This is a genomic window from Actinoplanes subtropicus (assembly GCF_000721705.1).
GTDB classification, from domain to species: Bacteria; Actinomycetota; Actinomycetes; order Mycobacteriales; family Micromonosporaceae; genus Actinoplanes; species Actinoplanes subtropicus.
The window spans coordinates 1-56,830 of the sequence record NZ_JOJL01000041.1 but is presented as its reverse complement, the minus strand read 5'-3'; the positions used below and the strand labels follow the sequence as shown (position 1 = coordinate 56,830).

Genomic DNA, 56,830 nt, shown 5'->3' with positions numbered 1-56,830 from the left:
CTCAGCTATTACTACGAGCTCGATCCGACGCTCTACTCGGTCACCTCGAAGACCTTCATCGGGTCGATCTTCGCGATGTTCGGCATGACCAACGTGGCCGACGCGGCCGACCCGACCGGCGCGAAGGGCGGGTATCCGCAGCTCTCCGCGGAAGCGCTGATCAAGTCCAATCCGGACACGATCTTCCTGGCCGACAGCAGGTGCTGCAAACAGTCGGCGTCGACCGTGGCGGCGCGCCCCGGCTGGAACACGATCACGGCGGTCAAGGCCGGGCAGATCTTCCCGCTCGACGACGACATCGCGTCACGCTGGGGCCCGCGTACGGTCGATCTGGTCCAGTCCGTCGCCGACGCGGTGGCCAAGGTCCCGGCGTGACCGCCCGCACCGAGCGGCCCCGCCTTGATTGGCACAGCCTTGATTGGCACAGCCGCAGGTCGCTCGCCCAGGCCGCGGGCGAGGGCCAGGAGGGCACACCCAGGGACGGCACAGCGTGAGTTCCGGCCTGCGCGAAGCGCGTCCGACCCGGCGGGTGATGCGGCCCGCCGGCCTTCGTCCGGCCTGGTTGGCGGGCGGCGTTCTCGCGGTGCTGGTCGCGCTGATCGCGGGCCTCGCCTTCGGCTCGGTCGCGCTGCCTCCGGCGGGCGTCGCGCTGGAACTTCTCGATCAAATTCCGGGCGTACGCCTGCGCAGCGGCCTCTCGGACCGTGAGGTGGCGATCCTCCTCGAGCTGCGCCTGCCGCGCGTGGTGCTGGGCCTGCTGGTCGGCGGCATGCTGGCGCTGGCCGGCGCGGCGTACCAGGGTGTCTTCCGCAACCCGCTGGCCGACCCGCACCTGCTCGGCGTGGCGGCCGGCGCAGGTCTCGGCGTGACCGCGGTGATCGCCTTCCGCTCGACCGCCGGCGACGCCACGGCCGAGCTGCCGATCGGGGTGCCGATGGCGGCGTTCGCCGGCGCCCTGATCGCGGTCGCGCTCACCTGGCTGCTCGGGGCGGCCGGCGGACGCGACCGCTCGCCGGCCACGCTGATCCTGGCGGGGGTCGCGGTCTCGTCGTTTCTCGCGGCTTGCCAGACGTACGTATTGCAGCGACACGTGGACACGCTGCGTGAGGTGTACTCGTGGCTGCTGGGCCGCCTGTCCACCGCCGGCTGGCATGACGTGTTACTCGTCCTGCCCTACGCGGCGGTGACCGGCGCGATCGTCCTGAGCCAGCGCCGCGAGCTCGACGTGCTGACCGTCGGCGACGAGGAGGCGACCGGCCTCGGCCTGCACCCGCAGCGCAGCCGCTACCTGCTGATCATCGCGGCCTCGCTGGGCACCGCGGCGGCCGTCTCGGTCTCCGGCCTGATCGGCTTCGTCGGCATCATCGTCCCGCACACGATGCGCCTGCTGGCGGGGCCGAGTTACCGCTCGATCCTGCCGCTGTCGGTCCTCTTCGGCGGCGCGTTCCTGGCCCTGGCGGATCTGCTGGCCAGGACGGCGGGAGGCCAGGCCGAGATACCGATCGGCGTGGTGACGGCCTTCTTCGGCGCGCCGTTCTTCATCGTGGTCCTGCGCACCAGCCGGACGGCCGCCCCGTGACCGAGCAGGCCATCGTCGTGGCCGGGCTGCGGGTGCGACTCGAGAAGGCGCTCATCGTCGACGGTGTGGATCTCGAGGTCGGTGCCGGCGAGTGGGTGACGATCATCGGGCCGAATGGAGCCGGCAAGTCGACCGCGCTGCGGGCCATCGGCGGCCTGCTGCCGTACGAGGGCCGGATCGAGCTCAACGGCGTCCCCGTCGACAAGCTGCACCGGCGGGAACGGGCCAAGGCCGTCGCCACCGTCGGCCAGTCGCCGATCGTGCCGCCGGCCATGCAGGTCTTCGATTACGTGTTGCTCGGGCGTACCCCCTATGTCCCGCCGCTGGGCCGGGAGTCCGCCGTCGACCTCGCCACGGTCGACGAGGTGCTGGGCGAGCTCGATCTCGGCCGGTTCGCCGGACGCCGGCTCGACACGCTCAGCGGCGGCGAACGCCAGCGGGTGTTCCTGGCCCGGGCGCTCGCTCAGGGCGCGCGCATCCTGCTGCTCGACGAGCCGACCAGCGCGCTCGACATCGGCCACCAGCAGGAGGTGCTCGAACTGGTCGACCGGCTGCGGGCCGAGCGGGAGCTGACCGTGCTGGCGACCATGCACGATCTGACCACGGCGGGGGAGTACGCCGACCGGATCGCGCTGTTCTCCTGCGGGCGGGTGGTGGCGGCCGGCCCGCCGCGCGAGGTGTTGACCGAGGCGAACCTGGCCAAGTACTACCGGGTCCGGGTCCGTGTGATCGAGGGCGACCACGGGCCTCTCGTAGTGCCGGTACGCGTTACTTGAGATAGGCGGCCAGCGGGATGTTCTGACTGCGGAGAGCGCCGGCCACCAGACCGGCAATCTGCTGCGCCCCGTACGTCTCGAAGTGGGTGTGGTCGTTGCAGAAGAACGCGCCCAGCGCACCGGTCGTGTAATCGCCGTTGTTCGGGCAGAAGTGCCGGCTGTTGTACAGGTTTACGCTCAGTGTCTGCAGGTCGATGACCGGGGAGCCGGTCGCCGCTGCGGCCGCCGCGGTCTGCGGGACGAAGCCCCGGTTCTTGACCGCCGTGCTGCCCGAGCAGGTGATCGCGGCGACCGCGGTGAGCAGGATCGGGTGCGCGCCACGGGCCAGCGCCGCCTGCGCCATCATCGTCATCAGCTGCTGGTACCGGGCGGTGCCGACGTGCCGCGGGCACTTGGTGTCGCCGTCGTTGATGCCGAACTGCACGATCAGGTAGTCGCCGGATTTCATCCCGGTCAGCATCTCCTGCCAGCGCGTCGAGTACGTCGTGGAGCTGAGCACGCACTCGCCGTTGGAGCCGATGGTGCCGGTCACGTTGCCCTCGTAGAGCCAGGTCTGGATGCTGCGCCCGGCGACGGCCCGATTGTTGACCGTCACCCCGGTCTTGAAGAGCGCCCCGAACTGGCTGCCCCACCCGACCGGGCAGGCGGCGCCCGGATTCGCCATCGTCGAGTCCCCGGCGAGCCACACGGTCGGCCCGGCGGCGGCGACCGCGGTCGCCGATCCCGACGCGGCGCAGGCCGGTGCATCCAACGAAGCCGACGCCCCCACCAGCATCGGAACCAGAAGCACGGTCGCAGCCAGCCAGCGAATCATGATCGTCTCCCCGGAAACCGACAAAACGCCGCGGGGAGACGACATGGACAGTCGTCAATATATCAGGAAAGCGTTTACCGGGTAGAGGCGGGCACGCCCCCTCGGGGCAAAGCTCTACCGAGTAGAGGCGAGCACCGCGAACATCCCGCCCTGCCGGTCGCAAAGCACCGCGTACCGCCCGATCGGCAGATTCGCCGGCGGAAACAGCACCTGCCCGCCCAGCGCCACCACGTGCCCGGCCGCCCGATCGCAGTCCTGCACGGCGAAATACACCATCCAATGCGGCGAGACGTCGGCCGGCCACTGGGACGCGCTCATCGGCTGGATCCCGCAGATCGCCGTCTCGTGCACCTTGGCCACCAGGTACGGCACCTCGCCGAGCGAGCTGTGCCGGAACTGCCACCCGAACACCGCCCCGTAGAAGGCATACGCCCCCTCCAGGTCACGGGTGTTCAGCTCGTTCCAGGTCAGCGCCCCCGGCACGTCGAAGATCGCCGCCCCCGGCACCCGCCCCGCCTGCCACACGCTGAACGGCGCGCCGCCCGGGTCGAGGAACGCCGCCATCCGCCCCTGGTCGTGCACGTCGAACGGCGACACCAGCACCTTGCCCCCGTTGGCCGCGACCCGTGCGGCGACCCCGTCCGCGTCGTCGGTCGCGACGTACGTGCTCCAGGCGGTCGGCTGCCCCTGGCCGTAGAGCGGCCCGGCACCGGCCACCGGCCGCCCGTTGAGCAGGAAAGTGGTGTACGACCCGTCGTCCTCGAACTCCCAGCCGAACAGCGCTGTGTAGAAGCGCCGCGCATCCTCGAGATCGGCCGTTCCCAAGTCCACCCAGGTAGGAAAGCCGGGCGTCGATGCGGTCATGTCGGCATCGTCGCACTGCGTGTCTTTGGTTGGGGTTAAGTGTCGATGTTCTAGCTGAACCGGCGACCCTCGTCCCGTCGATAGGCCCATAGCGCCACCGCGGCGAGCGTGACAATCCAGGCGATCAACGACAACACCGACCCCGGACGTAACGGATAGTTGCCGACGGCGGCCCACATCAGCCGCACCGAGGCGCCGGTCGGGAGGTAAGGTGCAAGGTTTTCGACGAATCCCGGGGCGCTGCCCGGCGCGGTCATCAGCCCGCCGCCGAACGCGAGCGGGAAGAACAGCACCTGCGCGACGACGACCGCGGCCTTCGGCGGCATCGAGTAGCCGATCGCCAGCCCCATCAGGATGAACGGCACCGCGATCACCGCGGTCGCGCCCGCCGCCAGCAGGAACTCGGCCGGCGACACCGACGCCCTGGTCAGCGTCGCGGCGATCACCACGACCGGGAGCAGGGAGAACGCCATCAGCGCCAGACCGGAGAGCAGCCGCCCGGCGAAACGCGGGAGCGCCCCGGCGGGGAGCGTTCGCACATAGGGCTCCCAGGGCTGCACCCGATCGTCGGCGACGCCCACGCCGTACGAGAAAAGGTTGGTGCTCATCACGGCGAACGTCACCATCGACGCGGTGGCGTAGGTGGCGGCGACCGGGTCGTCGCCGACGAACGGCACCACGAAGGCGAGCATCGAGGCGGCCGGCCAGAACGCGCTGCCGATCACCGCGATCGGCGTGCGCGCGGTCTCGATCAGCTGGAAGCGGGCGTGGGTCAGGACGAGAGCAGCCATGATTCCTCCGTGTTGCGCTCGGTCAGGGTCAGGAAGGCCTCTTCCAGCGACGTCGGGCGTACCTCCAGGTCGGTGAAGGGCACGTCGGCCGCGACCAGGTCGCGGACCAGCCGATCCGAGTCGGGCGTGAGCAGGTGCCAGCGGTCACCCTCCCGGTCGGTTGCGCTCACACCAGGCAAAACCGGCGGCGGTACGGGTGAGGTCAGGCTGACCCGGCGCACCGCGACCAGGCCGCGCACCGCCTCGACGGTGTCGTCGGCGAGCACCCGGCCACCACCGATGACCACGACCCGCCGGGCCAGCGCCTCCACCTCCTCCAGGTAGTGGCTGGTCAGCACGACCGTCCCGCCCCCACCCTGGAAGTGCCGGATGCCGTCCCACAGCGACCGGCGGGCCTCGACGTCGAGCCCGGTGGTCGGCTCGTCGAGGAAGACGATCCGCGGCCGGCCGGCGAACGCCAGCGCCACGGCGACCCGCCGCTTCTCGCCGCCGGACAGGCCACCGGTCTGCCGGCGTACGAGATCGGTCAGGCCGAACTGCGCCAGCACCTCGTCGCGCGGCAGCGGGTCGGGATAGTGCCGCCGGACGAAATCGACGACCTCGCCGACGCGCAGCGAGGCGGGCAGGCCGGTTTCCTGCGGAGTGACCCCGAGGCACTGCCGGCTGACCGGCCGGCGCGGGTCGCCGCCGAGCAGCTCGACCCGCCCCGAGGTGACCGACCGGACGCCGGTGAGCAGGCTGAGCAGCGTGCTCTTGCCGGCGCCGTTCGGCCCGAGCAGGCCGACGAGCTCGCCGGGCGCGATGTCGAGCGAGACATTGTCGAGCGCGAGGGTGTCGCCGTAACGGCGGCTGACCTCAATGGCGCGGGCGAGCATCATGACGTCTCCTCCAGCGACGAAGAGGGATTCAGAAGAGCCCGCAACGCCTCCTGGTACTCCTCGAAGGCGAGCCTGCCGCGGCGGGTGAGCCGGACGAAGGTGGCCGGCGTCCGGCCCTGATGGGTCTTGGTGACCTCGACGTATCCGGCGTCCTCGAGCTTGCGCAGGTGGACCGACAGGTTGCCGGCCGTCATCCGCAGCGAGTCCTGCAGCCGGGGGAAGGTGACCCGGTCCTCCTCGCGCAGGACCGAGAGGGCGGAGACCACCCGCAGCCGGGCCTGCGCGTGGATCACCGGATCCAGCTCGGTGCCGTCAGTCATCGAGACCTCGGGCGGCCTACGAGCCCGAAGAGCAGCATGCCGCCGCCACCTGCGGTCGCCACGATCAGCGAGTGCCAGCCGGGGCCGGCGAAGATGCCGGCCACGTTGGTCAGGCTGGTCCAGGCGCCGAGGATGAAGAGCTGACGATCGTTCCAGATCGCGCCGCCGGCCATGTGCAGCGCGCCGGCCAGCGCCACCATGCCGCCGGCCCAGAGCAGGGCGGCCTTCTCGTCCGGCAGCAGGTCGCCGAACTGGGCGAACAGCGTGGACAGGCCGAAGAAGGCGATCGACCAGGTCAGGCCGTACATCAGGCCCTGCCGGGAGGACGGGCCGCGGGTCTGCAGGGCCGAGCGGGCGCCGACCACGCCGGTGATCACGCCGGCCGTGATCAGCAGCAGCGCCAGCACGGTCAGCGGCAGCCACGCCGGCAGGTCGACGAAGACCCGGCCATCCGGGCCGAAGCGCAGGAACAGCAGGCCGAAGCCGAACAGCCAGGCGAAGCCCCAGGGCCAGTACATCCAGCGCGGGTCGGGAGCGATGTCGCGCACGAGGTTGGCGCGCTCCCGGGCGATCAGCGCGAGCGAGTCGGCCGGGCTGTCGAGCGGCTCGTCGTCATCGATGGGTTCCATGCAAAGAACTTTACGACACAAAGTCAAAGAGGTTTGTGCCATAAAGTTGACTACTCTCGGGGAGTGATGATCCGGCCCGCCCTCACCGACGAGCTCGACGAGGTCCTCGCCTTCTGGCAGATCGCCGCCGAGAACGACAACCGGCCCGCCGACCGCCATGCCGCCCTGGCCGCGCTGCACCTGCGCGACCCCGACGCGTTGCTGGTCGCGGTGGATGTCGACGAGATCGTCGGGACGGTCATCGCCGGCTGGGACGGCTGGCGGTGCCACCTCTATCGACTCGCGGTCGCGCCGCACCGCCGGCGGCAGGGGATCGGCCGGCGGCTGATCGCGGCCGCCGAGGAGCGGTTCCGGGTCCTCGGCGGCAGCCGCGCCGACGCGATGGTGCTCGACGACAACGCCGACGCGCACGCCGCGTGGTCCGCCGCCGGCTATCGCCGCCAGGCGGAATGGTCCCGGTGGGTCAAGCCGCTGCCGGAGTGAGGGCCTCCGGAAGACCTTTCGCGTGTACGACCGACAAGCGCGAAACCGCACGAGTGAGCACCACGTAGAGCCGGTTCAGCCCACGGCTCTCGGCGTCGACGATGTCGGCCGGCTCGTGGACGATCACATGGTCGTACTCGAGGCCCTTCGCGACCGTGGCCGGCACGACGGTGACCCGTGCTTCCGAGTCGACGTCGTCGGGGGTCGCGTTCTCGATGCCGGCGGCGGCGAGGTGCGCGCGCAGGCGGTCGACCGCGGCGTCGGCGGCGATCACCGCGACCGAGCCCTCGTGCTCCAGCGCGGCGGTGACCTCGACCAGGGTCTCGGCGTCCAGCTGGGCGGCGTCGGCGACCGGGATGATCGACAGGTCGCCGTCGCGGCGCAGCGAGACGGCCTCGGGGACGTTCACGGCCAGGGCCGGGAGGAGGCGGTTGGCCAGCGCGACCACGGCGGCCGGGACCCGGAAGCCGACGGTCAGCGGGACCACCTTCGCCTCCGGTTTGCCCAGGTGGCCGAGGGTGTCACGCCACTCGGCGGCGGCCCAGGGAGCGGTGCCCTGGGCCAGGTCGCCGAGCAGGGTGATCGAGCCGTGCTCGCTGCGGCGGGCGATCGCCCGGGCCTGCATGGGGGAGAGGTCCTGGGCTTCGTCGACCACCACGTGCCCGAAGCTGCTCTCCCGTTCCATCAGCCCGGCCGCCTCATCGATCAGCAGGAGGTCGGCGGTGGAGAACTTCGCGGATTTGACCGTTTTGGGCGGCTTGGTCCAGCGGATGGCGTCCTGCTCGCCGGGGCTCAGCAGCTCACCCGAGCTTTCCGGATTTACCAGGATTTCTACGACCAGTGCCTCGGGGGTGACGGCGGGCCAGGCGTGCTCCAGGAATTCCGTCACCGGCGCGATCTTGCTCATCTTCCGCAGCCAGGTCTCGCTCGGCGAGTTCCCGGTCCGGTACTCCGACTGCCGCTGCAGCAGCCCGACCACCCGGGCCCGCACCCGTTCCCGTCCCACCGCATAGGGCAGCCCCTCCCGGCGGGCCTCGTCGACGATCCGGCGCAGCGGCTCCGGGTCGATCCGCCAGCGGTACGAGCCGTCCGACACCATGATCGGCTCGGTCGGCTTGGCCAGCCGCGACCAGAGCACCCTGCGCAGCACCTCGGCCATCCGTACGTCGTGCTTGACCAGCGTCGCCGCCTCGGTGTCGACCGCGCGCACCGGCTGCCGCGCGATCAGGGCGTCCACCGTGGCCTGCTGCACCTCGATCTCGCCGAGGGCGGGCAGGACCGCCGAGATGTACGAGAGGAACGCCGTGTTCGGCCCGACGATCAGCACCCCCGAGCGGCGCAGCCGTTCCCGGTGCAGATAGAGCAGGTAGGCGGCCCGGTGCAGGCCGACAGCCGTCTTACCGGTACCCGGCGCGCCCTGCACGCAGATCGAGTCGGCCAGCTCGGCCCGGACCAGCTCGTCCTGCTCGGGCTGGATCGTCGCCACGATGTCGCGCATCGGCCCGACGCGCGGCCGCTCGATCTCGGCGGTCAGGATGCGGCTGCTGGTGCCCAGTTCCTCGCCGCGGTCCAGGTGTTCGTCCTCGAAGCTGGTCAGCTCCCCCTTGACGAACCCGAACCGGCGCCGGGTCGCGACGCCCTGCGGGTCGCGCACGCTGGCCCGGTAGAACGAGCGGGAGAGCGGCGCCCGCCAGTCGAGCACCATCGGCTCGCCCGCATCGTCGGTGACGTGCCGGCGCCCGACGTAGTAGTTCTCCTCCTCGATGTCGAGCCGCCCGAAGAACAGCGGCGTCGTGGGGTCATCGGCGAGCTCGGCGACCCGGCGGGAGAGCGTACGGCCGAGCGCCTCGGCGCCGTACGGATCCCCCGCCACCTCGGCGCCGGCGGAGAAGAGCGCCTCGGCGCGCCCACGCATCCGGGCCAGCGCGGCCCGCGACTCGGCGAGATGACGGCGCTCGGCGGATAGTTCGGTGTCCAGGTCAAACGTCGACACGGTCCATCCTCAGGACTGGCTTGCGGGCTGCTCGCGTACCCGAGACCGACCACCGGCCTGCGGCGCGGAGGACGTCCGCTGCGGTGCATGCTCACCACGGCCGTCAAGCGGCCCTCAACCCTACGCCCGCCCCACCCCCAGTCCACCGATTTTTCGCGCCCAGGGTAGGCCTCGACGAAGCTCGGGGTTAAGAATATTCTTAACTTGGAGGTGGGCAATGGAGTGGGACATCCACTTGACCGAGCAGGTCGAGGACTTTCTGGACGCGCTCTACGAGTCGGATGCTGTCACTCATCGCCTCGTCAACCAGGCAATACTCGTCCTGGAGCGCAATGGGCCGGGTGAGGCCGCCCTCTGGTCGACAGCATCACCGCCTCCCAGTTGTCCAACATGAAGGAGCTCAGACCGCCCTCCGCCGGCCGTAGCGAAATCCGGATCCTGTTTGTCTTCGACCCGTGGCGAGCTGCCGTGCTGCTTGTCGCCGGTGACAAGTCCGGGCAATGGAGTCGTTGGTACAAGTCGGCGATCCCGGAGGCGGAAGAGCGTTATGCCCTCTACTTGAAAGAGCGGCAAGGGGAGATGGACGATGAGCGGAACTAAGCGTTGGCGCGACACCGCCCACCTGGATCGCGCGGTGGAGACTGCCGGCGGGCCGGAGGCGTTCGAGTCCGGTGTCGCCGAGATGCTCGACCAGGCGCGTGGCTGGCGGTTGGCGGAGCTCCGCAAGCGGCGTGACATGACGCAGGAGCAGGTTGCCGCCCGGATGGGCATTTCCGTCGCCCGGGTCTCGCAGATCGAGGCGGGCGACGTCTCCACGCGGGAGGTGCTCGCTCGATATATCTCCGCGCTCGGCGGCACGCTCAAACTCATCGCCGACTTCGGGGACGAGCAACTGAAGGTCGCATAGCCTCCCGCGCGGTGGTCGTCCTCCGGCCGAGTTGAAGAATGGTGGGCATGGCGATTCCCGTTGGGCGGACGTCTACCTTGTCGCCGGCAGCCGCGGCGTCTCGGTCTGCGGGGACTTCCTCGCGGCCACCACCCTCGCCCTCGTCCTGCAGCAGACCGGCCACGGCGGGCTCGCCGTCTCCGGCCTGCTCGTCGCGGCGAGCCTCCCGCTGGCCCTGCTCGCGCCCATCGCCGGCCGGATCGCCGACCGCGCGGACAGCCGGATCGTGCTCGTGCTGGCCGGCCTCGCCCAGTGCCTGACCTGCGCGTTTCTCACCTTCGTCGGCAACCCGGTCGCGATCATCGGGCTGGTCGCGCTGCTCGCCTGCGGCCTGGCGATCACCCAGCCGACGCTCTCCGCGCTGATCCCGCGCATGGTCCGCCCCGAGGACCTGCCGAAGGCGAGCGGCCTCACCCAGACCGCCGGCATCATCGGCGCGCTGATCGCCCCGGCGCTGGCCGGCATCCTGGTCGGCCAGTCCGGCAGCCGCCTCCCGCTACTGCTCGACGCGCTCAGCTACCTGGCCCTGGTGGTAGCCGGCCTCGCGGTCCGCACCCGCCGTCACCCGGCCAAAACCGAAAAATCCCAGGATAGGACCACTTTCCGCGTACGGGATGATCGGGCCCTCGCCGTCATGATCGGGTCGTTGGCCGCGGTCGTCGCCGGCGTCAACGCGATCAACGTCTTCGAGGTCTTCTTCATCCGGGGCACGCTGCACGCGTCGACCACGGTCTACGGCATCGTCAGCGCCTCGTGGGCGGCCGGCATGCTCCTCGGCAGCGTCGCCTTCGGCCGCTACCCGAAGCAGAAGATCACCGCCCCCGCCCTGCTGGCCCTGGTCGCCGGCTCCTGCGTCTCGATCCTGATCGGCGCCACGGTCGGCGGCGCCGGCTGGCTGATCCCGTTGTGGCTGCTCGGCGGCCTCTGCAACGGCGGCACCAACGTCTTCGTCTTCGTGATCGTCGCCGACCGCGCCCCGGCCGCCGCCCACGGCCAGGCCTTCGCGGTGATGACCGCCGCCGTCCAGACCGCCTCCCTGCTGGGCCTGGTAGCGGCCGGCCCCCTGGTCGACCACCTCGACGCCCGCCTGCTGGTCGCGGCGGCCGGCGCGCTGGGCCTGCTCATCTCGCTGGCCGCGGTCCCGGTGGTGCGGCGCGGAGGGGCCGCGGTCCCTGTGGTGCGGCGCGGAGGGGCCGCGGTCCAGGTGGCGCGGCGCGGAGGGGGCCGCGGTCCCGGTGGCGGGGCGCCGACGGGCCGTCCGGGAAGCCGGTGCGATGTGAGCCACGTAGCGGAACTCTGCGAGCCGGAAGCCGCAGTGCAGGGGATAGCGTCGAGGTCATGAGCGACGTCGCCGACCGGCCCCGGGTAGGGCACATCCAGTTTCTCAACTGCCTGCCGATCTACTGGGGGCTGATGCGCTCCGGTGCGCTGCTCGACGTCGACCTGCGCAAGGACACGCCGGACAAGCTGAGTCACGACCTGGTCGAGGGCAAGCTCGACATCGGCCCGATCACCCTGGTGGAGTATCTGCGGCACGCCGACGAGCTGCTCCTGCTGCCCAACCTGGCGGTCGGCAGCGACGGCCCGGTCCTCTCGGTCAACCTGATCTCCACCCGGCCGCTGGCCGAACTCGACGGGCGGCCGGTGGCGCTCGGCTCGACCTCGCGCACCGGGGTGCTGCTGGCCCAGATGCTGCTCGCCGAGAAGTACGGCGCCGAGCCGGAGTACTTTCGCTGCCCGCCCGAGCTGACCCAGATGCTGATGGAGGCGGACGCGGGCGTGCTGATCGGCGACCCGGCGCTGCGCGCGCTGTACGAGGCGCCCCGCCTCGGCCTCACCGTGACCGACCTGGGCCAGGCCTGGCGCGACTGGACCGGCCTGCCGATGGTCTTCGCGGTCTGGGCGGTCCGCAAGGACTACGCGGCCGTCAACCCGGGGGCGGTCAAGGACGTGCACGAAGCCTTCCAGCGCTCCCGCGACCTGTGCCTGGGCGAGCTCGACCAGGCCGCCGAGGCCGCCGCGCGGTGGGAGCCGTTCGACGCGCAGACCCTGGCCACCTACTTCCGGACGCTCGACTTCTCGCTCGGCGAGCGGCAGATCGCCGGGCTCCGCGAGTTCGCCCGCCGGGCCGCCCGACGCGGCGAGGTCCCCGAGCTCCCCGCCGAGGGGCCAGAGTTCGCCGAGGTCTAGGGCCTGCGCCGCTCGGTTGAGGGGTCGGGCCGCTCGGTCGAGGGTCGGGCGCTTGGTTGAGGGGTCGGGCCGCTCGGTCGAGGGTCGGGCGCTTGGTTGAGGGGGTCGGGCCGCTCGGTCGAGGGTCGGGCGCTTGGTTGAAGGGTCGGGCCGCTCGGTTGAGAGGTCGGGCCGCGGAGGTCGAGGCGGCGGGTGGCTCGCCGAGCTAGGAGGTCCGGGTCTGTTCGATCAGGGCCGCCGGCGGCTCGCCGTCGACCTCGTCGGCGGCCGTGGCCTTCTCCGGGCCCGGGCCCGGAGCCGGGCCCGGAGCCGCCGCCGGAGCCGGTGTCTTGGCGAGGGCCGCGATGCGGTTGCCCGCCAGGGCCAGCCCGACCGGAATCATCAGCACGGCCGGCTCGGCGTAGCGGTAGTCGAAGAGGCTGGTCGCGACGCTCACGATCAGCAGGCCGAAGCCGCCGAACGTGAAGAGCATGGCGTCCGCCGCGTCCCGCCACGGGCGGCGACGGAACCGCCATACCGCCGCGAAGAGGGTGACCAGCACGCCGATCGCGTACAACGGGCCCGGCGTGGTCACCCAGTTCCCGTACGCGTGCAAGGCATTTGCCTGGGGGTTGTCGACCAGGAAGCTCGGGGCCGGCGCGTTACCGATCTTGACGGGCAGGTAGTAGGCGGCCACGCAGCTGTCGCCCGGTCGCTTCGGGGGCACCCATTGCAGGGCCAGGCACTCGCCGTTGTCGACCAGCGGGGCACGCCACATCAGGTGCCAGCCGGTCTGCCGGGCGACCAGCGCGAGGTATTTGCCCGGCTCCTGCTCGATCACGGTCAGCGCGTACTTCTGCAGGATCGGGTCGTCTTTTTCGCTCCGATGGAACTGGTACGCGGGGCTGGAGGCGGCCCAGAGGAACTGGTCCGGCCGCTGGTCCCAGGACGTCGAGTGGGTCGGGTTGGGTAGGCAGAGCTTGCGCTGGTCGTCGGTGAGCTTCAGCTTGTCGCAGTCGGCGATCGACACGATCCGGGCGTACAGGAACCGGCCCTGGTACTCGCCCATCGCGTAGACGCCCCAGTGCTGGTGGTAGAACGCCATGTAGCCGCCGAGCAGCGCGACCGCCGGCACCACGTACGCAATGATCCGCAGGATGCCCGCCCGCCGGACCAGCAGATAGACCCCGGTCAGCGCCAGGATCGGCAGCCCGACGCTGCGGGTGAGCGCCGCGCAGGCGAGCAGCGTCCCGCCGAGCGCGGCGGCGACCCAGCCGACCTTGTCGCGCCAGGCGATCAGGAACAGCCCGGCCGCGGTGAAGGCCAGATACGCCGTCTCGGCCAGCACGTAGTGCTCGATGGTGAGCACCCGCGCGTCCAGCGCGAGCGGCACCATCGCGAGCGCGGAAACCCATGGCCGGCAGCCGCGGCGGCGGAGGAACGCATAGCCCGCCACGATCATCGCGAGCCCGATGAGGTGCTGGAGAATCGCGATGCGGATGTACGGCTGGTGCAGCAGCGGGAGGATCAGCGCGGAGTATCCCCAGGGCCGGATCGAGTTGGGATAGCCGTTCTGGGCCGACTCCACGTAGCTGCGGCTGTCCGGGAAGAAGAACGCGTACCGGTAGGCGTAGACGAACCAGAGCCGCATGCCGATCGCCATGCCCAGCACGATCCACAACGGCCAATGACGCCGCAGGCGCGCAAAACCCCCGACAACCGACAACGAAGACATCCCCACGGCGACTAAAGCGTTCCTGTGCGGGTGCGAAGCTATCAGTCACTCGCCAGGGGGCCCACCCCGCTCACCCCTCCAGGATGGTTTCCAGCGCTGCCAGGTCCTCCGTGGTGAGCTGCCAGCCGCCCGCCGCCGCGTTGGTCTGCACCTGCTCGGCGCTGGTCGCCCCGGCGATGACACTCGTCACAGCGGGCCGGGCGGCGAGGCCGGCGATCGCCACGTCGAGCAGGCTGTGCCCCCGCTCGTCGCCGAACGCGGTGAGCGCCTCGATCGTGTCCCAGTCGGCGGCGTCGAGGACTCCTTGATACCGATCCAGGGACAGCCGGGTGCCGTGGGCCGGCGTCTCGCCTCGCCGGTACTTGCCGCTGAGCAGGCCGGAGTCGAGCGGGAAGAACGGCAGCAGGCCGAGCCCGAACTGCTCGCAGGCCGGCACCACCTCGGCCTCGACCTGGCGCTGCAGGAGGCTGTACCGGTTTTGCGCGCTGATGAACGGGGTCAGGTTGCCGGCCCGGGCGGTCCAGTCGGCGTCCGCGATCTGCCAGCCGGCGAAGTTGGAATTGCCCAGGTAGCGCACCTTGCCCGAGTGGACCAGGTCGTCGAGGGCGGCGAGCGTCTCCTCGATCGGGGTGGCCGGGTCGGGCTCGTGCATCTGGTACAGGTCGATGTAGTCGGTCTCCAGCCGGCGCAGCGAGGCCTCGACCGCGCGCACGATGTACCGCCGGGAGCCGCGGGCGCCGAAGTCGTTGCCGTTGAGCCCGTCCATGTTCATGCCGAACTTGGTGGCCACGACGACCTCGTCGCGCCGGCCCTTGAGAGCGGCGCCGAGCAACTGCTCCGAGGTGCCGTGCGGGGTGCCGTAGATGTCGGCGGTGTCGAACAGGGTGATTCCGGCGTCGATCGCCGCATCGACGACCTCGCGGGTGCCGTCGGCGTCGAGCTTGCGGCCGAAGTTGTTGCAGCCGATGCCGACGACGGACACGACCAGGCCCGACGGACCCAGCCGGCGGTAGCTCATCTCAGTCACCGGCCAACCCTATGCCCGTTCGGTACAAGGTTTGCCCGGGGACGCGGGACATCCGTACTTATCTATTGACACATGTTGTTAACAAAGCTGAGCCTGACGAGAGAGCGCTCTCCCTCCCGCGGAAAGAGGTCTCCCCGTGCGTAAGCTCCTTCGTACCCTCGCCGCTCTCGCGGTCGCCGTTCCGATCGCGGCCGCCGTCCAACCCCCGGCGGCCCAGGCCGTCGGCCCCGACCTTCTGCCGGTCACCGTCACCAACAACACCGGTCGCGGCGACGCCGTCTACCTGTACGTCCTCGGCGTCCAGCTGTCCTCGGGCAGGCTCGGCTACGTCAACCAGGGCGGTGCGTTCACCGCGTGGAGCGGCGGCCAGATCCCGCCATCGCCCGCGCCCGACGTCTCGATCGGCGGCCCCGGCAACGGCGGCAGCACCACGATCAACTTCCCGCGCGGCTTCTCCGGCCGGGTCTACTTCTCGCTCGGCGAGAAGCTGAAGTTCTACCTGACGCCGGACGGGCTGGTGCAGCCCGCGCCGTGGGCGGCCGGCGACGCGAACCAGAACATCCTGTTCGACTGGAGCGAGTTCACCTACAACGACGCCGGCCTGTGGCTGAACAGTTCGCAGGTGGACATGTTCGCGGTGCCGCACGCGGTGACCGTCACCAACAGCGCGGGCGTCACCAAGCGCACAGGCGACCTGGTCGCGAACGGCCGGGACAACGTGATCAACACGATTCGCGGCACGTCGGGCTGGGCGAACACGGTCTACACCCGGTCGGACGGGACCGTGCTACGGGTGCTCTCGCCCGGCAAGGCGGCCGGCGCCGGCTTGCTGAGCAGCACGTATCTCGACTCGTACATCTCGTCGGCGTGGAATGCCTACACCGGCAAGACGCTGACCGTCGTGCCGTTCGCCGACCAGCCGAACACCAAGTACTTCGGCCGGACCTCCGGCAACGTCATGACCTTCACCAACACCTCGGGCGCACAGGTGGCGTCCTTCAACAAGCCTTCCTCGGCCAGCGTGTGGGGCTGCGCCGGCGACCTCCCGGCGCCGAACGACCAGGTCGTCGGACCCATTTCCCGTACGCTCTGCGCCGCCCTCAACCGCGGCACGCTCGGCACGATCGACACCCAGCCGAGCACGAACGCCGCCGATTTCTACCAGAACAACCCCACCAATGTGTACGCCAAGGTGATCCACGCGAACATGGCCGACGGCAAGGCGTACGCGTTCCCGTTCGACGACGTCGGCAACTTCGAGTCCCTGGTCAACGACGGCGACCCGCGCTCGGCCGGCATCGTGCTCTCGCCGTTCAGCGGTGGCGGTGGCGGCACGACGACCGCGGTCTCGCTGATCAGCTCGCTCAACAACAAGTGCATCGACGTGCCGAACTCGAACTTCGTCGACTGGGCCAGGCTGCAGATGTACACCTGCAACGGCACCAACGCGCAGAAGTGGACCTTCACCGGCGGCACCCTGACCAGCCAGAACGGCAAGTGCATGGACGTGGCGAACGGCTCCACCGCGAACGGCGCCGCGGTCCAGCTCTACACCTGCAACGGCACCGGCGCTCAGCAGTTCGTGCTCAGCGGCGCCGGCGACCTGGTCAACCCGCAGGCCAACAGGTGCGTCGACATCGTCGACGTGAACCCGGACGACCACGCCCAGCTCCAGCTCTGGGACTGCGCCGGCACCGCGAACCAGAAGTGGCGCAAGGGCTGAACCCCGATCCGGGCGCCGTCATCCAAGCGGTCGGCGGCGCCCGGTCGTGCATCCGCGTGGACAGCGGCGCCCGGTCGCGCATCCCAGTGGAGGGCGGCGCCCGGTCGCGCGTGCCTCCGCGTCGACGGCTGGCGCCTGGTCACGCATACCAGGGCGGACGGCGGCGCCCGGTCAGGTTGACTGCGTCGGCTTGGCGGGTTGACGCGTCAATGTTGACGGTGGACGTCAATGTTGATTCGCATCGTCAATATTGATTGGCGACGTCAATGTTGACTGTCAACATCTTCGGGATCCGCGAGGCTCCGGTACGCCGAGCGCAGCAGATCGGTCAGCGGGATGTGCCGCACCTTCACCGGCGGCGCGTCCAGGGCCCGCAGCAGCAGTTCGGGCGGCGTGGTGACCCGGGACGGCCGCTCCCGCAGCCGGCTCAGGCTCATTCCGGGGGAGTAGAAGTCGGCCAGGTGGTCTTCCAGCGGCGACTCGTCGACCGCCAGCGGGTCCACCGCCTCGATCGGCTCGGGCGTCCCGCGCAGCGCGCTGAGCAGCGTATCCCGGTCGCGTCCCCGCCAGGCGAGCACCAGGAACGGGTCGTCGTCGAACGCCTCGGCCAGCACGTACAGCACCGCCGAGCCGTGCTTGCAGGGCACGCTCCAATCCGGACAGCTGCACCGGATGTCCAGCCGATCGGGGAAGAGCGGCAGGCCGTGCTCCTCGAACACCTCGAGGATCTCCCGCGGCATCTCGCCGGCCAGCAGTGCGGCCCGATACAGCGCCCGGCCGCCGAGCGACGCCGTCACGTCGGTCCACTGTGCCGGGTCAAATGCGGCGATGACGATCTCCACCTCGTACGGCCGCGGTCTTGAACCCTGCACCCGAGCCGTCACCCTGCCCGCGGAGAGGTGGAAATCCATCACCTGGCCCTTGCGGGCGTAAGCCCGCCCGCGGGCGAGCCGCCCGCCGTCGCAGACGCGTTCCAGCACGTCGACGAAGCGGCGCGACCACCACTGCTCGCCGATCTTGCCGCGCTTGGCGCGCACCGCGATGCCGCCGTCGACCGCGATCGGCCTGGCACCCTCGAAGAACCGGCCATCCGGGTCGATCGGCATCAGCGCACCGCCCCACTGTCCAAACTGAACAGCTCGCGCAGCTGCTCGGTGTTCAACTCGCTGATCCACTCCTCGCCGGTGCCGACCACCGACGAGGCGAGCGCCTTCTTCCGCTCGATCATCGCGTCGATCTTCTCCTCCAGCGTGCCGGTGCAGATGAACTTCCGGACCTGTACGTCGCGCGACTGTCCGATTCGGAACGCGCGGTCGGTCGCCTGGTCCTCGACCGCCGGATTCCACCACCGGTCGAAGTGGACGACGTGGTTCGCGGCCGTCAGGTTGAGGCCAGTGCCGGCCGCCTTCAAAGAAAGAAGGAAAAGCATCGGCTCGTCGTCGGTCTGGAACCGCTCCACCATCTCGTCCCGCCGGGCCTTCGAGAGTCCACCGTGGAGCCACAGCACCGGGCGGTCGAGATGCGCGGCGAGGTACGGCTGGAGCAGCGACCCCCACTCCGAGTACTGCGTGAAGACCAGCGCCTTGTCGCCGTCCTCGATGATCTCCTCGGCCAGTTCCTCGAGCCGGGCCAGCTTGCCCGAGCGGGCCGGCAGCCGCGAACCGTCCTTGAGCAGGTGCGCCGGGTGGTTGCAGACCTGCTTGAGCTTGGTCATCGCGGCCAGCACGTTGCCGCGGCGCTCGATCCCCTCGGTGTTCTCGATCGTGTCCATCATGTCCTCGACCACGGCCTGGTAGAGCGTCGCCTGCTCGGGGGTGAGCGTGCACCAGACCTTCATCTCGTTCTTCTCCGGCAGGTCCGAGATGATCGTCTTGTCGGTCTTGAGCCGGCGCAGCACGAACGGGCCGGTCGCGCGCTTGAGGGCGGCCGCGGCGTCCTCGTCCTGGCGTACCTCGATCGGCTCCTGGAAGCGGCGGCGGAAACGTTTCGCCGGCCCGAGCAGCCCCGGGTTGCAGAAGTCCATGATGGACCAAAGCTCGGCGAGGTGGTTTTCCACCGGCGTGCCGGTCAGGGCGATCCGGGTGCGAGCCTTGATCGTACGGACGGCCTGCGCCTGCCGGGTGCCGCTGTTCTTGATCGCCTGCGCCTCGTCGCAGACCACCCTTTCCCACGATATTCCGTTCAAAGTGGACAAATCCCGTACCGCGGTCCCGTACGTGGTGATCACCAGGTCGGCGTCCTCGAGACTCTCCCGGCGACGTGACCCACCATGATGGACATATACCCGGATATCAGGTGCGAAACGGGCGGCTTCCTTCTGCCAGTTGCTGACCAGCGACATGGGACAGATCAGAAGAGTCGGACCCCGACGGTCGGTCAGCAGGAGCGACAGCGTCTGCGCCGTCTTCCCGAGTCCCATGTCGTCGGCGAGGATGCCGCCCAGCCCCAGCCGCGACAGGAAATGCAACCAGGACAAACCCCTTTCCTGGTACGGCCGGAGCGTCCCCTGGAAGCCCGGCGGCGTCGGCAGCGGCGCGATCCGTTCGGCCGCCTGCCCGGAGAGCAGGTCGCCGAGTTCCCCGTCGGCGTCCACCTCGACCAGCGGCAGGTCCTCCTCGCCGCCGTCGATCACCTGCTGGAGCACCTCGCCCGCGGTCAGCTCGCCCTCGCGCCGCCGGTCCACCGCCCGCAGCGCCGCCTTGAGCTGCCGATCGTCCAGCTCGACCCACTGCCCGCGTACGCGTACCAGCGGCACCTTGAGGCGGGCCAGCTCGGCCAGTTCCTCGGCGCTCACCACGTGCTCGCCGATCACCAGGTCGACCCGGAAGTCGACCAGCTGCTCCAGCCCGAAGCCGGAGGCGGCGGCCGCCCGGCTCTTCGACGAGCTCTTCGACCGGGTGGTCAGCTTCAGGCCGACCGCCTTGCGCCCGGCCCAGGTCGGCAGCTGCACTCCGAAGCCGGCCGCCTGCAGCAGCGGCGCCGCCTGCCGGAGGAAGTCGTGCGCCTCGCCGGTGGCCAGCTCCATCTCGGCCGGCTCCCGATCGGCCAGCGCGACGTGCAACAGCGGGAAGAGCCGGACCGCCCGGCCCAGCCCGGCGAGCAGCGTCTCGTCCGGCTGCGGCGGCATGCCCGGGAAGCGGGCACCCGCCCAGACCTCGGCGGCCGGCAGCCAGAGGCTCGGGTCCTCGGCCGACTGCAGCGCGAACGACAGCCGCCACGCATCCGAACCGGTGATCGGCTCGGCCAGCCGGAAGCTCACCCGGACCGGCCCGTTCGCCTCGTTGGCGGCGCGCATCCAGTCGCCGAGCGCCGCGCCGAGCTCGCGTACCTCCTCCGGGCGGCTCCCCGGCAGCGTCGGGTCGTCGGCGGTGAGCGCGGCGATCCAGCGGTCCGGCAGCGGCGCCTTGGGCCCGGCCCGGTGACCGAGCAGCAGGCGTTCCGGCAGCATCGTGCGGGCGGCCGCGTCGACCAGGGCGTCGAGGGCGTCGCGCAGGGTGCGGCCCACCCCGGTGTCGGCGGCCCGGACCACCGGCGGCATGGCGGCGGCGAAGTCCCGGTAGGTGGCCGCGTCGCCACCGGTGATCACCGGGCGCCAGCGGGCGGTCGGCACCCCCGCCTCGATCACCAACTGGGGGAGCATGCGGCCGCGGCGGGCGAGATCGCAGGCGAAGCCGGCCAGCAGCTGCAGGTAGCGCAGCGAGGCCGCCGGGAACCAGTCGTCCCCGCCGGACAGATCGCCCAGGGTCGCGAGGGCGTCGTGGGCCGGCGTGACCTGGGCCGGGATCTGATAGGAGCGCAGGCTGACCCGTTTGGGTGGCTCGGCGCCGCTCTCCGGCGAGGGCGCGGGCCCGCGCGTCGTGCCGGGCAGGCGCAGCGAGATCACCTCGGGTGACAAACCCGAAATTTCGGAAATGTCGCCTTGGCCCTCCGCCCAAAGCGCGAGCCGACCCGGCAGCCAGCTGCCCTGCACGACGAGCACATCAACCCCCTGAGACGACGGCATCGAGGGTACGACGGTGACGGGCGCCGCTGCCGTCCGCCGAACCGGGGACGTAACCTTCGAAGCGTGACCGGGAACCGTGAGATCGACAGCATTCTGCAGCGCGCGGCCGACGGCGGGCGCATCACGCCGGGGGAGGCGCTGCTCCTTTACACCGAGGCGCCCTTCCACGCGCTGGGCGAGGCGGCGGACACCGTGCGCCGCCGGCGGTACCCGGACGGGATAGTCACCTACCTGATCGACCGCAACATCAACTACACCAACGTGTGCGTCACGGCCTGCAAGTTCTGCGCGTTCTTCCGGGCGCCCAAGCACGGCGAGGGCTGGGCGCACCCGATGGAGGAGATCCTGCACCGCTGCGCCGAGGCGGTCGACCTGGGCGCCACCCAGGTGATGCTGCAGGGCGGCCACCACCCCGAGTTCGGCGTCGAGTATTACGAGCAGCTGTTCTCCGGGGTCAAGGCGGCGTACCCGCAGCTCGCGATCCACTCGATCGGCCCGAGCGAGATCCTGCACATGGCCAAGGTCTCCGGCGTCTCGATCGAGGAGGCGGTGCTCCGGATCAAGGCGGCCGGGCTCGACTCGATCGCCGGGGCCGGCGCCGAGATGCTGCCGGACCGGCCGCGCAAGGCGATCGCCCCGCTCAAGGAGAGCGGCGCCCGCTGGATTGAGGTGATGGCCACGGCGCACCGCAATGGGCTCTCCTCGACCGCGACGATGATGATGGGCACCGGCGAGACCAACGCCGAGCGCATCGAGCACATCCGCATGATCCGCGACTGTCAGGACCTGGCCGTGGCGAACGGCTACCGGGACGACGCCGTCGAGACCTCCCATGACGTCGGGGGCTTCCGGGCCTTCATCCCGTGGACGTACCAGCCGGAGAACAACCACCTGAAGGGCCGCACCCAGGCTACGACGATGGAGTATTTGCGGTTCATCGCGGTGTCCCGGCTGTTCTTCGACAACGTCGCGCACCTGCAGGCGTCCTGGCTGACCACCGGCAAGGACGTCGGCCAGCTGTCGCTGCACATCGGCGTCGACGACCTCGGCTCGATCATGCTGGAGGAGAACGTGATCTCCTCGGCCGGCGCCCGCCACCGGTCGAACCTGCACGAGCTGATCTGGATGATCCGCAGCGCGGGCCGCGTTCCGGCGCAGCGCGACACCCTCTACCGGCACCTCGCCGTGCACCGCACCGAGGCCGACGACCCGACCGACGACCGGGTGGTGTCGCACTTCTCGTCGATCGCCATGCCGGAGGGCGGCCGGCAGAACCTCCCGCTCGTCGACGTCAAGTAGCTGGCCGGTCTTCAGCCCCATTTTGGGTGGTGGGTGGGGTGGTTGGATGGCTATATAGGGGGTCGGCGCTGTCCGTTCGGACAGGTGGGGGTCGGTTGAGTGGTGTGGGGCTGATTGCCACTTCGTAACGAGGCGGGTAAACCCCTTCACCGCTCTAGTTCTCGCTGGTTACGTTCACTCACGTAAGACCTGAGAACTTCCTTGGAACGTCAGGCGAGAGCTTGACTCCGCGGACCCGACCCGTTGGCGGTCGTATATATAACGCACAAGGAGCGGGCGGGATGGGCAACCATCCCGCCCGATCTGTTTGTGAGTTGGCCTTCAGTCCGCTTATGGGTGGTGGGCGGGGCGGTTGGATGGGGCAAAGTTGCCTTCGTGACGCGCGCAGATCTGGACAAGCAGCCGCACGAGGTCGCCGAGATGTTCGACGGCGTGGCCCAGCGGTACGACCTCACCAACACCGTGCTCTCCTTCGGTCAGGACCGGGGCTGGCGCCGGGCGACCCGGGCCGCGCTCGGCCTGCGCCCCGGCGAGCGGGTCCTGGACGTGGGCGCCGGCACCGGGGTCTCGACCGAGGAGCTGGCCCGGTCCGGGGCCTTCGCGGTCGGCGCCGACCTGTCGACCGGCATGCTGCGGGCCGGTCGCGCCGTACGGCCGGAGGTCCCGCTGCTGGCCGGGGACGCGTTGCGGCTGCCGTTCGCGGATGCGACCTTCGACGCGGTGACGATCTCCTTCGCGCTGCGCAACGTGGTGGACACCGACGCTGCGCTGCACGAGCTGGGGCGGGTGACCCGGCCCGGCGGGCGGCTGGTCGTCTGCGAGTTCAGCCACCCGGTGAACCCGGCGTTCCGCACGGTCTACCTGCAGTACCTGATGCGGTCGCTGCCCGCGGTGGCGCGGGGGGTGTCGAGCAATCCCGACGCGTACGTCTATCTTGCGGAGTCGATCCGCGCCTGGCCGGACCAGACCGCCCTGGCCGCCCGGATCGGCGCCGCCGGGCCGTGGAGCCGGGTGGGCTGGCGCAACCTGACCGGGGGAATCGTCGCGCTGCATCGGGCCACTCGGGTATAAAACGGTCATTCGGCGTACAAAATCCGAAATTGGTGTTTTGCTTCGCGCATGACCAACTTCGGGCATCTTGAGGACACCGACATCGACATCGCCATCGACGACAGCGAAGCGGGCGAGCGCCGGGGGATCGAATTGGCCGCCCGGATCCGCATGGTGGCCGCCGAGGACCCGGAACTCGCGCAAGATCTGGTAGATGAGCTGATCGTCGCTCTTGAGCGAGCGATGGGCGGTACGTTTCGGGAGTACCTGGACCAAGAGTCGCGCAATGGAGCAGAGCGGGCCTTGACCGATAGCGGATCGGGCATTTCACCGGCGCGAAACAGTTAGGGTTGCCTAACCCGAACGAGCTTCGATGGCCGTCTTAGACTCCGATCTGGGCGTGCTTGTGAACTGTTTCACGAGCCCGCACGAGACGGAGGTGTGCAGTGCACGACCCACTAACCTCGGGGGCCGCTGCGCCGTCGAAGGAAGTTGGCGACGAGGCCGACGTCATCGTGGTCGGCGCCGGACCGGGTGGTTCGGCGGCGGCTTATCACCTGGCCCGGCACGGCCTGCGGGTCCTGCTGCTGGAGAAGACGGAGTTCCCGCGCGAGAAGGTGTGCGGTGACGGCCTGACCCCACGGGCCGTGCGGCAGCTCGTCCGGATGGGCATCGACACCTCGGAAAAGGCCGGCTGGCTGCAGAACAAGGGCCTGCGGGTGATCGGCGGCGGCGTCCGTCTCGAGCTCGACTGGCCCGACCTGGCCAGCTTTCCGAACTACGGGCTGGTCCGCACCCGGCTCGACTTCGACGACATGCTGGCCAAGCGCGCGGCCGAGGCCGGCGCGCTGCTGCGTACCGGCGTGAACGTCACCGGCCCGGTCCTCGACGGCGAGGGCCGGGCGATCGGCGTCACCGCGAAGGTCGGCGACGGCGAGCCGGTCCAGTTCCGCGCCCCGCTGGTGATCGCCGCGGACGGCGTCTCCGGCAAGCTGCCGCTGGCCATGGGCCTGGCCAAGCGCGACGACCGGCCGCTCGGCGTCGCGGTCCGGCGCTATTACCACTCCCCGGTCCGGGCCGACGACGACTACCTCGAGTCCTGGCTGGAACTGCGCAGCGCGAGCGACCGCGACCGGCTGCTCCCCGGCTACGGCTGGATCTTCGGGCTGGGTGACGGCCGGGTCAATGTGGGCCTCGGCATCCTCAACTCGTCCAGCGCCTTCGGCAAGACGAACTACCGGGCCATGCTCACCGACTGGCTGGCCGGCACCCCCGAGGACTGGGGGATGCGGGACGAGACCAACGCGGACGGCCCGATCCTCGGCGCCGCGCTGCCGATGGGCTTCAACCGGGTGCCGCATTACACCCGGGGCCTGATGCTGGTCGGCGACTCCGGCGGCATGGTCAACCCGATGAACGGCGAGGGCATCGCGTACGCGATGGAGTCCGGCGAGCTGGCCGCGGAGGTCGCCGTGCAGGCGCTCGCCCGGCCGGCCGGCGCCGATCGGGAACGCGCTCTCCGGGCCTACCCGACCGAGCTCAGCCTGCGGTTCGGCGGCTATTACCGGCTCGGCGGGGTCTTCGTGAAGCTGATCGGAAACCCGCAGATCATGCGGATCGCCACCAAGCACGGCATGCCGCACCCGACGCTGATGCGGTTCGTGCTCAAGCTCCTGGCCAACCTGACGGATCCGCGCGGCGGCGACGCCATGGACCGGATCATCAATGGCCTGACCAAGGTGGCACCGGCCGTATGAACAGCATGGCGACCCCGGTCGAGGCAAGGCCGAATCGGATTAATAGCCTGATGCGGCTAACGTTCGAGCAGGAGAGATCATGACGATCAACCCGTACGTCCCGATCGTCGCGCTGATGATCCTGGGCGCGCTCTTCGCGTTGTTCTCGGTCGGCATCGCGCCGATCGTCGGCCCGAAGCGCTACAACCGGGCAAAACTCGACGCGTACGAGTGCGGGATCGAGCCGGCGCCGCAGCCGATCGGCGGCGGCCGGTTCCCGGTGAAGTTCTACCTGACCGCGATGCTCTTCATCGTCTTCGACATCGAGACCATCTTCCTGTACCCGTGGGCCGTGTCCTTCGGGATGCTCGGCGTGTTCGGGTTCGTCGAGATGGTCCTGTTCATCGTCACCGTCTTCATCGCCTACACCTACGTGTGGCGGCGCGGCGGCCTCAACTGGGACTGAGCTGACATGGGAATCGAAGAGAAACTCCCCGCCGGAATCCTCCTGACGTCGGTCGAGAAGCTGTCCAACTGGGCCCGCAAGTCGTCGTTCTGGGGCGCGACGTTCGGTCTCGCCTGCTGTGCGATCGAGATGATGGCGGCCGGCGGGCCGCACTACGACCTCGGCCGCTGGGGCATGGAGGTCTTCCGGGCCTCGCCCCGCCAGGCCGACCTGATGATCGTCGCCGGCCGGGTGAGCCAGAAGATGGCCCCGGTCGTCCGGCAGATCTACGACCAGATGCCCGAACCGCGCTCGGTTATTTCCATGGGTGTTTGCGCGTCGTCCGGCGGGATGTTCAACAACTACGCGATCGTGCAGGGCGTGGATCACATCGTCCCGGTCGACATCTACCTGCCCGGCTGCCCGCCGCGGCCGGAGATGCTGATCGACGCCATCCTCAAGATGCGCGAGAAGGTCCTGCACCAGCCGCTCGGCCCGAACGGCCGGAAGATGCTCGAGGCCCGCAAGGCCGCCGGCAAGATGCCGATCGTCGCGCCCGGCGCCATGCCCTCGTCGTACCGGGTGGACAAGACCCGCCGTGCCGAGTGGACCCAGGCCGTCAAGGAAGGCCGCGAGGAACAGCTGCGGATCGAGAACTGGATGAAGCTGCAGCCGCACCTGCGGGAGGGTGGGAAGTGAGCATCGAATCGACCGGGGGAGTCCCGGTCAACGCCGAGCCGGTCGGCGCCGACATCGACGCGCCGGCGCAGGTACCGCCCAACCCGCAGAAGGGCATGTTCGGCATCCACGGCACCGGCGACGTCTCCGGCTTCGGTGGCCTGGTCCGCCGCCGGCCCGATGTGACCGGCAGCCCGAAGCCGTACGGCGGGTACTTCGACGAGGTCACCGACGCGTTGGAGGAGGCGTACCCGCTCTTCGCCGACGCGATCGAGAAGGTCGTCGTCGACCGCGACGAGCTGACCCTGCACGTCAAGCCGGAGAAGATCGCCGAGGTCGCCCAGATCATGCGGGACGACGAGTCGCTGCGGTTCGAGCTGTGCTCGTCGGTGTCCGGCGTGGACTACCTGAACAGCGACGCCCGCCGGCTGCACGTCACCTACCACCTGACCTCGATGACCTACCGCCGCCGGGTACGCCTCGAGGTGGCCGTGCCGGTCGACGGCGCCGTGCCGAGCGTGACCAGCGTCTACCCCACCGCCGACTGGCAGGAGCGGGAGACGTACGACATGTTCGGGGTCATCTTCACCGGCCACCCCAACCTGACCCGGATCCTCATGCCGGACGACTGGGAGGGCCACCCGCAGCGCAAGGACTACCCGCTCGGCGGCGTGCCCGTCGAGTACAAGGGTGCCGAGATTCCGCCTCCTGACCAGCGGAGGGTTTACCAGTGACCGCACCGGGCTCTGCTTCCTCGAACTACGCGACCGAACGAGAGACGACCGAGGGCCGCGTCTTCACGGTCACCGGCGGCGACTGGGACACGATCACCGGCAGCATCGACCCGCTGTCGAACGAGAAGATCGTCGTCAACATGGGCCCGCAGCACCCGTCCACGCACGGCGTGCTCCGGCTCGTCCTGGAACTCGAGGGTGAGACGGTCACCGAGGTCCGTCCCGTCATCGGCTACCTGCACACCGGCATCGAGAAGAACCTCGAGTACCGCAACTGGACCCAGGGCACCACGTTCGTGACCCGGGCCGACTACCTCGCGCCGCTGTTCAACGAGGCCGGTTACTGCCTCGCGGTGGAGAAGCTGCTCGGCATCACCGACCAGATCACCGAGCGGGCCAACACGATCCGGGTGCTCTTCATGGAGCTCAACCGGATCTCCTCGCACCTGGTCTGGATCGCCACCACGGGCATGGAACTCGGCGCGATCTCGATGATGCTGTACGGCTTCCGCGAGCGCGAGTACATCCTGGACATCTTCGAGGAGACCTCCGGCCTGCGGATGAACCACGCGTACTTCCGCCCCGGCGGCGTCGCGCAGGACATCCCGGAGTCGGCGATCAAGAAGATCCGCGACTTCCTCGTCTACATGCCGAAGAAGCTCAAGGAGTACGAGGCGCTGCTGTCCGGCCAGATCATCTGGCAGGAGCGGACCCAGGGCGTGGCCGTCCTGGACGTCACCGGCTGCCTGGCGCTCGGCGTCACCGGCCCGGTGCTGCGCGCCTCCGGCCTGGCCTGGGACCTGCGCAAGACCATGCCGTACTGCGGCTACGAGGACTACGAGTTCGACGTGCCGACGGCGACCACCGGCGACGTGTGGGGCCGCTACCTGGTGCGGATCGCCGAGATCCGGGAGTCGCTCAAGATCGTGGAGCAGGCGCTCGACCGGCTCAAGCCCGGCCCGATCTTCATCGCGGACAAGAAGATCGCCTGGCCGGCGCAGCTCGCGGTCGGCATCGACGGCATGGGCAACTCGCTCGAGCACGTCGCCAAGATCATGGGTCAGTCGATGGAGTCCCTGATCCACCACTTCAAGCTCGTGACCGAGGGCTTCCGGGTTCCGCCCGGCCAGGTCTACGTCAGCATCGAGCACCCGCGCGGCGAGCTCGGCGTGCACGCGGTCTCGGACGGCGGCACCCATCCGTACCGGGTGCACATGCGGGACCCGAGCTTCGTGAACCTGCAGGCCATCCCGGCGATGGCCGAAGGCGCGCTGCTGGCCGACGTCATCGCCGGCGGCGCATCCCTGGACCCCGTGATGGGTGGGTGTGACCGCTAAAATGTCCGATTCGACCATGGAATTCTCGGCGGCGGCGGCGCCGCTGGCGGAGAAGCTGCTTCCCGCCGCGCTCGAGATCATCGCGCGCTACCCGGAGGGCCGCAGCCGCTCGGCGCTGCTCCCGCTGCTGCACCTGGTGCAGACGGAGGAGGGGCACGTCAGCCCGAACGGCGTGGCCTTCTGCGCCGAGGTCCTGGGCATCAACAAGGCCCAGGTCGGCGCGGTCGCCACCTTCTACACCATGTACAAGCGCCGTCCCACCGGCGAATACCTGGTCAGCGTCTGCACCAACACGCTGTGCAACATGATGGGCGGCCAGGACGTCTACGACCGGCTCAACGACCACCTGGGCGTGGGCCACGACGAGACCACCGCCGACGGCCGGATCACGCTGGAGCACGCCGAGTGCCTGGCGGCCTGCGACTACGCGCCGGTGGTGACGGTCAACTACGACTTCGCCATCGACGAGGCGACCCCCGACAGCGCGGTCGAGCTGGTGGAGAGCCTGCGCAAGGGCGAGCGGCCGACGCCGACCCGAGGCGCCCGGATCTGCTCGCTCAAGGAGATGCAGCACCAGCTGGCCGGGTTCGCCGACGAGCGGGAGGGTGCGGTCGCCGACGGGCCGGCCGGCGCACCCACGCTGCGCGGCGTGAACCTGGCCCAGCAGCACGGGATCGCGGTGCCGAACTTCCACCTCGACGCCCCGATCGCCAAGACCAAGCCGGCTCGCGAGGAGACGAAGTGACGCAGCCACGGCGTGAGGTTCTCGAGAAGCTGACCCCGGTCCTCACCAAGCGCTGGCTCTCGCCGGACGCCTGGAAGATCGACGTCTACGAGCGGCTGGACGGCTATGCGGCCCTCAAGAAGGCGCTCGACGTGCACCCCGACGACCTGATCCAGCTGATCAAGGACTCGGGCCTGCGCGGGCGCGGCGGCGCGGGCTTCCCCACCGGTCTCAAGTGGTCGTTCATCCCGCAGGGCGACGGCAAGCCGCACTACCTCGTGATCAACGCGGACGAGGGCGAGCCGGGCACCTGCAAAGACCTTCCCCTGATGACGTACGACCCGCACGCGCTGATCGAGGGCGCGATCATCGCCTCGTACGCGATCCGGGCCAACCGCGCGTTCATCTACATCCGCGGCGAGGCGGTGCACGCGGCCCGGCGGCTGCGCAGCGCGGTCAAGCAGGCGTACGCCAAGGGCTACCTGGGCACGAACATCCTGGGCTCGGGTTTCGATCTGGAACTGGTCGTGCACAGCGGCGCCGGCGCGTACATCTGCGGTGAGGAGACCGCGCTGCTCGACTCGCTGGAGGGCTTCCGCGGCCAGCCCCGGCTGCGCCCGCCCTTCCCGGCCATCGCCGGCCTGTACGCGAGCCCGACGGTGGTCAACAACGTCGGCACCATCGCGAGCGTGCCCTACATCGTGCTGGGCGGCGCCGACTGGTGGAAGAGCATGGGCACCGAGAAGTCGTCGGGCCCGATGATCTACTCGCTCTCCGGCCGGATCGCCAACCCCGGCCAGTACGAATGCGGCCTCGGCATCACCCTGCGCGAGCTGATCGAGCTGGCCGGCGGCATGAAGCCCGGGCACGAGCTGAAGTTCTGGACGCCGGGCGGCTCGTCGACGCCGCTGCTGACCGCCGAGCACATCGACACCGCGATGGACTTCGAGGGCGTCGCCGCGGCGGGCTCCATCCTGGGCACCACGGCCATGCAGATCTTCAGCGACAAGGACTGCCCGGTGTACGCGACCTGGCGATGGCTGGAGTTCTACCACCACGAGTCGTGCGGCAAGTGCACCCCGTGCCGGGAGGGCAACTACTGGATGGTCCGCACGTACCGGCGGATCCTCTCCGGCGAGGGCACCTACGCCGACCTCGACACCCTGCAGGACACCGCGGACAACATCTTCGGCCGGTCGTTCTGCGGTCTGGGTGACGGCGCCGCGACGCCGGTCATCTCGACGTTGAAGTTCTTCCGCCAGGACTACCTGGACTACATCGAGGGCCGGACAGCGCCGAGGCTTTCGGCCAAGGCTCTGGTTGGAGCGCACTGATGACCGACGTCGCCAAGAAGACCGACACCGTCACGCTGACGATCGACGGCATCGCGGTCACCGCCGAGAAGGGCGAGCTGGTCATCCGGGTCGCCGAGCGGATGGGCATCGCGATCCCCCGGTTCTGCGACCACCCGCTGCTCGCCCCGGCCGGCGCCTGCCGCCAGTGCCTGGTCGAGATCGAGGGGCAGCGCAAGCCGGTCGCCTCCTGCACCCAGGCGGTCGCCGAGGGCATGGTGGTCAAGACCCAGCTCACCTCCGAGGTGGCCGACAAGGCCCAGCACGGCGTGATGGAGCTGTTGCTGGCCAACCATCCGCTGGACTGCCCGACCTGCGACAAGGGCGGCGAGTGCCCGCTGCAGAACCAGGCGATGTCCAACGGCCGCACCGACTCGCGCTTCCACGAGCACAAGCGGGAGTACGAGAAGCCGATCCACATCTCCAGCCAGGTGCTGCTCGACCGCGAGCGCTGCATCCTCTGCCAGCGCTGCACCCGGTTCTCCGAGGAGATCGCCGGCGACAAGTTCATCGACCTGATGGACCGCTCCTCCGGCGAGCAGATCAACGTGTACCGGGACGACTTCTTCGGCGGCCGGGGCACCGGCGACGGGCAGGCCGGCGAGGGCGAGGGCGATGTTCCCTTCAACTCGTACTTCTCCGGCAACACCATCCAGATCTGCCCGGTCGGGGCGCTCACCGGCGAGCAGTACCGCTTCCGGGCCCGCCCGTTCGACCTGGTCTCCACGCCCACCGCGTGCGAGCACTGCGCGGCCGGCTGCTCGATGCGGGCCGACCACCGCCGCGGCAAGGTGCTGCGCCGGCTGGCCGGCGACGACGCCGCGGTGAACGAGGAGTGGAACTGCGACAAGGGCCGGTGGGGCTTCCGCTACGCCACCGCCAACGACCGGATCATGACGCCGCGGATCCGCGACGGCAAGACCGGTGAGCTGCGCGAGGCCTCCTGGAGCGAGGCGCTGCTGGCGGCGGCCGAGGGCCTGAAGGCGGCCAAGGCCGCGGGCGGGGTCGGCGTGCTCACCGGCGGCCGGCTGACCGTCGAGGACGCGTATGCGTACGCCAAGTTCGCCCGGGTCGCCCTCGGCACCAACGACATCGACTTCCGGGGCCGCCCGGTCAGCTCGGAAGAGGCCGACTTCCTGGCCGCCTCGGTGGCCGGCGGGGTCTCCGACGTGACCTACGAGGACGTCGAGAACGCCCCGGCCGCGGTCATCGTCGGCCTCGAGCCGGAGGAGGAGTGCCCCATTCTCTTCCTGCGGCTGCGCAAGGCCGCCACCAGGCGCAAGCTGCGGGTCACCGCGATCGCGCCCTACCTCACCCGGGGCCTCAGCAAGATCGGCGCCACGCTGGTCGCGGCCGCCCCCGGTGCGGAGGCCAAGCTGCTGGCCGACGACGCGGCGGTGGCCGCGGCGCTCGGCACGCCCGGTGCCCTGCTGATCGTCGGCGAGCGCCTGGCCGAGGTGCCGGGCGGGCTCTCCGCCGCGGCGGCCGCGGCCGAGCGCACCGGCGCCCGCCTCGCGTGGGTGCCGCGCCGGGCCGGTGACCGCGGCGCGATCGACGCCGGCTGTCTGCCCAACCTGCTGCCCGGCGGCCGCCCGGTCGCCGACCCGGCGGCCCGCGCCGAGCTCTCGCTGGCCTGGGGCGTCGAGGCGGGCGGCCTGCCCAGCCAGGTCGGCCGGGACACCGACGGAATCATCGCGGCGGCCGCCGACGGCACGCTCGGCGGCCTGCTGGTCGCCGGCGTCGACCCGGGCGACCTGGCCGACCCGCGGCTGGCCGACCTCGCGCTGGAGACGGCGGGCTTCGTGGTCAGCCTGGAGATCCGCGGCAGCGCGGTGACCGAGCGGGCCGACGTGGTGCTCCCGGTCGCCCCCGACCAGGAGAAGTCCGGCACGTTCATGGACTGGGAGGGCCGGCTCCGCTCGTTCGGGACCGTCCTGCCGACCACGGCCATGACCGACGGCCGGGTGCTCGAGGCGATCGCCGCCCTGCTCGACGTGACCCTGGGCACGGGCGACGTGATGGCGATCCGGCGCGAGCTGGGCGCCATGTCGCCGACCAAGGCCGACCACCCGGCGCGGCCGGCCGTGGCCCCGGCCGCGGCGCCCGAGCCGGGCAAGAACGAGGCCGTGCTCGCCACCTGGCATCACCTGATCGACCTGGGTTCGCTGCTGGACGGCGACGACGTGCTCAAGGGCACCGCCCGGCCGCCGCTGGCGCGGATCGGCAAGGACCTCGCCGAGTCGCTCGGCGTGGCCGAGGGCGACATCGTCACCGTCGCCACCGACCGGGGCAGTGTCTCGCTGCCGGCCGCGATCACCGACCTGCCCCCGCAGGTGGTGTGGCTTCCCACCAACTCGCCGGGCTCGACCGTGCGTCGCAGCCTCGGCGTCACCTCGGGCGCGGTCGTCCGGCTCACCGCCGGCGTCCCGGGCCCGATCCTCGCTGAGGGGGCACAGCAATGAACACCATCACCCTGGCGGCGCACGCCGAGGATCCGACGCTGCCGTTCCACGACGTCTGGTGGATCTCGCTGATCAAGCTGCTCGGCGTGTTCGTGGTCCTGCTGCTGCTGACCCTGTTCACGATCAACTACGAGCGCAAGGTCGTGGCCCGGATGGCGGTCCGCCCGGGCCCCAACCAGGTCGGGCCGAAGGGCTGGCTGCAGAGCCTCACGGACGGCCTGAAGCTGCCGTTCAAGGAGGAGATCATCCCGAAGACCGCCGACAAGGTGGTCTACTTCATCGCCCCGGTGATCTCCTGCACCACGGCCTTCACCGCGTTCTCGGTGATCCCGTTCGCCGGCGTGGTCAACATGTTCGGCCACCGGACCGCGCTGCAGCTCACCGACGTACCGGTCTCGGTGCTGGTGCTGCTGGCCTGCTCGTCGATGAGCGTGTACGGCGTGGTGCTCTCCGGTTGGGCGTCCGGCTCGACGTACCCGCTGCTGGGTGGTCTGCGGTCGAGCGCGCAGATGATCTCGTACGAGGTCGCGATGGGTCTCTCGATCGTCGCGGTCTTCATGACCGCCGGTACGATGAGCACCTCGCAGATCGTGAGGGCGCAGGCCAGCGGCAACCCGATCGACCTGTTCGGCATGCACCTGACCACGCCGAGCTGGTACGCGGTGCTGCTGCTGCCGAGCTTCGTGATCTACATGATCGCGGCGGTCGGCGAGACCAACCGGGCCCCGTTCGACCTCCCCGAGGCCGAGTCGGAGCTGGTCGGCGGCTTCCACACGGAGTACTCGTCGTTCAAGTTCGCGATGTTCTTCCTGGCCGAGTACATCAACATGATCACCGTCTCGGCCTTCTGCACCACGCTCTTCCTGGGCGGATGGCGTGTCCCGTTCCTCACCGCGATCTGGCCCGGCGCCAATTCCGGCTACTGGGGCGTGCTCTGGTTCCTCATCAAGGTGCTGATCTTCCTGTTCGGCTTCATCTGGCTGCGCGCCACGCTGCCCCGGATGCGTTACGACCAGTTCATGCGCTTCGGGTGGAAGGTCCTCATCCCGGTCAACCTGGTGTGGATCCTCTTCCTCTCGTATGTGAAGGTCGCGAACAACCAGCTCTCCCAGACCACGAAGTGGATCACGATCGGCGGCATCGTGGTCGTCGTCCTGTTGATCGCGCTGTTCTGGCCGGCGGCACGCAAGCCGAGGCAGATCTCCATCGAGGAGCAACTGGCCGCCCGCCCGCCGGGCAGCTTCCCGGTCCCCCCGATGGACCTGCAGGTACCTCCGAGCCCGCGGGCCCGCCGCGCGGTGGCCGAACGCACCCCCGCCACGGTCGGCGGCGATTCCGAAACCAAGGAGGTGTGACGTGGGGACGTTCACCGGCTCGTTCAAGGGCTTCGGGGTGACCTTCGCGCACATGTTCCGCAAGGTCATCACCACCGACTACCCGTTCTCCCCGCCGACGCCGGCGCCGCGGTACCACGGCCGGCACATTCTTAACCGGCACCCGGACGGCCTGGAGAAGTGCATCGGCTGCGAGCTGTGCGCCTGGGCCTGCCCGGCCGACGCGATCTACGTCGAGGGCGGCGACAACACCGACGAGCAGCGGTTCTCGCCCGGTGAGCGGTACGCGAAGATCTACCAGATCAACTACGCGCGCTGCATCTTCTGCGGCCTGTGCATCGAGGCCTGCCCGACCCGTTCGCTCACCATGAGCAACGAGTACGAGCTGGCCCGGGACAGCCGGCAGGACCTGATCTTCACGAAGAAGGAACTGCTGGCGCCGCTGCTGCCGGGCATGGAGCAGCCGCCGCACCCGATGCGCCTGGGCGACACCGACAAGGACTACTACGTCGGCGCGCTCACCAACCCGGGCACCTCGGCCGGCGCCGAGCGCGCGCCGTGGGCGACCAACGATGCCGCCGACGGCACCGGTGAGGTTGCGAAGGAGACGGTCCGATGACGCACGTATCGACCGGCGAGGCGTGGGCCTTCTGGATCCTCGGCACGATCGCGGTGATCGGCGCGCTCGGCATGGTGCTCGCCCGCAACGCGGTGCACTCGGCGCTCTGGCTCGTGCTGACCATGCTCTGCCTGGGCTTCCTGTACGTGGTCAACTCGGCGCCGTTCCTCGGGGCCGTGCAGATCATCGTCTACACCGGCGCGATCATGATGCTGTTCCTGTTCGTGCTGATGCTGGTCGGCCGGGACGCCTCCGACTCGTTGATCGAGACGCTACGCGGCCAGCGGATCGCGGCGATCGTCCTCGGCGTCGGCTTCGCGATCCTGGTCGGCACCGGCCTGGCCCGGGCGCTCAACCACACCCCGGCGGCCGGCCTGACCCAGGCCAACGGGGCGTTCGGCGGCAACGTGCAGGGCCTGGCCGCCCTGCTGTTCACCCGCTACGTCTTCGCCTTCGAAGTCACCTCGGCCCTGCTGATCACGGCGGCGGTCGGTGCGATGGTGCTGGCGCACCTCGAGCGGGCCAAGGGCGACATCGCCGACCAGCTCACCCGGATGACCCGGCGCTTCCGCCCGGGCAGCTACCCCGGCCCGAAGCCGGGCCCCGGCGTCTACGCGAACACCATGTCGGTGGCCGCGCCGGCCCGGCTGCCGGACGGCAACGGTTCCGAGCGAAGCATCTCCCCGATCCTGCCCGTCCGTGAGCTCAGCGCTTCCGAGGCAGCCCCGAAGGGAACCGAGAAGTGACTGTCGACTATTACCTCATCCTCGCGGCGATCCTGTTCACCATCGGCGCCGCCGGGGTGCTCATCCGCCGCAACGCGATCGTGCTGTTCATGTGCATCGAGCTCATGCTCAACGCCGCGAACCTGGCGCTGGTCACCTTCAGCCGGATCAACGGCGGCTTGGACGGCCAGATCATCTCGTTCTTCGTGATGGTCGTCGCGGCGGCCGAGGTCGTGGTCGGCCTCGCCATCATCATGTCGATCTTCCGTACTCGACGCTCGGCGAGCGTCGACGACGCCAACCTTCTGAAGTACTAAAGGGGCCTTCACGTGGAACAGACAGTGGAGTATGCCCACGCGACGGGGGCGCTGAGCGGAATCTGGCTGTTGGTGGCCATTCCGCTCGCCAGCGCCGCGGTCCTGCTGCTCCTCGGCAAGCGGGCCGACAAGTGGGGACACTGGCTCGGCGTCCTCGCGGTGGCGGTCCCCTTCGTGCTCGGGCTGGTCTTCTTCATCAGTCTCGCCGGGCTCGACGCCGGCAAGCGCTCGGCCGAGCTGAGCATGTGGGACTTCATCACCGTCGGTGGGCTGCATGTCGACTTCGGCATGCTCTTCGACCCGCTGTCCGGCGTCTTCGTCCTGCTGATCACGGGCGTCGGCTCGTTGATCCACCTGTACGCGGTCGGCTACATGGAGCACGACCCGGGACGCCGCAAGTTCTTCGGCTACTTCAACCTCTTCGTCGCGGCGATGTTGCTGCTGGTCCTCGGCAACAACTACGTGATGCTGTACTTCGGCTGGGAGGGCGTGGGTCTCGCCTCGTACCTGCTGATCTCCTTCTGGTACACCCGCCCGTCGGCGGCCACCGCCGGCAAGAAGGCGTTCCTGATGAACCGGGTCGGCGACGCCGGCCTGGCCATCGGCATCTTCCTGATGTTCGCGACGCTCGGCAGCACCCAGTACGCGGATGTCTTCAACGGGGTCGGCAAGCTCTCCTCGGCGACCGTCCTGATCATGGGCATCCTGCTGCTGCTCGGCGCGGCCGGTAAGTCCGGCCAGTTCCCGCTGCAGGCCTGGTTGCCGGACGCGATGGAGGGCCCGACCCCGGTCTCCGCCCTCATCCACGCCGCGACCATGGTGACCGCGGGCGTCTACCTGATCGCCCGCTCCAACCACATCTTCTCGGCGAACAGCACGCTGCAGATCATCGTGGTCAGCGTCGGCGCGCTCACCCTGCTGATGGGCTGCATCATCGGCGCCGCGAAGGACGACATCAAGCGGGTCCTGGCCTGGTCGACGGTCAGCCAGATCGGCTACATGTTCCTCGGCGTCGGGCTCGGCGGCGGGGCGTACGCGCTGGCAATCATCCACCTGCTCGCGCACGGCTTCTTCAAGGCGAACATGTTCCTCGGGGCCGGCTCGGTCATGCACGGCATGCACGACCAGGTCGACATCCGGCGGTTCGGTGGCCTCCGCAAGTACATGAGGTGGACCTGGCTCACCTTCATGATGGGCTGGCTCGCGATCATCGGCATCCCGCCGCTGTCCGGCTTCTTCTCGAAGGACCCGATCATCGAGGCGGCCTACTCCCGCGGGGACTGGACCTCCTGGCTGTACGGCACGGCGGCGCTGGTCGGCGCCGGCCTGACGGCGTTCTACATGACCCGGCTCTTCGTGCTCACCTTCCACGGGCCGGAGCGCTACACCGACGACAACAAGCACCCGCACGAGTCGCCGTTCATCATGACCGTGCCGCTGATGCTGCTGGCCCTCGGCTCGATCGTCGCCGGTTACCTGCTGAGCACCAGCATCCCGGACTGGCTGGAGCCGGTCACCGGCCGCGGCGAGGGCGAGCCGGTCATGAACAAGTACCTGATCAGCGCGCTCACCCTGATCTTCAGCGTCGGCGGCGCGCTGGTCGCCTGGGCACTGTTCCGCCGCGGCACCGCGCTGCAGGAGCAGCCGGCCGGCGTGGTGGTCACCGCGGCCCGGCGCAACCTCTACACCGACGCGTTCAACGAGGCGGTGTTCGAGCGCCCCGGCATCTACCTGACCCGGGCGCTGGTCTACCTCGACAACCGGGGCATCGACGGCCTGGTCAACGGCATCGCGGCCGGGATCGGCGGCAGTTCCGGCCGACTACGCAGGCTACAAACCGGCTTCGTCCGGTCGTACGCCCTCTCCATGCTCACCGGCGCCCTGCTCGTGGTCGGCGCCTTCCTCGCGATCCAGCTGGGGTGGTTGGCGTGACGGACATTATTCGGTCCGGAAGTGGACTTACTCGGCGACTCATCAATAAGCGGGAGGCCGAATAATGTCCGCTGACTTCCCCTTCCTGGGAATCCTGACCCTGCTGCCGCTGGTCGGCGCGATCGTGGTCGCGGTGATCCCGAGGCGCAGCGCCAAGCTGGCCAAGCAGGTCGCACTGATCTGGTCGCTGGCGGTGCTGGCGCTCAGCATCGTCATGTGGGTCGCCTTCAAGGTCGGCGGCGATCGGTGGCAGTTCCACGAGTCGTACGCCTGGATCCCGTCCTGGGACGCCCGATTCACCTTCCAGGCCGACGGCATCGCGCTGGTCATGCTGATGCTGATCGCGGTGCTGATGCCGATCGTGATCCTGGCCTCGTGGAACGACGTCGACCAGGAGCAGCGCTCCGCGCCGGTCTACTTCTCGCTGCTGCTGGCCTTCGAGTTCACGATGATCGGCGTCTTCGCGGCCGCCGACATCTTCCTGTTCTACGTGTTCTTCGAGGTCATGCTGATCCCGATGTACTTCATCATCGGGTCGTTCGGCGGCGCCCGCCGGCAATACGCGGCGGTCAAGTTCTTCCTCTACAGCCTGGTCGGCGGCCTGTTCATGCTGGCCGCGGTGATCGGCCTGTGGGTGGTCGGCGGGCACACCTTCGACTTCGACAAGCTGGCCCAGGCGGCCCACTCGATCGACCCGAACACCGCCCGCTGGCTCTTCCTCGGGTTCTTCGTGGCCTTCGCGATCAAGGCACCGTTCTTCCCGTTCCACACCTGGCTGCCGGACGCCGGTGGCGCCGCCCCGGCGGGCGCGGCCGCACTGCTGGTCGGTGTGATGGACAAGGTCGGCACCTTCGGCATCCTGCGCTACTGCCTCCCGCTGTTCCCGGAGGCGTCCCGCTGGTTCGCGCCCGCCGCGCTGGTCCTGGCGGTGATCGGCATCATCTACGCGGCGCTGCTGGCGGTCGGACAGAACGACCTCAAGCGGCTCGTCTCGTACACGTCGATCGCGCACTTCGGCTTCATCGGCATCGGCATCTTCGCCTTCACCACCCAGGCCGGCACCGGCGCGGTGCTCTACATGGTCAACCACGGTCTGGCCACCGGCCTGCTGTTCATCGTGGTCGGCATGTACGTGGCCCGGCGCAACTCGAACCTGGTCAGCGACTTCGGCGGCGCCGGCAAGCTGACCCCGGTGCTGGCCGGCGTGCTGTTCTTCGCCGGTCTCGCCTCGCTGGCCCTGCCCGGCACGGCGCCGTTCATCAGCGAGTTCCTGGTGCTGATCGGCACGTTCACGGCGCACAAGGCGTACGCGGTGGTCGCGACCGCCGGCATCATCCTCGCCGCGGCGTACGTCCTCTGGATGGTGCAGCGCACCACGCAGGGCACGCTGAACCCGGCGCTCGAGGAGGTGCCGGCCATGCGCAAGGACATGACCCTGCGGGAGAAGGCCGTGGTCGCGCCGCTGATCCTCCTGCTCATCCTGCTCGGCTTCTACCCGAAGCCGGTGACCGATGTGATCAACCCGGCGGTCCAGGCGACCATGCAGGACGTCGGCACCAAAGATCCAGGCCCGACGGCGGTCACCGCCAATGGAGGCGTGCGCTAGCCATGGGAACTGTCAAACTTCCCGCCATCGACTACGCCGCTCTGGCGCCGATGCTGATCCTCTTCGGCGTCGCGTGCCTCGGCGTCATCGTCGAGGCGATCCTTCCGCGCCGGTCCCGGCACGGCGTCCAGCTCGGGCTGTCGTTCCTGGCGATCGTGGCGGCGTTCGTCGTGGTGATCGTCGAGCACGGCAAGCACAAGACCACCATCGGCGGCGCGGTCGCGGTCGACGGCCCCACGCTGTTCCTGCAGGGCGCCATCCTGGTGCTCGGCGCGGTCTCGCTGATGCTGATCGGCGAGCGGTCGATCGAGCGGGGCGGCCCGTTCGTCGCCCAGGCGGCGATCACCGTCGGCTCGCAGAAGGACCTGCAGCAGGCCGGTGACCGGGACGGCGCCACCGAGGTCTACCCGCTGACGATGTTCGCGCTGGGCGGCATGCTGCTGTTCGTCTCGGCGAACGACCTGCTGACCATGTTCGTCGCGCTCGAGGTGTTCTCGCTGCCGCTCTACCTGCTGTGCGCGCTGGCCCGTCGCCGGCGCCTGCTCAGCCAGGAGGCCGCGATGAAGTACTTCCTGCTCGGCTCGTACGCGTCGGCGTTCTTCCTGTTCGGCATCGCGCTGATCTACGGCTTCTCCGGCGGCATCCAGCTCAGCGCGGTGCACGCCGGGATCGCCGACCCCAAGCAGAGCGAGATCCTGCTGTACGCCGGGCTGGCGCTGCTCGCGATCGGCCTGCTGTTCAAGGCGGCCTTGGCGCCGTTCCACGTGTGGACGCCGGACGTCTACCAGGGCGCGCCGACGCCGATCACCGCGCTGATGGCGGCCTGCACCAAGGTCGCCGCGTTCGGGGCACTGCTGCGCATCCTGTACGTGGCGTTCGAGGGCGTCCGCTGGGACTTCCAGCCGGTCCTCGGCGTGATCGCGGTCCTCACCATGTTCGTCGGGGCGGTCCTCGCGGTGACCCAGACGGACATGAAGCGGCTGCTCGCCTACTCCTCGATCGCGAACGCCGGCTACCTCCTCGTGGGCGTCCTCGCGCTCAACCAGCGGGGCCTGAGCAGCACGATGTTCTACCTGGTCGCGTACGGGTTCTCAGTGCTCGCCGCGTTCGGCATCGTCACGCTGGTGCGCGACGCGGACGGCGAGGCCACCCACCTGTCCCGCTGGGCCGGCCTGGGCAAGAAGAGCCCGCTGTTCGCCGCCACCTTCAGCTTCATCCTGCTGGCCTTTGCCGGCATCCCGCTGACCAGCGGCTTCACCAGCAAGTTCGCGGTCTTCGGAGCGGCCGTCGAGGGCGGGCAGACCTGGCTGGTCATCTTCGGCGTGATCACCAGCATGCTGATCGCCTTCCCGTACCTGCGGGTGGTCGTCATGCTGTGGTTCAGCGAGCCCGGCGAGTCGACGCCGACGGTGTCGATCCCCGGCTTCCTGACCTCGGCGGCCCTGGCCATCGGCGTGATCGCCACGCTGGTGCTGGGTGTCGTGCCGGCCCCGTTGATCGACCTGACCCAGAACGCGGCGAACTTCGTCCGCTAGCCGTCCGCGTACCGATCGGGCCCCGGCACCAGCCGGGGCCCGTTTCGTTCAGGCGTCCGAAAATGATTGCCTCACGATCTGCCCGTCCACGATGACGGTGTTCACGTCGCTCGGCCGTCCGGTGGTCACCAGGGCCCCGGCCGGATCGGGCTGGTGGCCGACGTGGTCGAGCAGGATCAGATCCGCCCGATGCCCGACCGCCAGCGTGCCGGTCACGCCGGCCAGGCCGATCGCCCGCGCGGCATCCTCGGTGGCCGCGGTGAGAAAGGTGGCGGCCGGCGTCATCTGGCCGGTGCCGAGCCGGTGTTGCTGGAGCGTCGCGCGCATCGGCTCGAACAGATCGGCCGGCGCGTTGACCACCACATCCGTGCCCAACGCCGGCCGCACACCGCCGTCGATCAAGCGACCGTACGCGGATGCGCCGTGCCCCATGGTCGCCTCGACCACCGGCGTGATCACCACGTGCACGCCCTCGTCGGCCAGCATCTTGGCCCCCTCGGCGGTGATCTGGTTGGCGTGCACGAGCTGCACATGCGGCCCGAGCAGCCCGGCCGCCCGCAGCCGCCACAACGGCGAGTCGGCCCCGGCCCCGACGTGCACCGACACGAGCAAATCAAGATCAAGAGCCAGACGGATATCGCGCACGGCTGCGTCCCAGCTCCCATACTCCGGCCCGAGACTGGTCAGTGCCCCGGTGACCCGCCCGTCGAGCTCCGCGAACCGCCGCGCTCCCGCTTCATCACCGCCTGAGTAGGCCACCACCGCCCGAATGCCGACGCTCTCGTAGGCCTCGAGCACAGCGTCGGAGAACTCACGATCGACGGCGGCGTGACTCCAGTCGAAAACGGTGGTTATACCCGATCTGATCGCCTCCGTCGCTCTGACGAGGGTCGCATAGTGCAGTGTGTCGGGCGTGAGGCCGGAAAGCTCCCGCCCCACAACCGCATCGAGATAGTCCGTCAGCGTCATGTCGGGCCCGACCCCGCGAAGCAACGCCTGCCAGCCATGCAGGTGCGCATCGACCAGCCCGGGCGCCACTGCCTGCCCTTCACCGTCGATCGTGATGGCGGCATCGAGGAATGGGGGTGGGTGCGCGGACGCCGGCGTGATCTCGGCTATCAGACCGGCCATGACTCCGATGTCGACGGGCTCGCCGGACACGAGTCGTGCTCCTCTGATCGACAGATCCATATCGCCCTCCTAAAAGCTTTTCGAAAAGCTATCTGAAAAGCTTTTCGGGCGCAAGTACGATGCTCGGATGGAGCGGGACGTGGTCGACGAGATCGCCGAGGCATGGCGGGCCGAGCTGCCGGGCGTCACCGGCGTGGGGCTGGAGCTCAGCAAAAGGGCCGCACGGCTGTCCGCCGTGCTGACCGTCCCGGTCGAGGCCGAGCTGTCCCGGCTCGGCCTGACCAAGGCGGAGTATGACGTGCTCGCGGTCCTCCGCTCGATCGGCGAGCCCTACCGGCTGCGGCCATCGGTGCTGGCCCAGCGCCTGGTCCTCACCTCGGGCGGCATCAGCAACGTGCTCCGCCGCCTCGAGGCCGCCGACCTGATCGAGCGCGACCCCGACCCGTCCGACGCCCGCAGCTCCTGGGTTCGCCTGTCCGACCGCGGCGTCCGGAGCGCCGAGGCCGCCGTGCGAGCCGCCAGCGCCGCCCAGGCCGCCGCGCTCCGTGACCTCCCGCCGGAGACGGCCCAGGCGGCGATCGACGCCCTGCGAGCCGTCCTGATCGCCCTGGGTGACGCGGCCCCGGCCGCGGCCCGCCGTGCCGACTGGGCATGGCCGCGATGAGCGCGGATCGGTCAGCCGAGCTGGCTGAGATCGTCGTCGGGTGCGGCTGGCTGGTCGACGTGCTGGGCACGGTGCGCGACTCCGGCCTGCCGGATGCCTGGGTCGGGGCGGGCGCGTTGCGCGATCTCGTGTGGGGTGCGCGCTATGGGTCCGGCTTCCGCCCTGGCCAGGTCCGGGATGTGGACGTGGCGTTCTTCGATCCCGGCGACCTGAGCCGGCGCCGCGATCGAGCCGCCACCGACCTTCTGCTGGCGAGCTGCGCCGACGTCCCGTGGGAGGCGACGAACCAGGCGGCCGTGCATACCTGGTATCACGAGACATTTCGGACCGAGCCGGTGGCGCCCCTGACGTCGGCCGTCGACGGCATCGCCACCTGGCCGGAAACTGCCACCTCGGTCGCCGTGCGCCTCGCCCCCGACCGGCAAGTAGAGGTGAGCGCGCCCACCGGCCTGGACGATCTCCTCGACGGCATTTGGCGCCGCAACCCGCGCCGGGTCTCGGTGCCGCAGTCCCGGGCGAGGCTGGCCCGCCACGACCCGGCCCGGCGCTGGCCGGGAGTCCGCATCGTCGAGCCCTGATCGGCGTGGCCGGAATTGATCGGCGCGCCGGGGGAGATGGACCACCGGGCCCGCCCGGTCGTGCGCGAGGAGCGTGACCACCCACTCGGCCGGGCAGCGAAGGCGGGGACCGGTGCTCTCCTCGTACGTAGGTGGGAATTTGATTTTGATCTTGTTGCCGGTACCCCTGGGACCGGAAGCGTCGGACCCATGTGGCATCGTGAAAGCGTGGTGAGCACCGGTGACCTGACCTTGTCGTCGCTTGGCCTTGATGTCGATCCTGTGGTCGATGCATCGGTCACGGCGACGCTGGCTGCCGTCGAGGAGGCGCTTCGGGCGAATGTGGCCAGCGCCGATCCGCTCGTGGCCGACGCCGCGCGGCATCTTGCCGACGCCGGGGGCAAGCGGTTCCGGCCGCTGCTGGTGGCGCTCGGGGCCCAGTTCGGCGATCCGGCCGCGACCGACATCATCGCGGCGGCGAATGTGGTGGAGCTGACCCACCTGGCGACGCTGTATCACGACGATGTCATGGATGAGGCGACCGTGCGCCGGGGCGCGCCCAGCGCGAATTCCCGCTGGGGCAATTCGGTGGCGATCCTGGTGGGCGACTACCTGTTCGCCCGCGCGGCCGACATCGCCGCCTCGCTCGGGCCCGAGGCCGTTCACCTGCAGGCGCGCACGTTCGCGCGGCTGGTGCACGGGCAGATCGCCGAGACGGTGGGCCCGCGCGACGCCGATCCGATCGAGCACTACCTGCATGTCATCACGGAAAAGACCGGCTCGCTGATCGCCACGTCGGCGCGGTTCGGCGGGCTCTTCTCCGGCGCGCCGGCCGAGTTCGTCGAGGCCCTGGCCGGTTTCGGCGAGGCCATGGGCATCGCCTTCCAGCTCTCCGACGACCTGCTCGACATCGCCTCCGAGTCGGACCAGTCGGGCAAGACGCCCGGCACCGACCTGCGCGAGGGCGTGCCGACCCTGCCGGTCCTCTATGCGCTGGCCGGCGACGACACCGATGCCTCCGCGGTGCGGCTGCGCGAGATCCTGGCGACCGGGCCGATCACCAACGACGCGCTGCACGCCGAGGCGCTCACGCTGCTGCGCGAGTCGGCCGCGATGAAGCGGGCGCGCGAGACCGTCCGGACGTATGCCGAGGAGGCGCGAGCCCAGTTGGCGCCGCTGCCCGAGGGTGACGCCAAGCGCGCGATGGAAGCGCTCTGCGACTTCATAGCCGACCGTACGAGCTGAGCCGGCTGTACGAGTTGAGCATCCGGCTGCCCAGCAGCATCAGCGCGGCGGCGCTCACCATCGCGACCGCCGCCACGATCCATATGGTCGGGTAGCCGAAGAGGGTGGCGACCGCGCCGAGCCCCAGCGGCCCGACGCACCCGCCCGCATAGACCCCGGCCTGCGTGATCGAGGTGGCGGCGGCCGGCGCCTGCGGGTGCAGCCGCACGACGGCGAAGTTCATCAGGCCCGGCCACGACCAGCCCAGGCCGAAGCCGAGCACCACCCCCGCGATCAGCGGAACCGGTCCCGGCACGGCGAGCAGCAGCAGCCCGGCCGCGCCGAAGCCGAGCAATCCGGCGATCACGCCGACCTGCCGGCCCGGCCGCCGGTCGGCCTGCCAGCCGCCGAGGATGCGGGCCGTCACGCAGACCGCGCTGCCCAGGGTGAGCGAGAGGCCGGCCGGTCCCGGCGCGATGCCCCGGGCCACCGCCGAGTCGACGAGGAACGTGCCGAGGGCGTTGGCGGACCCGGCGGCGAGCGTTCCGGCGATGCCGATGACGATCAGCGCACCGGTCGCCCGCCCGGCCTTATCCTCTTTTTTCGTAGTAAATGGCGGATCGGGCCGGACAAACGCCAGCGCCGCGGAGGCGAGCAGACCGCCCAGGACGAACGCCCACCGCCAGCCGAGGGTCAGTGCCACCGTCGGCACCGCCGCGCCCGCCAGCAGCGTGCTGACCGGGATCGCGGCCTGCTTCACGCCGAACGACAGGCCCTGCCGCCCGGCCGGCACCTGCCGGGACAGGCTGGTGTTGCTGGCCAGCTGGCCCATCGCGTTGGCGCCCGCGCCGAGCGCGAGGATTGCGACCAGGCTCCACAGTGCATTCGCCGCCACCGCGATGCCGATCATCGAGGCCGCCGAGAGCAGGATGCCGGATCGGGAGATCCGCGCCGCGCCGTACCGCTCGACCAGCGCGCCGGCCGGCAGCGAGGCGAGCGCGCTGGCCCCGAAGTAGGCCGCGACGGCGAGCCCGAGGCCGGCCGGGGAGAAGCCGAGGTCGTCGCTCACCTGGACGGCGAGCCCGCCGACCAGGAAGACCGGGAAGGCGACCGCGACCGTCGTGGTGAGGGCACCCGTGGCGGCCCATGCGGGGCGGCTTATGTTTACACTGGTCGATGCGTTGCGGAGCGGCGAGGCCATCGTGGGAAGCCTAGGCGCAGAGAATGCATCCGTGCGCGTTGAGTGCCAATGACCACACGCGTCGTGCAAATCGATCGTGATCCACATGCTTTTGGCATTCCCCCGAGGGAAGATTATTCATATGGTGTAAGTCCCTGGCGTCGGAGGTAGCTGTGCGCGACCCCCTGGCGGAGCCGTCCGATCTGATTCGGAGCGTGTCACGCGCGTTGCGCGTCCTCGAGTCGGTCGGTCGGGCCCCGCGCGGACTCACCGTGAAGCAGATCGCGCGACGGTGCGAGTTGACCGTCGCGACGACGTACCATCTCGTGCGGACTCTGGCCTACGAGGGTTACGTGATCCGTCGTGAGGACGGCACGTACATCGTCGGGCTGGAGATCGCCGATCGGTACCGTGAGCTCGTCTCGGCCTTCCGTGGCCCGCCCGCCGTCGGCGAGGCGCTGCGCCGCGCCGCCGTGGACACCGGCTATACCCACTATCTCGGCCGCTTCGTCGGCGGCCGGATAGCGGTGACCGCCTCGGCCGAGGGCGCCCGCTCGCCGTTCGTCGACGACATGGCCCCCGGCTTCGACGAGGGCGGCCACGCCACCGCGCTCGGCAAGGCGCTGCTGGCCACGCTCACCCCGGACCAGCGCGCGCGCTACCTGCGCGACTACGGCATGCGGCAGTTCACCCCGGCCACCCTGATCACGCCGGAGGCGCTGGAGGCCGACCTGGCGGCCGGCGAGCGCCGCGGCATGCAGATCGAGATGGGCCAGTTCCGGCAGGGGTGCGCCTGCGCCGCCGTGCTGGTGGTGCCCGACCGCGACATCGAGCGCCGGCTGGTGCTGGCCTGCTCGCTGCCGGCCGCCGAGATGCTCACCTCGGCCCGGGTGGTGCGGGCCAAGCTGACCGCGGCCGCCCGCAATGTCGCCGAGGCGCTCTCCGCAGGGGAGTCCGCCACGGCTTGACAAGGGTGCCTAAGACTCCGTTGAACCTCCCGCGTCCTGGCCACGTAAGACAGGGTGCACGCGAGCGGTCAGCGGAGGGTGGTGACGGGGTGCACTGTGAGCACGAGCATGATGACGGGGCGTACGTGCTGGGTGCCCTCTCGCCGGCCGAGCGTGCGGCCTACGAGCGCCACCTGGCGACCTGTTCCTTCTGCCGTGAGGCGGTCCGGGACATTTCGCTGCTGCCCGACCTGCTCTCCCGGCTGGACGCCAAGGAGTTCGCGAAGCTGCTCGACCCGACGCTGACCGCGGACCACCCCGGGGCGTCGCTGCGGGACATGGCGCAGCCGCCGCCGGGGCGCGGTAAAAGGCGAAAGGCTTTCGGCGTACGCGTGCTGAGCTCCATCGCCGTGGCCATCCTCGTGGGCCTGGTCGGCATCGGCGTGCTGGCCTGGACCCGGGACATGACCTCGTCGGGGGCGCCGAGCGGTCCGGCGGTCGCCATGACCCGCGTCGAGGCCGCCTCGCCGGTCTCCGCCACGCTGCGGCTGACCAGCACCAGCGGCGGTACGAAGGCCGAGCTGACCTGCACCTACAGCGCGTCGGCGCCGGAGAAGTCCACGTTCCGGCTGGTCGCCTACGGCCGCGGCGAGGAGCAGGAGGAGTTCGGCTCGTGGGATGCCAAGCCCGGCTCGGTGTTCCGGATGCAGGGCTTCACCCACTTCGGCCGCGGCGTCATCAGCCGGATCGAGCTGGTGCGCTCGGACGACCGGGTGATGCTCGCCTATGACGTTCCCTGACCCCTTGATTCCGGGTCAGCGGGGCGGTACCGCGGCGACCGGCTCGGCGGTGGCGGCCGCCGGACCGGGCGTCGTCCGCCGGCGCAGCGCGTCCACCGTAAAGATGATCAGTGCGATCCAGACCAGGCCGAACCCGGCGAGCCGGGCCGGCGGCATCGGCTCGTGGAAGATGAGCAGCCCGCAGGCGAGCTGCAGGATCGGCGCCACGTACTGCAGGATGCCGATGCCGACCATCGGCACCCGGTTGGCCGCGGCGGCGAAGAGCAGCAGCGGTACGGCGGTGGCCACCCCGGCGAAAATCATCAGCGTCGTGTGCAGCGCCGAGACGTGCCCGAACTGGGCGTCGCCGCTCGCGGTCAGCCAGCCCACGTAGATCAGCGCCGGGACGGCCAGCACCGCCGACTCGACGAACAGGCCCTCGGCCGGCGGCAGCGAGAGCCGCTTCTTGACCAGGCTGTAGGTGCCGAAGCTGCCGGCCAGCAGCAGGGCGATGTACGGCAGCCGGCCGTAGTCCACGGTCAGCACCACCACCGCGATGCCGCCGACCCCGACCGCCGCCCACTGCCAGGCGCGCAGCCGTTCGCGCTGCACGGTCACGCCGAGCAGCACCAGCACCAGTGGGGTGATGAAGTAGCCGAGCGCCGTCTCGACCACCCGGGACGAGTTGACGCCGTAGATGTAGGTGCCCCAGTTGATCGCGATCAGCACGGCGGCGGCGGTGATCCCGCCGAGCAGCCGGGGCGAGCGCAGCACCCGGGCCAGGAACCGCCAGTTGCGGGTCACAGCGAGCACCAGGCTGACGAAGACCACCGACCAGATCACCCGGTGGGCGAGGATCTCGAGGGGACCGGCCGGCCGCAGCAGTTTGAAATAGATCGGGAAGAAACCCCAGAGCCCGTACGCCGTCAGGCCGTAAAGGTATCCGCGCCGCTCCTCGCTCATGCCCCCACCGTAAGGGCGTGGGCGCGGCACACCCCTTGCATATGGCTCAGCTCACGACGCCCCGAACGGGCAACGGCCGCCCGCATCGGATTGAGCGGGCGGCCGGAAAGCCGGGTATCAGTCGTCCCCACCATCCGGGACCAGCATGTTGAGCAGCCAGCTCACGACGCCGACGAGCAGGGCACCGAGCACCGCGCTGGGCCAGAAGTTGTCGACGTGGAAGGGCAGGCTGGCCTGGCCGGCGATCCAACTGGTCAGCAGGAACAGCAGACCGTTGACCACCACCGAGATCAGGCCGAGGGTGAGCACGTAGAGCCCGCAGCCGATCACCTTGATGATCGGCCGGAGCACCGCGTTCACGATGCCGAAGATGGCCGCGACGGCCAGCAGGGTCCCGATCTTTTTCGGGACGGAGTCGGTGGTCAGATGGATTCCGTCGATCACGAGGGTCGAGATCCACAGGGAGACCGCGCTGACCACCAGCCGGATGAGAATTCCCATGGCACCGGATGGTGTCACGATCATGCCAGTCGGCGATAGCTTCTCAGCGGCTCGGTGTGCCGATCAGCTGGTTCTCGATCGGCGTCTCGGCCAGCGCCGCCCAGCGCACCGCCCGGCGGTTTACCACGCCCACCATGTCGGGACGAATCCGGGTCATCCACTGCGCCACGTCGCCGAGGCCCAGCGCGCCGCCCAGCAGCGTCGCCTCCTCGCCGCGCAGCTGCTGGACCAGCAGCAGGTCGGCGCGGGACGCCACGTCGATGTCGGCCGGGCTGAAATCGTCCCGCACCACCAGGGTGGCCTGCCACCCGGCGCCGGGCCGGTTGTCGGCGCCGACCGGGCCCACGTCGACCACGATCAGCAGCGGGTGCAGAGCCGAACCGGGGGCGATCTCCACGGCCCGGCCGGGCGGCACCACGGCGATCGACTCGCCGGGCACGGCCGCGCCCCGGACGAACGGCTCCCAGGCCTGCGGGCGGGCGGTCTGCACCACCACCCGGGCGCCGAGCGCCATCGCCCGCAGCGAGACCAGTTGGGCGCAGCGGACCCCACCGACCAGCAGCATCCGGGTCTGCTCGGGGCGGAACAGCCGGGCCACCACCGGGTTGCCGTGCCGGTTGCGGCCGAGCATCAGGCCCGAGGCGGCGACCGCCAGCAGCAGGCCCTCCGAGTGGTCGGCCGGCTGCACCTCGGTCGGCAGGCCGGGCACGGCGTCGGGCACGACGGCCAGCGGGAGGGTGGCGGCGAGGCCCGGCAACTGCTCGCCGTCGAGCCGGCGGAGGTGCGCGTGCTCGGCCGCGGCCACCTTGCGCAGCGCCTGGGCGGCGACACCGAGCGAGACCGGCTCGGGCGCGGCGAGCCGGACGGTGAAATCGATCGGGGTGGGCCCGTGGGCGGGCCGCGGGCCGGCGGTCAGCGACACCGTGGTCGACGCGGCCGGCAGGGTGAGCATGCGGAGGACCAGCCGGCGGGACGTCTCTATCCGCGTATCCGGCCAGCGGTCCATCCGGAAGGTGGTCTGAGCCAGGCCGCCGACTCGCAGGACGGCCCACGCTTCCTGGGCGCCGCCGACGCCCTCGTCGTGGGCGAGCTCGGCCAGGACCCGGACCGCCGCGGCCTCGCCGAGCGTACGGGCCGGCACCCAGGACAGCCGGCGGGTCATCTTGCGGACCAGGCCGGACAGAGTACGCAACAGCTCCTCCTCGGACCAGCCCTCGGCGCGCAGCACCCGGACCGCGAGCATCGCCCGGCTGTGCCCGAGCAGGCGCCCCTCGGTCAGCTGCCGGTAGGAGTTCGCCGGGGTGCCCGCCCCGGCCCGGATCGAGGGCGCCGGGGCGCCGCTGAACAGCAGCTGGATCAGCACCGGCGGCTGGTCGGGGCCGCCCGGCGGCAGCAGCGAGGCCGGTGAGGGCAGCGCCGCCGCCTCCTCGGCGAGCAGGCCGGCCGGGTCGCCGAGCTCGAGGACCGCGGTGAGGCCGAGACCGTCGACGATCACGGCGGCCGGGTCGCCGCCCAGGTCGGCCTGCTCGACCCGGCTGCCCGGCGCCACGAACTCGAGCAGCGCACCGGCGCTCGCCCCGGGCAGCGCCGAGTGTCGCCGGCCGCCGAAGCGCAGGCCCACGCCGATCCACTCGAAGACCCACCGGCCGCGCACCCGCAGCCAGGTCAGCAGCAGCACGAGAAGGGCGAGCACGGCCGCCGCGCCCATCGCGAGCGGGCCGTTGACCGCGCCGATCAGCAGCGCGACGGCGGCGACCTGGGTGCCGACCAGCTGGCTCGCCCGGATGCCGAACAGCCGCCCGCGGCGCAGCGGCCGGGTGTTGACCTTCGGTAGCCGGGCGGCACCCCCGGTGAGCTCGCGGTAGTCCCGCCCGCCGGCCACGCCCACCGTCACCGCATTCCGCCTTCCGTTCGCCTCCGCGATCGTCGGGGCTCATCGTAAAGGGCGGCGCGCGCGGATAGGGGGAGTCACGTTATCCACAGGGTGCCAACCCCGGGGTACCGCGGATTGACCCGGGTCGCTACCGTCAGCGACAGAAGAACACAGTCGTGGCCGCTCATGGTCGGCCCCCCGCGCTTTGCCGGGACGGGCTAACGTGAAGGCCTCCGTCGATCGCCGAGGGTCGCCATAGACCCGTCCACAAGGGATCTCGCGGCGCTTCGGCGAAAACGATCGAGAAAGCGGGGTGACGACCGAGGTGGCCAGCACACAAGCTTCATCTCCGGATATGGCGGTTGCCGCCAACAAGTTCGACGAGGTCAACAGCCAGCTGCAGGGCATGCTGACGAAGCTGATGTCCGAGCTCTCGATGCTCGAGAGCACCTGGAAGGGCCTCGGCGCCCAGGCGTTCGAGCAGGTCAAGCAGCAGTACGCGGCCGACCTCAAGAGCCTCAACCAGGTCCTGTCCGAGACCGCGGAGTCCATCCGCGTGTCCGGCCGGCAGTACGCGAGCACCGACACCGACGCCGCCAGCAAGGTCGCCAGCAGCGGCGGCGGCTTCAGTCTGCCACTCTGAATCCGGACGAGGAGGTAACGAAAGATGGCTAACGACGGGCTGCTTCTCGTCAACTTCGGCTCTCTGCAGCAGGCGAGCGAGCACATCGCGGCGGCCGTGCGCAGCATGCAGACCCAGCTCGACGACGCCGAGCACGCGGCCAAACACCTAGTGGATACCTGGGAGGGCGAGGCGCAGCAGGCGTACTACACCCGCCAGGCCAAGTGGCGCGCCTCGGCGCAGGACCTCACGCAGATCCTGCAGAACATCAAGGGCGCCGTCGACCAGTCGGTGCAGGATTACATCGCCACGGAGAAGAACGCGACGCAGCGCTTCCAGTGAGCGCGCCGGTCCAGCGAGCGAAACGGTCGGTACAGCCGTCGAGGCTGAAACCGGCCGTTTCCGTTTAGTCGGTTCTTACGCGTCTGGTGTCCCCCGTTCGCGTACTGGCCCGATTTGGCGTAGCGGCTACCATCGGTTGTTGACTGATCGCGCCCAGCGACCAAAATAGGGCCGTCGGTGATGAACCCGGTGGCACCTAGGACACGAGTTGTCCGTCAGCCGAAAGCCGCCCATTGTCATCGCCGCCTGACCTTGTAGGTTGTACGCGTTGAGATGGCCTCGTCGCGTGGTGGGGAGAGGTGGACGTGTCCGAGTGGGAACCGGCTACGGACGCCGAGGTCGCGATGCGGGATGCGTTGCGAACGGACGACCAGGAGTCGTACTTCCGCATCCTCGCCGGTGTCGACCTGCTCCTGCCCGTGTCGGCCGACGCCCTGCAGGGGCTCGCGCCGCTCGGCTGGGGCACGTGGAGCACCGGTGGGCGTACGCACGTGCTGGCCTTCACGTCCACAGCGGCGTTGCAGGCCTGTCTCGCCGACTACAGCGGCTCGGCCCGCCGGGTGCCGTACGCGGAGCTGGCCAACACCTGGCCCAACCTCGAGTGGTGGCTGGCGGTCAACCCCGGTCTCCCGATCGAGGGATATTTGCCGGCCTGGTTCGTCGCCCAGCTCTCCCGCGGTGACCTGCGGCTGCCCACCCGAGGCCCGGGCCGCGACAAGTCGCCCACCCCCGGCCGCATCCAAGACCTGCACTCCGCGGCGATCGCGGCGAACGAGGCCGCTGCCCAGCACGAGGCGTCCGCCGCGCAGCCGGTGACCGGCCCGCCGGCCGCCGCGCCGGTCTCGGGCCACCCCCGGCCGATGAGCGCGCCGCCGGCCAGTGCGCCGCCGGCCAGCGTGCCGCCGCGCCCGATGTCCGTCCCGGCCGCGGCCTCCGCGGCCTACCCGCAGCCGGTCAGCGCGCCGCCGGTCGCCGCGCCGTCGCGCCTCGGGTCGTCGCCCGCCGGGTCGTCGCTGGCTGGGTCGTCGTCGCCGGCCTCGCTCTCGCCGGCCTCGTTGTCGGGGCCGATGGCCGGTCCGCCGGGCTACGCGCAGGCCGCCGCCGCGACTCGGATGCCGCAGCTCCCGGCCGCCGACGAAAAGCCCGAGCAGGCTCAGGCGTCGGCTTCTTCTCCGCTGGCTCCCCCGCCGGAAAAGCCGCAGATCGGCCCCGGTGGGCTGCCCATCCGCTCCCCGGGCGGCGTGATGCCGAGCGGCCTGCCGTCCCGCGCGCCCGCCTCGGCCGCGCCGATCTCCGCTGCGCCGACCTCTGCTTTGCCTGCCTCTGCTTTGCCTACCTCTGCTGTGCCTACCTCTGCTGTGCCTACCTCTGCTGTGCCGACCTCTGCTACGCCGGCCCAGGCCGGGCCGCCCCCCGCCGGGCCGGCGTCGGTTCCGTCGGCCTACCGCCCACCCACCTTGCCGCCCGAGTCGACCACCGGCGGCTGGGCGACCTTCGGGCCCGGCGAGGACCCGCGCGGCCCGCTGCAGGACCCGAGCGCCCCGCTGCCGGTGCGCACCCCGATGGCGAACACCCCGCCGGTCCCCGAGCACCTGGCCGGGCAGACGGTCGACGAGCCGCCGCTGGACCCGCGCTGGAATGCGCCGTTGTCCGCCCAGGCCCGGCCCGACTTGCCCCGCCGCCAGGCCGCCCCAACGGGCGACGACCCGGCTCGCGGCGGCTTCCCACAGGGCCCGGCCTCGCCGCAGGCCGCCGCGCAGCACCCAGGTCTGGCCCAGCACCCGGGCGTGGCCCAGCGCCCCGGCATGGCCGAGCAGCGCCCCGGCATGGCCGAGCAGCACCCCGGCGTGGCCGAGCAACATCCGGACCTGGCCGCGCAGTATCCGGGTCTGGCCCAGCGGCACCCCGGGCCCGGGGCGCCGCAGCCCGGGCCGGCCCAGCCCGCTCCCGGTTTCGGCTCGCCGCTGCCCCGTCGCCAGACCGGCCCGGCGTCCGAGCCGGCTCCGATGACCTCGTTCCCGGCCTTCAAGACCCCGGCCGAGCGGGCCGCCACCGCCGAGGCGCAGGCCGCCGGCCCCGCCGCGACCCGCCCCGGCCTCGCGCCGCCGGTCATCCCCGGCGCGCCCGGCAGCGACCGCCCGGCCCGGCTCGGCGCCCAGCCGCAGCAGCCGTCGCCGCTCGAGGTGCGTGGCGCGGCCCCCGTGCCGCCCTCCCGCCCGGCCGGCCCGCCGCCGCCCGCGGAGTCCCCGGTCGAGCCGTTCGTCCCGGCCAACGACGTCGAGCGCGAGCTGTTCCACGCCGCCGACCGGCACAACACCGACCAGTTCCTCTCCACGTTGCTGCTGGCCAGCGTGCTGGTACCGGTCGCGCACCACTCCCGGCCCGGCAGCGCGCCCGGCGAGTCCGGCTTCGCGTTCCGCACCGAGGAGATGGAGGGCGAGACCTACCTGATCGTCTTCACCAGCCGGGACCGGCTCGCCGACCACTATGCCGAGCCGACCCGTACGGTCAGCGTCCGGTTCTACGAGCTGATCCGGAACTGGCCCGACCCGGTCTGGTCGTTCGCCGTCAACCCGGGCGGCCCGATCGGCGCCAAGTACCCCGGCCCGCAGGTCATCGCGCTGGCCAACTGGGCCGCCGAGGCCGGTCTCGGCGCCGACGCCGAGCACGACGAGCCGGTGCACCCGGTGCCCGCGCCCGCCCCGGCCAACGACGACGCCCAGCACGCCACCGTGATGCAGAAGACCGTGCCGCCCGAGCATGTCGACTTCTACCTCGAGCGGGGCTACGACCGGGTGGCCGGTTTCGTGCACCGGGCCACCGAGGTGGAGCACCTGCGCACCCCGGCCGAGCTGTTCGGCGCGCTGGGGCTCACCTACGCGGGCTCGACCTACCAGCCGGACGCCAAGGAGGCGTACGTGCTGCGCTGGCCGGCCTACCGCCCCAGCCTGTACCGCATCCCCTACGGCGGGCAGAACGAGCAGGCGCTCAAGGCGATGGACGGCTGGGTGATCGAGCGGGCACCGTTCCGCGGCAACGGCTTCGCCCCGGGCGAGGGCCGCGATGTGATCGCCGAGTTCAAGGTGGACAGCGTCCGGCTGCCGCACGGCGCGCAGCTGTGGCGGATCGACGCCGACGGCTCCGAACACATGATCGCGATCTTCGACAACGACGGTCCGCAGTGGCGCCGGGTGGGTGAGCAGTGATTCGCGACGGCTACGTGGTGACCTGGCAGGGGCGTGAGTTCGACGCCGTGCCCGACGGGGACGACGTGCGCATCTACACGACCCAGCCGGCCGACGGTTTCGAGGAGGTCAAGCCCGGCCGCTATGTGCGGGTGCTGACCCCCGAGGAGTACGACGAGCTGGTCTACGTCCGGACCACCTGCACCTGGCGCGGCGCGCCGTTCCTGGTGCTGGGCGAGGCGGACAACTGGTTCCGGGTGGAGTACACCGGCGGCCGCGCCCCGGTCGCCCGCCAGCTCGGGCTCGAGGAGTTCGACTTCGGCGTCTACCAGGCGTGGGCCCCCGCGCACGAGATCCGCGACCTGCACGAGCAGCGGATCTGAGCCGCGCTCACCGGAAGCTGTCGAATTTCGCCTCCAGTTCGGGGCCGAAGGTGTCCTGGAGCGCGCCCATCGACACGCCGCGGCTCGGGTAGCTGCCCGCCCCGCTCATCGCGGCCTGTTCGGCGTGTCCGTAGGAGCGGCGGCCGGATGACCGGCCGTTGCCGATGTTGAAGAACTCCATCATCGCCTGCAGCTGCGCGGTCTGCGCGGAGAGCTCCTCGGCGGTGGCCGCCAGTTCCTCGCTGGACGAGGCGGTCTGCTCGGTGACCTTGCCGATCTGACTCATCGCGATGCTGACCTGGTGTACGCCGGTGGACTGCTCGGAGCTGGCCGCCGCGATCTCCTGCACCAGGTCGGAGGTCCGGATGATGCTCGGGATGATCATGTTGAGCAGGTCGCCGGCTCGTTCCGCGGTCTGCACACTGCCCGAGGCCAGCTCGCTGATCTCCTGGGCCGCGATCTGGCTGCGCTCGGCGAGCTTGCCCACCTCGGTGGCGACGACCGCGAAGCCCTTGCCGTGCTCGCCGGCCCGGGCCGCCTCGATGGTCGCGTTGAGGGCCAGCATGTTGGTCTGGAACGCGATGTCGTCGATGATGCCGATCTTGCTGGTGATCTGCTTCATCGCGTCGACGGTCAACTGCACCGCCTCGCCGCCCTCCAGCGCCTCGGACTTGGCCTTGGCCGCGAACTCCTCGGTGGCGGTGGCGTTCTCGCTGTTCTGCGAGATCCCCGCGGTCATCTGCTCGAGGCTGGAGGTGGTCTCCTCGACGCTGGACGCCTGCTCGGTCGCCGCCTGGGACAGGGCCTGCGACGCGCCGCTGATCTGGCCGGCCGCGTTGTTGATCTGCGCGGACGAGTCGACCACCGTGCCGACCGTCTCGGAGAGGCGTTCCATCGCGGCGTTGAGCGCCACCGCCATCTGACCGACCTCGTCCCGGCCGCTGACCTCGAGGCGCTGGTCGAGACGCCCGGCGGCGAGCCCGGAGAGCACCACCACGGTCCGCTGCAACGGGCCGGCGATCGACCGGGTGATCAACACGACCATGCCGAACGTGAAAATAAGCGCGGCCAGCAGCAGAACGATCATCGTGATTCGTGCCGTGTCGTACGCCCCCGTGGAGTTCGTGATCGAGGACTGAGCGGAGGCGCGCTCCGCGTCGAGCAGCCGGCCCATGGCCGTGTCGATGGTGTCCGAGAGCGGGTTCACCTGGCTGCTGATGATCTGGTTGAACGAGGTGAAGTTCCTGGCGTTGGCGGCCGGCAGCAGCTTGTTCTGCGCGATCGATCGAAAGGAGCTGAATGCCTGGGTCAGGGTGTCCCGGTCGTGGTCGTCGCCGGACAGGTTTATCCCGATGACCGTCTTCCAGTTGTCGTCCAGCGTGCCGAAGGCGTCCTGAACCTGGCCGGTGGCCGTCTGGGTGTCCGCGGCGTTCTGCGCCATGGCCACCGTGCGGACCGCGAGACGCAGTTGGAGGAACGAGACGGCGGTGTTGTCGAGCGCCTTGGTGCCCTCGAGATTGGTCTTGTACATCTCCTGCAGCCGATCCTGTGCCTGGCTCAGCTGGTAGACCCCGAAAGCGCCCATGACCAGCAGGAGTACGCAGGTGACGACGGCCATGCAGCGCAGCTTCCAGGCGACCGACAGGTTCCGGAACGCGAAGCCGGACTTTTCTGCCATGTGACGCTCCTCGGTTGGACGGCGATATGACACCCCAGCCTAGGTAACTTTGGCCCGATATAAGCGATAAAGATTCATATCCCCTCCTGACGTGCCGAACTGATGGTCGGATGGTGCGCACGACCACCGACCGAGAGGACATGCGGTGACCGACACGTTGGCCCGGGTGGGCTCCGGCCGCTTCCT

General features: G+C 70.3%; 51 protein-coding genes and 2 pseudogenes (1 of these 53 cut by a window edge). 36 read left to right on the top strand and 17 right to left on the bottom strand.

The window, feature by feature from the left end; translation table 11 throughout:
• The 3 genes from IH26_RS0143220 to IH26_RS0143210 all read left to right on the top strand — a co-directional run.
• Positions 1–375, top strand: the end of a protein-coding gene (locus IH26_RS0143220; protein WP_030442113.1) for an ABC transporter substrate-binding protein. 567 nt of this gene lie to the left of the window's left edge; 375 of the gene's 942 nt are visible here — the last part of the coding sequence; the start codon falls outside the window, past its left edge; its stop codon occupies positions 373–375.
• 157 nt (positions 376–532) lie between these two features.
• Positions 533–1,579 carry a FecCD family ABC transporter permease gene (locus tag IH26_RS0143215; RefSeq protein ID WP_051809582.1) on the top strand — a complete coding sequence of 349 codons (1,047 nt, stop codon included), beginning with the start codon at positions 533–535 and terminating at the stop codon, positions 1,577–1,579.
• Positions 1,576–2,355, top strand: a complete 780-nt coding sequence (locus tag IH26_RS0143210; RefSeq protein WP_030442111.1) for an ABC transporter ATP-binding protein — start codon at positions 1,576–1,578, stop codon at positions 2,353–2,355. Before IH26_RS0143215 ends, IH26_RS0143210 begins: the two co-directional genes overlap by 4 nt.
• On the opposite strand, the gene IH26_RS0143205 is transcribed toward IH26_RS0143210, so the two are convergent.
• The 6 genes from IH26_RS0143205 to IH26_RS0143180 form a co-directional block, all read right to left on the bottom strand.
• Positions 2,348–3,169: a GDSL-type esterase/lipase family protein gene (locus tag IH26_RS0143205; protein WP_030442110.1), complete on the bottom strand. Its 822-nt coding sequence runs from the start codon at positions 3,167–3,169 to the stop codon at positions 2,348–2,350. The genes IH26_RS0143210 and IH26_RS0143205 overlap by 8 nt on opposite strands.
• Before the next feature lie 114 nt (positions 3,170–3,283).
• Entirely contained in the window at positions 3,284–4,033 is a 750-nt protein-coding gene (locus tag IH26_RS0143200; protein WP_030442109.1) for a VOC family protein, read from the bottom strand.
• A 50-nt stretch (positions 4,034–4,083) separates the two neighbouring features.
• On the bottom strand, positions 4,084–4,824 hold the full coding sequence (locus tag IH26_RS0143195) for an ABC transporter permease (RefSeq protein ID WP_030442108.1): 741 nt from the start codon (positions 4,822–4,824) through the stop codon (positions 4,084–4,086).
• Entirely contained in the window at positions 4,806–5,702 is an 897-nt protein-coding gene (locus IH26_RS0143190) for an ABC transporter ATP-binding protein (RefSeq protein ID WP_030442107.1), read from the bottom strand. Before IH26_RS0143190 ends, IH26_RS0143195 begins: the two co-directional genes overlap by 19 nt.
• Positions 5,699–6,022, bottom strand: a complete 324-nt coding sequence (locus tag IH26_RS0143185) for a winged helix-turn-helix domain-containing protein (RefSeq protein ID WP_030442106.1) — start codon at positions 6,020–6,022, stop codon at positions 5,699–5,701. The genes IH26_RS0143190 and IH26_RS0143185 overlap by 4 nt, the downstream gene beginning before the upstream one ends.
• Positions 6,019–6,651: a hypothetical protein gene (locus tag IH26_RS0143180; RefSeq protein ID WP_030442105.1), complete on the bottom strand. Its 633-nt coding sequence runs from the start codon at positions 6,649–6,651 to the stop codon at positions 6,019–6,021. Before IH26_RS0143180 ends, IH26_RS0143185 begins: the two co-directional genes overlap by 4 nt.
• 66 nt (positions 6,652–6,717) lie before the next feature.
• Between IH26_RS0143180 and IH26_RS0143175 the strand changes: the two genes are divergently transcribed.
• Positions 6,718–7,134 carry a GNAT family N-acetyltransferase gene (locus IH26_RS0143175; protein ID WP_030442104.1) on the top strand — a complete coding sequence of 139 codons (417 nt, stop codon included), beginning with the start codon at positions 6,718–6,720 and terminating at the stop codon, positions 7,132–7,134.
• On the opposite strand, the gene IH26_RS0143170 is transcribed toward IH26_RS0143175, so the two are convergent.
• The gene (locus IH26_RS0143170) at positions 7,115–9,127 is read right to left on the bottom strand and encodes a HelD family protein (RefSeq protein WP_030442103.1); all 2,013 of its coding nucleotides are present in this window, start codon (positions 9,125–9,127) and stop codon (positions 7,115–7,117) included. The genes IH26_RS0143175 and IH26_RS0143170 overlap by 20 nt on opposite strands.
• Before the next feature lie 217 nt (positions 9,128–9,344).
• Between IH26_RS0143170 and IH26_RS54715 the strand changes: the two are divergent.
• From IH26_RS54715 to IH26_RS0143150, 4 genes and pseudogenes are all read left to right on the top strand, one after another.
• Positions 9,345–9,727 (top strand): annotated as a pseudogene (locus IH26_RS54715) (type II toxin-antitoxin system RelE/ParE family toxin).
• Positions 9,714–10,034, top strand: coding sequence for a helix-turn-helix domain-containing protein (locus tag IH26_RS0143160; protein ID WP_030442102.1), 321 nt, complete (start codon positions 9,714–9,716; stop codon positions 10,032–10,034). Before IH26_RS54715 ends, IH26_RS0143160 begins: the two are co-directional and overlap by 14 nt.
• Positions 10,035–10,065: 31 nt before the next feature.
• Positions 10,066–11,415 (top strand): MFS transporter, encoded by a 1,350-nt coding sequence (locus tag IH26_RS0143155; protein WP_051809577.1) that lies wholly within the window; start codon positions 10,066–10,068, stop codon positions 11,413–11,415.
• Positions 11,412–12,263, top strand: coding sequence for a menaquinone biosynthetic enzyme MqnA/MqnD family protein (locus IH26_RS0143150; RefSeq protein WP_030442100.1), 852 nt, complete (start codon positions 11,412–11,414; stop codon positions 12,261–12,263). Before IH26_RS0143155 ends, IH26_RS0143150 begins: the two co-directional genes overlap by 4 nt.
• A 205-nt stretch (positions 12,264–12,468) precedes the next feature.
• Here the strand turns inward: IH26_RS0143150 and IH26_RS0143145 are convergent, their stop codons facing one another.
• Positions 12,469–13,905, bottom strand: a complete 1,437-nt coding sequence (locus tag IH26_RS0143145; protein WP_245665942.1) for a phospholipid carrier-dependent glycosyltransferase — start codon at positions 13,903–13,905, stop codon at positions 12,469–12,471.
• A 142-nt stretch (positions 13,906–14,047) separates the two neighbouring features.
• Positions 14,048–14,995, bottom strand: coding sequence for an aldo/keto reductase (locus tag IH26_RS0143140; protein ID WP_030442098.1), 948 nt, complete (start codon positions 14,993–14,995; stop codon positions 14,048–14,050).
• Positions 14,996–15,140: 145 nt separating this feature from the next.
• Between IH26_RS0143140 and IH26_RS0143135 the strand changes: the two genes are divergently transcribed.
• Entirely contained in the window at positions 15,141–16,727 is a 1,587-nt protein-coding gene (locus IH26_RS0143135; RefSeq protein ID WP_030442097.1) for a beta-1,3-glucanase family protein, read from the top strand.
• Between the two features lie 263 nt (positions 16,728–16,990).
• Here the strand turns inward: IH26_RS0143135 and IH26_RS0143130 are convergent, their stop codons facing one another.
• Both IH26_RS0143130 and IH26_RS0143125 read right to left on the bottom strand, forming a co-directional pair.
• Complete coding sequence (locus IH26_RS0143130) at positions 16,991–17,833, bottom strand: SWIM zinc finger family protein (RefSeq protein ID WP_030442096.1); 843 nt, start codon at positions 17,831–17,833, stop codon at positions 16,991–16,993.
• The gene (locus IH26_RS0143125; protein WP_030442095.1) at positions 17,833–20,730 is read right to left on the bottom strand and encodes a DEAD/DEAH box helicase; all 2,898 of its coding nucleotides are present in this window, start codon (positions 20,728–20,730) and stop codon (positions 17,833–17,835) included. The genes IH26_RS0143130 and IH26_RS0143125 overlap by 1 nt, the downstream gene beginning before the upstream one ends.
• A gap of 63 nt (positions 20,731–20,793) precedes the next feature.
• On the opposite strand from IH26_RS0143125, the gene mqnC reads away from it, so the two are divergent.
• From mqnC to nuoN, 18 genes and pseudogenes are all read left to right on the top strand, one after another.
• On the top strand, positions 20,794–22,029 hold the full coding sequence (mqnC, locus tag IH26_RS0143120) for a cyclic dehypoxanthinyl futalosine synthase (RefSeq protein WP_030442094.1): 1,236 nt from the start codon (positions 20,794–20,796) through the stop codon (positions 22,027–22,029).
• A gap of 375 nt (positions 22,030–22,404) precedes the next feature.
• Entirely contained in the window at positions 22,405–23,100 is a 696-nt protein-coding gene (locus IH26_RS0143115) for a demethylmenaquinone methyltransferase (RefSeq protein ID WP_030442093.1), read from the top strand.
• A 48-nt stretch (positions 23,101–23,148) separates the two neighbouring features.
• Complete coding sequence (locus tag IH26_RS0143110) at positions 23,149–23,427, top strand: hypothetical protein (RefSeq protein ID WP_030442092.1); 279 nt, start codon at positions 23,149–23,151, stop codon at positions 23,425–23,427.
• Between the two features lie 98 nt (positions 23,428–23,525).
• Positions 23,526–24,836 carry a geranylgeranyl reductase family protein gene (locus tag IH26_RS0143105; RefSeq protein ID WP_051809566.1) on the top strand — a complete coding sequence of 437 codons (1,311 nt, stop codon included), beginning with the start codon at positions 23,526–23,528 and terminating at the stop codon, positions 24,834–24,836.
• Positions 24,837–24,915: 79 nt separating this feature from the next.
• Entirely contained in the window at positions 24,916–25,281 is a 366-nt protein-coding gene (locus tag IH26_RS0143100) for an NADH-quinone oxidoreductase subunit A (RefSeq protein ID WP_030442090.1), read from the top strand.
• Between the two features lie 6 nt (positions 25,282–25,287).
• Complete coding sequence (locus IH26_RS0143095; RefSeq protein ID WP_030442089.1) at positions 25,288–25,959, top strand: NuoB/complex I 20 kDa subunit family protein; 672 nt, start codon at positions 25,288–25,290, stop codon at positions 25,957–25,959.
• Positions 25,956–26,672: an NADH-quinone oxidoreductase subunit C gene (locus IH26_RS0143090; RefSeq protein ID WP_030442088.1), complete on the top strand. Its 717-nt coding sequence runs from the start codon at positions 25,956–25,958 to the stop codon at positions 26,670–26,672. The genes IH26_RS0143095 and IH26_RS0143090 overlap by 4 nt, the downstream gene beginning before the upstream one ends.
• Positions 26,669–28,009 (top strand): NADH-quinone oxidoreductase subunit D, encoded by a 1,341-nt coding sequence (locus tag IH26_RS0143085; RefSeq protein ID WP_030442087.1) that lies wholly within the window; start codon positions 26,669–26,671, stop codon positions 28,007–28,009. Before IH26_RS0143090 ends, IH26_RS0143085 begins: the two co-directional genes overlap by 4 nt.
• A 16-nt stretch (positions 28,010–28,025) precedes the next feature.
• Positions 28,026–28,718 (top strand): annotated as a pseudogene (gene nuoE, locus IH26_RS0143080) (NADH-quinone oxidoreductase subunit NuoE); the annotation flags it as partial.
• Positions 28,719–28,750: 32 nt separating this feature from the next.
• A complete protein-coding gene (nuoF, locus tag IH26_RS0143075) occupies positions 28,751–30,067 on the top strand; it encodes an NADH-quinone oxidoreductase subunit NuoF (RefSeq protein WP_030442085.1) in 1,317 nt (438 codons plus the stop codon).
• Positions 30,067–32,547, top strand: a complete 2,481-nt coding sequence (locus tag IH26_RS0143070; protein ID WP_030442084.1) for an NADH-quinone oxidoreductase subunit G — start codon at positions 30,067–30,069, stop codon at positions 32,545–32,547. Before nuoF ends, IH26_RS0143070 begins: the two co-directional genes overlap by 1 nt.
• A complete protein-coding gene (gene nuoH, locus IH26_RS0143065; RefSeq protein WP_030442083.1) occupies positions 32,544–33,902 on the top strand; it encodes an NADH-quinone oxidoreductase subunit NuoH in 1,359 nt (452 codons plus the stop codon). The genes IH26_RS0143070 and nuoH overlap by 4 nt, the downstream gene beginning before the upstream one ends.
• Before the next feature lies 1 nt (position 33,903).
• On the top strand, positions 33,904–34,500 hold the full coding sequence (gene nuoI, locus IH26_RS0143060; protein WP_030442082.1) for an NADH-quinone oxidoreductase subunit NuoI: 597 nt from the start codon (positions 33,904–33,906) through the stop codon (positions 34,498–34,500).
• Positions 34,497–35,246: an NADH-quinone oxidoreductase subunit J gene (locus IH26_RS0143055; protein ID WP_030442081.1), complete on the top strand. Its 750-nt coding sequence runs from the start codon at positions 34,497–34,499 to the stop codon at positions 35,244–35,246. Before nuoI ends, IH26_RS0143055 begins: the two co-directional genes overlap by 4 nt.
• The gene (nuoK, locus tag IH26_RS0143050) at positions 35,243–35,542 is read left to right on the top strand and encodes an NADH-quinone oxidoreductase subunit NuoK (RefSeq protein WP_030442080.1); all 300 of its coding nucleotides are present in this window, start codon (positions 35,243–35,245) and stop codon (positions 35,540–35,542) included. Before IH26_RS0143055 ends, nuoK begins: the two co-directional genes overlap by 4 nt.
• Before the next feature lie 12 nt (positions 35,543–35,554).
• Positions 35,555–37,474 carry an NADH-quinone oxidoreductase subunit L gene (gene nuoL, locus IH26_RS0143045; RefSeq protein WP_030442079.1) on the top strand — a complete coding sequence of 640 codons (1,920 nt, stop codon included), beginning with the start codon at positions 35,555–35,557 and terminating at the stop codon, positions 37,472–37,474.
• Positions 37,475–37,538: 64 nt separating this feature from the next.
• A complete protein-coding gene (locus IH26_RS0143040; protein WP_030442078.1) occupies positions 37,539–39,080 on the top strand; it encodes an NADH-quinone oxidoreductase subunit M in 1,542 nt (513 codons plus the stop codon).
• 2 nt (positions 39,081–39,082) lie between these two features.
• Complete coding sequence (gene nuoN / locus IH26_RS0143035) at positions 39,083–40,615, top strand: NADH-quinone oxidoreductase subunit NuoN (RefSeq protein ID WP_030442077.1); 1,533 nt, start codon at positions 39,083–39,085, stop codon at positions 40,613–40,615.
• A gap of 48 nt (positions 40,616–40,663) precedes the next feature.
• Here the strand turns inward: nuoN and IH26_RS0143030 are convergent, their stop codons facing one another.
• Entirely contained in the window at positions 40,664–41,806 is a 1,143-nt protein-coding gene (locus tag IH26_RS0143030) for an amidohydrolase family protein (protein ID WP_084599616.1), read from the bottom strand.
• 67 nt (positions 41,807–41,873) lie between these two features.
• Between IH26_RS0143030 and IH26_RS0143025 the strand changes: the two genes are divergently transcribed.
• The 3 genes from IH26_RS0143025 to IH26_RS0143015 all read left to right on the top strand — a co-directional run bounded on the left by IH26_RS0143025 (position 41,874) and on the right by IH26_RS0143015 (position 44,212).
• Entirely contained in the window at positions 41,874–42,410 is a 537-nt protein-coding gene (locus IH26_RS0143025) for a MarR family winged helix-turn-helix transcriptional regulator (RefSeq protein WP_030442075.1), read from the top strand.
• The gene (locus tag IH26_RS0143020; RefSeq protein WP_030442074.1) at positions 42,407–42,988 is read left to right on the top strand and encodes a nucleotidyltransferase family protein; all 582 of its coding nucleotides are present in this window, start codon (positions 42,407–42,409) and stop codon (positions 42,986–42,988) included. The genes IH26_RS0143025 and IH26_RS0143020 overlap by 4 nt, the downstream gene beginning before the upstream one ends.
• Before the next feature lie 189 nt (positions 42,989–43,177).
• Positions 43,178–44,212 carry a polyprenyl synthetase family protein gene (locus IH26_RS0143015; RefSeq protein WP_034217213.1) on the top strand — a complete coding sequence of 345 codons (1,035 nt, stop codon included), beginning with the start codon at positions 43,178–43,180 and terminating at the stop codon, positions 44,210–44,212.
• Here the strand turns inward: IH26_RS0143015 and IH26_RS0143010 are convergent.
• Entirely contained in the window at positions 44,190–45,392 is a 1,203-nt protein-coding gene (locus tag IH26_RS0143010) for an MFS transporter (protein ID WP_034217212.1), read from the bottom strand. The two genes, IH26_RS0143015 and IH26_RS0143010, sit on opposite strands and share 23 nt — an antisense overlap.
• A 152-nt stretch (positions 45,393–45,544) precedes the next feature.
• Between IH26_RS0143010 and IH26_RS0143005 the strand changes: the two genes are divergently transcribed.
• Positions 45,545–46,339 carry an IclR family transcriptional regulator gene (locus IH26_RS0143005; RefSeq protein WP_030442071.1) on the top strand — a complete coding sequence of 265 codons (795 nt, stop codon included), beginning with the start codon at positions 45,545–45,547 and terminating at the stop codon, positions 46,337–46,339.
• Positions 46,340–46,428: 89 nt separating this feature from the next.
• A complete protein-coding gene (locus IH26_RS0143000) occupies positions 46,429–47,118 on the top strand; it encodes a zf-HC2 domain-containing protein (protein WP_030442070.1) in 690 nt (229 codons plus the stop codon).
• Between the two features lie 15 nt (positions 47,119–47,133).
• On the opposite strand, the gene rarD is transcribed toward IH26_RS0143000, so the two are convergent.
• The 3 genes from rarD to eccE all read right to left on the bottom strand — a co-directional run bounded on the left by rarD (position 47,134) and on the right by eccE (position 50,455).
• Complete coding sequence (gene rarD / locus IH26_RS0142995; protein ID WP_034217211.1) at positions 47,134–48,060, bottom strand: EamA family transporter RarD; 927 nt, start codon at positions 48,058–48,060, stop codon at positions 47,134–47,136.
• A gap of 117 nt (positions 48,061–48,177) precedes the next feature.
• A complete protein-coding gene (locus IH26_RS0142990; protein WP_030442068.1) occupies positions 48,178–48,561 on the bottom strand; it encodes a phage holin family protein in 384 nt (127 codons plus the stop codon).
• Positions 48,562–48,604: 43 nt separating this feature from the next.
• On the bottom strand, positions 48,605–50,455 hold the full coding sequence (gene eccE, locus IH26_RS0142985) for a type VII secretion protein EccE (protein ID WP_030442067.1): 1,851 nt from the start codon (positions 50,453–50,455) through the stop codon (positions 48,605–48,607).
• A gap of 292 nt (positions 50,456–50,747) precedes the next feature.
• On the opposite strand from eccE, the gene IH26_RS0142980 reads away from it, so the two are divergent.
• The 4 genes from IH26_RS0142980 to IH26_RS0142965 all read left to right on the top strand — a co-directional run bounded on the left by IH26_RS0142980 (position 50,748) and on the right by IH26_RS0142965 (position 54,966).
• Positions 50,748–51,077 carry a WXG100 family type VII secretion target gene (locus IH26_RS0142980; RefSeq protein WP_342668353.1) on the top strand — a complete coding sequence of 110 codons (330 nt, stop codon included), beginning with the start codon at positions 50,748–50,750 and terminating at the stop codon, positions 51,075–51,077.
• A gap of 24 nt (positions 51,078–51,101) precedes the next feature.
• On the top strand, positions 51,102–51,398 hold the full coding sequence (locus tag IH26_RS0142975; RefSeq protein WP_030442065.1) for a WXG100 family type VII secretion target: 297 nt from the start codon (positions 51,102–51,104) through the stop codon (positions 51,396–51,398).
• A 305-nt stretch (positions 51,399–51,703) separates the two neighbouring features.
• Entirely contained in the window at positions 51,704–54,604 is a 2,901-nt protein-coding gene (locus IH26_RS63520; RefSeq protein ID WP_245665940.1) for an SseB family protein, read from the top strand.
• Positions 54,601–54,966: a hypothetical protein gene (locus IH26_RS0142965; protein WP_030442063.1), complete on the top strand. Its 366-nt coding sequence runs from the start codon at positions 54,601–54,603 to the stop codon at positions 54,964–54,966. Before IH26_RS63520 ends, IH26_RS0142965 begins: the two co-directional genes overlap by 4 nt.
• A 7-nt stretch (positions 54,967–54,973) precedes the next feature.
• Here the strand turns inward: IH26_RS0142965 and IH26_RS54710 are convergent, their stop codons facing one another.
• Positions 54,974–56,644, bottom strand: coding sequence for a methyl-accepting chemotaxis protein (locus IH26_RS54710; protein WP_051809556.1), 1,671 nt, complete (start codon positions 56,642–56,644; stop codon positions 54,974–54,976).
• Between the last annotated feature and the right edge of the window lie 186 nt (positions 56,645–56,830).

Bases quoted from the DNA above. Each gene is read 5' to 3' on its own strand.
- IH26_RS0143215 (WP_051809582.1), top strand. From the start codon at position 533: ATGCGGCCCGCCGGCCTTCGTCCGGCCTGGTTGGCGGGCGGCGTTCTC.
- IH26_RS0143205 (WP_030442110.1), bottom strand. From the start codon at position 3,169: ATGATTCGCTGGCTGGCTGCGACCGTGCTTCTGGTTCCGATGCTGGTG.
- IH26_RS0143200 (WP_030442109.1), bottom strand. From the start codon at position 4,033: ATGACCGCATCGACGCCCGGCTTTCCTACCTGGGTGGACTTGGGAACG.
- IH26_RS0143195 (WP_030442108.1), bottom strand. From the start codon at position 4,824: ATGGCTGCTCTCGTCCTGACCCACGCCCGCTTCCAGCTGATCGAGACC.
- IH26_RS0143190 (WP_030442107.1), bottom strand. From the start codon at position 5,702: ATGATGCTCGCCCGCGCCATTGAGGTCAGCCGCCGTTACGGCGACACC.
- IH26_RS0143185 (WP_030442106.1), bottom strand. From the start codon at position 6,022: ATGACTGACGGCACCGAGCTGGATCCGGTGATCCACGCGCAGGCCCGG.
- IH26_RS0143180 (WP_030442105.1), bottom strand. From the start codon at position 6,651: ATGGAACCCATCGATGACGACGAGCCGCTCGACAGCCCGGCCGACTCG.
- IH26_RS0143175 (WP_030442104.1), top strand. From the start codon at position 6,718: ATGATCCGGCCCGCCCTCACCGACGAGCTCGACGAGGTCCTCGCCTTC.
- IH26_RS0143160 (WP_030442102.1), top strand. From the start codon at position 9,714: ATGAGCGGAACTAAGCGTTGGCGCGACACCGCCCACCTGGATCGCGCG.
- IH26_RS0143150 (WP_030442100.1), top strand. From the start codon at position 11,412: ATGAGCGACGTCGCCGACCGGCCCCGGGTAGGGCACATCCAGTTTCTC.
- IH26_RS0143145 (WP_245665942.1), bottom strand. From the start codon at position 13,905: ATGGCGATCGGCATGCGGCTCTGGTTCGTCTACGCCTACCGGTACGCG.
- IH26_RS0143140 (WP_030442098.1), bottom strand. From the start codon at position 14,995: ATGAGCTACCGCCGGCTGGGTCCGTCGGGCCTGGTCGTGTCCGTCGTC.
- IH26_RS0143130 (WP_030442096.1), bottom strand. From the start codon at position 17,833: ATGCCGATCGACCCGGATGGCCGGTTCTTCGAGGGTGCCAGGCCGATC.
- IH26_RS0143125 (WP_030442095.1), bottom strand. From the start codon at position 20,730: ATGCCGTCGTCTCAGGGGGTTGATGTGCTCGTCGTGCAGGGCAGCTGG.
- IH26_RS0143110 (WP_030442092.1), top strand. From the start codon at position 23,149: ATGACCAACTTCGGGCATCTTGAGGACACCGACATCGACATCGCCATC.
- IH26_RS0143100 (WP_030442090.1), top strand. From the start codon at position 24,916: ATGACGATCAACCCGTACGTCCCGATCGTCGCGCTGATGATCCTGGGC.
- IH26_RS0143095 (WP_030442089.1), top strand. From the start codon at position 25,288: ATGGGAATCGAAGAGAAACTCCCCGCCGGAATCCTCCTGACGTCGGTC.
- IH26_RS0143070 (WP_030442084.1), top strand. From the start codon at position 30,067: ATGACCGACGTCGCCAAGAAGACCGACACCGTCACGCTGACGATCGAC.
- nuoH (WP_030442083.1), top strand. From the start codon at position 32,544: ATGAACACCATCACCCTGGCGGCGCACGCCGAGGATCCGACGCTGCCG.
- IH26_RS0143055 (WP_030442081.1), top strand. From the start codon at position 34,497: ATGACGCACGTATCGACCGGCGAGGCGTGGGCCTTCTGGATCCTCGGC.
- IH26_RS0143040 (WP_030442078.1), top strand. From the start codon at position 37,539: ATGTCCGCTGACTTCCCCTTCCTGGGAATCCTGACCCTGCTGCCGCTG.
- nuoN (WP_030442077.1), top strand. From the start codon at position 39,083: ATGGGAACTGTCAAACTTCCCGCCATCGACTACGCCGCTCTGGCGCCG.
- IH26_RS0143030 (WP_084599616.1), bottom strand. From the start codon at position 41,806: ATGGATCTGTCGATCAGAGGAGCACGACTCGTGTCCGGCGAGCCCGTC.
- IH26_RS0143025 (WP_030442075.1), top strand. From the start codon at position 41,874: ATGGAGCGGGACGTGGTCGACGAGATCGCCGAGGCATGGCGGGCCGAG.
- IH26_RS0143020 (WP_030442074.1), top strand. From the start codon at position 42,407: ATGAGCGCGGATCGGTCAGCCGAGCTGGCTGAGATCGTCGTCGGGTGC.
- IH26_RS0143015 (WP_034217213.1), top strand. From the start codon at position 43,178: ATGTGGCATCGTGAAAGCGTGGTGAGCACCGGTGACCTGACCTTGTCG.
- IH26_RS0143010 (WP_034217212.1), bottom strand. From the start codon at position 45,392: ATGGCCTCGCCGCTCCGCAACGCATCGACCAGTGTAAACATAAGCCGC.
- rarD (WP_034217211.1), bottom strand. From the start codon at position 48,060: ATGAGCGAGGAGCGGCGCGGATACCTTTACGGCCTGACGGCGTACGGG.
- IH26_RS0142990 (WP_030442068.1), bottom strand. From the start codon at position 48,561: ATGGGAATTCTCATCCGGCTGGTGGTCAGCGCGGTCTCCCTGTGGATC.
- IH26_RS0142975 (WP_030442065.1), top strand. From the start codon at position 51,102: ATGGCTAACGACGGGCTGCTTCTCGTCAACTTCGGCTCTCTGCAGCAG.
- IH26_RS54710 (WP_051809556.1), bottom strand. From the start codon at position 56,644: ATGGCAGAAAAGTCCGGCTTCGCGTTCCGGAACCTGTCGGTCGCCTGG.